We start from the raw sequence: 41,191 nt of genomic DNA on the forward strand, positions 1-41,191 counted from the left end.
TCCCATCCTCCTGCCTGACGATACATCCAATATATACCCCTTCCTCATGGGACGCGGCTCCCTGTGCATATTCTCTGGACCGCTCCCTGACGGCGAGCGCGAAGTCCTCAAGGGTGGCACTGCCGTCTTCCACTTGTTGGGCTGTCACAGCCGGGTTCGCAGGAGGCGTTGCTCCTTCAGGTAGTGGACAGGGTATCCGCGATTGCGCATGCGCCGGGCGCATATTGGTAAAGACGCCGTCGAGCGCGAGCAGGCCAAACACAACGACGAGGAAATTCAGGGTCTTCCAAATGACATGCTGTGTCATAGGAGTTCTCCTGCGCGAGGTGGAGATAGGTGGCAAGTATATACCGCAGTTAGCGTGGTCTTTCTGATCAACCCGGTTGTCCGGTCAAGGGGTATGATTCGAGTCTTTTCAAAGGACAATCATATTGAAAATAGTATAAATTTGAAAGTTTTTTTTTACGTAAGCATGCAAGATGTTTTCCGGCTGTGGGCGGGTCTCAGACAAGCCTCTTTTTCCCGGTTCGGGCCGGGTCAGGACGCACGGGCTCCTTGCCAAGCCGCTACCCGCCTGTAAGCACCTCGCGGCACCGTGCCGCCACGATCCGTTCCTGGCCGTCCTGCAGGTTATGGGGATTGATGGAGAATCCTTCCTCGCCCCTTTCCTGCACGATGATCCTGGGATTGCCGTCGAGCAGTGCTTTCACCGCATCGTCCCCGGATATACCGGTTTCCGACTCGATGGTAACCATGAGCTGGGGCACGGCGTAGGTTTCCTCCGGATCGAGCCGGCTGAGGGAAACGTGGGGTATGCCGGCCAGTTCCTCTTCGATGTAGCGCACCTTTTCTTCCCAGCCCGTCGCATCCGCCCCATGGTCCCGGTTCAGGTAGATCTCGAGGGCCTTGATGAACGCGAAGATCTCCTCCCGGCTCACCTTCATCGGCCGGCCGACCGTCGCGAAGGGTGTTCCGTTCACCGCGCAGGCGCTGATCAGGTCCTTCCGCCCGACAATGAGGCCCGTCGACTGCGGGCCCTGGAGGCTCTTGCCGCCGCTGAATATGACCAGGTCGGCGCCGGCCTCCGTGAACCGGGTCAGCGTGGACACCGGCGGACATTCCGAGGCGGCGTCGACGATGACGGGCACGTCCGCGGCATGGGCCATGGCCACAGTCTGTTCCAACGGGACGGCATTGGCGTTTTTGAAGTTCTTGCCCAGATAGAAGACCGCCGCCGCACGTGCTCCGTCGCCGATGGCGGCCTGCATGGCCTCCACCGGTGGACCGTCCGAATCGTCAAGTTCTATCAGCTTCGCGCCGGTCAGCCGAATGGCCTGGTCGTAGGCGATCCGGTGCGTCTTCTGGACGACCACCTCGTCACGCATGCCCGTCGTGTCCGGCAACTGGCGTATTCTGTCCTGATCCGTCCCCGTCATGCAGGCCGCGGTGGTGATGACCAGTCCGCACGCGGCGCTGGCGGTGACGTAAGCCGCTTCCACGCCGAGCATTCCTGCGACTTTCTCCCCGGCTTTCTCGTGCAGTTCGTCCAGGGGACAGAACTCCCGGGATGCCACGCGCATGGTCTCCATGATTTCCGGGTCCAGGAGGGCGCCTCCGTAACGCGTAGCCGTGCCAATGGCGTTTATGACCGGCCTAACGCCGATATCTTCATATATGCCCATGGTTGCGAACCCCTTCCCTTTCACTTGCGATGCAGGCGGCCGATCGGAAAAGCCTTGTCCCACCGGCAAATCGCACTGCATATTTTACTGTTGATTTCAAGACAGGCCTGTACTGGAAATTGACTCCGCGCAATCTCATAATCAAGGATTAAAACATGGATTACGACGCGTCCCGCCGGTCCTTCGACTGCGAGCCGACGCTCTCGGACTCGGAGGTACTGCGCTTCTGCAGGGACGGATACCTTCATTTCGAGGGCATCGTCCCCGACGAGATCAACCGGCGCACCTGTGATTACCTGAACGGGAAGCTCCCGATCAATCCGTGTTACATGCCCGACGGCATGACCCGGGAAGACCTGGTTCGTATCCGCGGCACCCATGAGCCGAGTTCGATTCTGCTCGAGGACTGGTTCATCGAACACGTCCTGCTCAACCCGGTGCTGTGCGGCGCACTGCGCTCGCTGCTTGGCCGGCACGTGGGCCTGCCCGTGCTGGTCAGCAACCACCGGGTGGAGTGTCCCGAAGGTCCGCAGAACTGGCACCACGACGCCGATCACGTGTTCGGTCCGGAGGTCCATTTCGTCGAGGTGTTTTATTTTCCCCAGGATACCCCGGATGAAATGGGGCCCACCGAATTCACGCCCGGTTCCCATCTCCGAACGACCCGGCGAGGGCAGGAGGAGAACGGCGTGCTGTGTTCGGGTCCCGCCGGCACCATCGGCCTGCATTCGCAGAGCATCCTCCACCGACGGGGTACGTCCACGGCGACCGGCCTGCGGCACATGCTGAAATACAGCTACTGGCGTACGGTACCGCCCGCGCGGGACTGGATCGCCGAAGCCGATTTCGACTTCAGGCACGCCGATTACGGGGGACATGGATCCGCCCGTTACGTGGCCCACATGTTCTACTGGCTCTGTGGCAAGGGAGACGAATACCGTCTTATCGGCGGCCAGGCGTGGCCCTGGAAAACGATCAACCAGATCGGGCCCTCGTACGGTTTCGGACATACGGAGGGATATCTTCCCGACTGGCGCGGGAACAACGACGACGATTATGCCCGGTAGACCTGTACGTCGGGCATGGATGAGCGATCGCACGGGGACAGGCGCGCAGTGGCCTGTGCGCATCCTGCAGTTGTTTTCATGACATCTCAATCGCAGAAGGTCCGATTTGTCCGTCATCTCCGAAAAACGGCCCCGTTTCACGCCTGAAGAGGCCGCCGAACTCGCCCTTTCCCTGTACGGTGTGACCGGCACGCTGAGCCCATTGCCCAGCGAACGGGACCAGAATTTCCGGCTGACCGCCGATAACGAAGAGGTTTTCGTCCTGAAGATCTCCGGGGCTGGCGAGAAGCGCGGCATTCTCGAACTGCAGCACGACGCCCTCGACCACCTGGCCGGGCGGTTCGACGAAACCGAGTGGCCGCGGGTCTGCCGGACAAAGGACGACAGCGGCATCACACGGATCGACGGGCGGAACGGACTGCGACACCTGGTCCGGATGCTCACGTACATCGACGGCTGGCCCCTGTGCGACGTCAAGCCGCACAGTCCCGGCCTGCTGCGGGACCTGGGCGTCTTTCTGGCCCGGCTTACCCGCGCATTAGCCGACTTCTCCCACGTGGAAAAACAGCCTGATCTCATCTGGAACATGGACAATGGCCCGGAAGTCGTTCATCGATTCGCCGACCTGATCCCCGACTCCGGCCGCCGCCGGCTGGTCACAGGCTTCTGCGAAGCGTACGAAAGCGCCGTCGGTCCCCATCTCGCATCGCTTCCGCGCCAGGTCATACACAACGATGCGAACGACCAGAACGTACTGGTCCGCCTCGCCCATCCCGATGATCCCGCGTCCAGTGAACACAGGATAGCCGGACTGATCGATTTCGGCGACATGGCTCAGTCCTGCGCGCTCTACGAGCCGGCCGTCGCCGCCGCCTATGTCATGCTCGGCAAGTCGGAGCCTCTGTCGGCCGCCGCGCACGTCGTAGCCGGGTACCATGCCGAGCACCCGTTGACGGACTTGGACCTGAAACTGCTCTACCACTGCGCCGTGATGCGGCTGTGCATGAGCGTGGCCATATCGGCCCATCAGCAAGTCGCCGAACCGGAAAATACCTACCTCTCCGTCAGCGAGAAGAACGCCTGGGATCTCCTCAAAAAACTCGAGGGCACGTCCCCATCCTTCGTCGAATACCTGTTTCGGGACGCCTGCGAACTGCCGCCGTGTCCGCAGACCCCGGGTATCGAAGCGTACCTTGCCTCGAAGCGCGGCAGCTTCGCGCCGGTCATGGGCCCCGACGTGGACCTTTCCACCGCCGTCGCGTTCGATCTCAGCGTGGGCAGCCCGGACCGGGCCCTGCTGGGAGGTTCGGTCAACGCGGACGAACTTGCCGCGGATGTCTTCCGGAAAATGGAAAACGCGAAGGCAGAAGCGGGGATCGGCCGATACAACGAGGCCCGCCAGGTCTATACGGCCGATCAATTCATGCTCGACTCCGACGAGATGCCGGAACGTCGGACCATACACCTCGGGATGGATGTTTTCCTGCCCGCCGGATCTCCGGTCTACGCCCCACTGGAGGGAAAGGTCCACAGCTTCCGGAACAACACTCAGCCGCTGGATTACGGGCCGTGCATCATTCTTGAGCACACCGCGGAAGTAACGGACGGTTCAGCAGGTTCCGCCCAGGCGCTCTACACGCTGTACGGCCACCTGAGCGTGGAGTCGCTGACCGGTCTATACGAAGGAAAGCAGATAGAGAAAGGTGAACGGTTCGCATCCCTCGGCGACCCGACGGTCAATGGAGGCTGGCCGCCCCACCTGCACTTTCAGATCGTCACGGACATGCTTGGCAACGCGGGAGACTTCCCCGGCGTGGGAGGACCGAGCCAGCGGAACGTCTGGCTGAGCCTGTCTCCGGATCCGAACGTCATCCTGGGCGTACCCGCGGAGGTATTTCCACGGGAGCAACGGACTACACGGGAGATCCTTGCATCCCGCCGCCACCATATCGGCAGGTCCCTCAGCATCTCCTACCGGCGTCCCCTGAAGATTGTCCGGGGCCACATGCAGTACCTGTACGACGATGAAGGACGCGCGTTTCTCGACGCCGTGAACAACGTGCCCCACGTGGGGCACAGCCATCCGGAGGTGGTTCGGGCCGCCCAGCGTCAGATGACGGTGCTGAACACCAACACCCGCTACCTCCACGACAATCTCGTCGATTACGCCGAACGCCTCTGCACGAAGCTGCCCGACCCCCTCAGCGTATGCTTCTTCGTGAATTCAGGCAGCGAGGCGAACGACCTCGCCCTCCGCCTGGCGCGGAGTCATACCGGACAACGCGACCTGCTCATCCTGGACGGGGCCTATCACGGCAACCTGACGTCATTGATCGATATCAGTCCATACAAGTTCGACGGACCGGGGGGTGACGGTGCGCCGTCCCACGTACACAAAACGCCTCTGCCCGACCCCTACCGTGGTCCGTACAAAGGTTATTCGCCGGAAACGGGTGCGTGGTACGCGGAGCACGTACGCGAACGTATCGATTCGCTCGCGGAACACGACCGTGGCCTCAGCGCCTTCATCGCCGAGTCCCTGCCCGGTTGCGGCGGACAGATCGTACTGCCGGACGGATATTTCAGATCGGTGTTCCACCAGGTGCGCGAAGCGGGCGGCGTGTGCATCGCCGACGAGGTACAGGTGGGATTCGGACGCGTGGGTTCGCACTTCTGGGGATTCGAGACCCAGGACGCGGTACCGGACATCGTCACCCTGGGAAAGCCTATCGGCAACGGCCACCCGCTGGGCGCCGTGGTTACCACCCCCGAGATCGCGGGCGCTTTCGACAACGGCATGGAGTATTTCAACACCTTCGGGGGGAATCCCGTCTCCTGCGCCATCGGCCTGGCGGTGCTGGACGTCATCGAGAAAGAAGGCCTGCAGGCCAATGCCCTGGAGGTGGGCGGCTACCTGATGGAGGGACTCCGCGCCCTGGCGCCGGACCACCCGATCATCGGCGACGTCCGCGGCATGGGGCTCTACGTGGGCGTGGAACTCGTGCTGGACCGCGACACGCTGGAGCCGGGCGGACACCAGGCCTCCTACGTGGCCAACCGGATGCGGGACCACGGGGTGCTGATCAGCACCGACGGCCCCCTGCACAACGTCCTGAAGATCAAGCCGCCCCTGGTCTTCACCCGGGAGAACGCCGACTATCTCCTGCACTGTCTGGGCAAGGTACTGAAAGAAGACTACCTGCGGAATCGGTCCCGGTCCTAGAGCATCACGCCCCCCACCAGATTGTTCCCCACGTAGACGCCGCGGTAGAGCGTCTGGCGCAGGGGCGGCATGGAGGCGAGCAGCTCCGGATGGGGATCCCAGTTGTGCCACCTGGAGTTGACGGAGTTGTAGCAGCTGAAAATGGCGACGCGCGGATACTTCTCGCTGACCCACGGCCTTCCGCTGTGCGTCAGGGCCTCGGTGAAGAACATCAGCGATCCAGCCGGACAGGTATATGTATCCCAGATCGGCGAGTCCGGCGACTGGATGGAGGACGGCGTGGGAAAGACGGACTTGTGGCTGCCGGTTACCAGGAGCGTGCCGTTCCCCTCCTCCACCGGGTTCAACTCCCAGACCACCCGGGTCAGCGCGGAGTTGGCCTTCCCGGGAATGCAGCGGTAGAGATGGGAGTCGCCGGGGAGCCGCAGCATGCCGTTCCCGTTGTGGGGCCCGAACTCGCCGTCTCCGGCTTCCCGGTAGAACAGAGTGGCCGATTCCTGCCTGAAACCGTAGCAGATCTGGTTGGACAGGCCGGGATAGGCCAGGAATTCGTTCATGAACCCCACCACCCGCGGATGATCCGTCAGGCTTTGCAGCGGACCGCCGAGCGCCGACCGCTCTCGTTCAGGTATGGATTCCGGATCATGGTGCAGTTGCAGGCAGAACGCCCGCATCTCCGCACATTCGGCTTCGGAAAGCACCCCGGGGATCAAAAGCCAGCCGTCCTTGTCGAACAGGTACTTCTGTTCGTCCGTCGGCGGGATCACGTCCCGACCGTCGGCGTTCACCCTGGTCAGATCGGCCTGGTTCTCATCCAGGCGCGCGCCCAGGTTCTTGTCGATGATAAACGCTCCGTTGGATGACATGCGTATTCCTCCCTGTGGTTGATTTGAGAAGTGCGGTCAGTCACCGTCTGATCCGACGGTGTCGAATTCGATTCCCTGGGCCAGCGGGAGATCGGTGGACCAGTTGACGGTATTGGTCTGGCGGCGCATGTAGGCTTTCCAGGCGTCCGAGCCCGATTCGCGGCCGCCGCCCGTCTCCTTCTCGCCGCCGAAGGCCCCGCCGATCTCGGCGCCGGACGTGCCGATGTTCACGTTTGCGATGCCGCAGTCCGAGCCCGTCGCGGAGAGAAACCGCTCCGCCTCGCGCAGGCTGTCGGTGAAGATCGCGCTGGAAAGCCCCTGGGGCACGTCGTTGTGGAGGTCGATGGCCTCGTCCAGGGTTTCATACTCCAGGATATACAGAATCGGGGCGAAGGTCTCCTGTTTCACGATAGCCGACTGGGCGGGCATGCGTATGATGGTCGGTTCGACGAAGTTCGGTCCCAGGTCCGGTCGGTGTTTCCCGCCGATGACGACCTCGCCGCCCTCGGCCTTCGCCTGCTCGATAGCCTGCATCATGTCGTCCACCGCGTCGGCCGTGACCAGCGGTCCCATGAGCGTACCGTCGTCGACGGGATCGCCCATCGGCACCTGCGCGTAAGCGCGGGCCAATCGATCGATCAGCGTCGCCGTCATGCGCTTGTGCCCGATGATGCGGCGTGTCGAGGTGCACCGTTGTCCCGCCGTCCCCACGGCGCCGAAGACGATGCCGGGCACGGCGAGTTCGAGGTCGGCGTTTTCGGTGACGACGATCGCGTTGTTGCCGCCCAGCTCCAGTATGCTGCGACCGAACCGGGAAGCGACCCGTGCGGCCACGGTCTTTCCCGTCGCGGTCGAACCCGTGAAGGATACGAGCGGTATGCGTTCGTCATCGAGGATGAGATTGCCCACGTCACTGCCGCGGCCGATGGCCAGGTTGAATACGCCGTCCACCCCGTGGTCGGCCATGACCCGGTTGCACAGGTGCTGCGTGGCCACGGCCGTCAGCGGCGTCTGACCGCTCGGTTTCCACACGGTGACGTCGCCGCACACCGAAGCCAGAGAAGCATTCCACGACCAGACCGCCACGGGGAAATTGAAGGCGGTGATGATGCCGATCACGCCCAGGGGATGCCACTGCTCGCTCATGCGGTGACTCGGCCGCTCGCTCGCGATGGTCAGTCCATACAACTGGCGGGAAAGCCCCACGGCGAAATCGCAGATGTCGATCATCTCCTGGACCTCCCCCATGCCCTCCACGCGGATCTTGCCCATCTCCAGGGAGACGAGTTCGCCCAGCGGTTCCTTGTACGCCCGCAGGATGTTGCCCAGGTCCCTGACCATGTCGCCCCGTTTCGGCGCGGGCAGCGCTCGCCAGGAATCGAAGGAGACGCGGGCGTGTTCGACCACCCGGTCATAGACCTCCGGAGTCGCCTGCCGCACGCCCGCGATCGGTTCGCCGGATGTCGGGTTGTACGACGTCAGGATGGGTCCCTCCCCGTGTATCCAGCCGTCCATCCCCGTACAGGCTCCGGCGTTCAACGCTTCGATGTTCAGTTTTTCAAGCAGTGCCTTCATCTTCGATGCTCCAGTGTTTGGGTTCACACGAAATCCGCGGCGTCCCGGTCCAGCCGCCTGATCTTCCCCATGTACGCCGTGACGCGCCGGTCGGTTTCATGAGGATAGTCGAAATCCAACCCGTCGGCGACGGTGACGGCAAGACGCCGGAACAGCCGGGTCGCATTGAACAGGGCATCCCAGTTCTGATCCAGGTCCGCACCGGAATACGTGGATTCGATTTCCGCCCATGTCCCGGGGTCCAGGTAACGCTTGAACCAGCGGCCGTGTTTGTTGGTCGTAACCGACCAGTCGTTTTTCATGCCGATATGCCATTCGATGACTTTTTCAAGAAAGGGGGAATGGACCTTTCTGTTCATGTGCTTTGCCCAGTAGAGCTCATCGCGCCACAGGGCCTTGGCCACGTAGATGATGTCCCACCAGAAATCGGCCACCAGTTCGTCATATTCGTCCTTCGAAGGTCTTTGAACGTGGTAGGCGCTGTGATAGGGCAGTATGGGGTTCTTTACTATCCGGTCCTTGTCCAGCAGCACCCGGTAAGGTTCGGGCTCGCCGTTGAGGTCGTGCATGGATTCGGCATCCGCGACACTCCAGTCGATCCGGATGCCATCGTCATAGATCACCATGCGGCCTATCCTGCCATCATCAAACAAGGTTGGCGAGGGTGGCGAGCGCGTCATCACGGATCCGAACGCTTCCAGCCAGTGATCGTCCCGTTTGTAGGGCTCCTGATCCCTGACGTACACGATCACGTCGTAGTCCGACAACAGATCGACCGTATCGTTTCCATCGACCCGGCCACTCGACAGGACCAGTCCCCTGATCTGATCGTCCGCTTCCGCCCAGCGTTGAATCTCATCGAAAACTTCCGACGGCTTGCGCATGCCCTGTTCTCCGGTGATCCATCCGCCGGCCCGTCAGCCCGTTTCCAGCCGGACTTCCGTGACCCGTGGGGTGCTTCCCCCGTTTCTTGCGCCCAGCGCGAGCCGATACTGGACCCATGGCCCCGCGCCCGTCGCCCGCACCGGCTGGGGCGTTTCGTACCAGGTGCCTGCTCCCCCGGCGCCAAGCCATGCCGATCGTGCCAGCGCCTCCTCCGAGTCCGCCCACCGGACCTGGGCGTGCACCCAGGTGCCCGGTCCGCATTCCGCTTCCCAGTCGATGCCGGTCACGGCCTGTCCCCGGGGTATCTCGTGCGGCGCCGAGACATAGTATTCTTCCGGACCCGCGTCCAGCATGTTGCCCGTCTGGACGGCGGTCATGCCATGGGGACCGGTCGTGGGCAGCCGGGTGACCCGCCTGGCGTCGAACCCGCCGGGACCGTTCCACCAGACGGCGGAATGGCCGACGTGGTCGCCCTCGACCTTGTGATAGGCGATGGCGAGGTCGACGTGGCCGTCTCCGTCGAAATCCGCGGCCACGCAGCCCGACGCGGAATGGGTGAACAGCCGGGTGCGGTCGGCGGCGGAGAATCCCCGGCCGGCACGGTTCCAGTAGATGTAGGAATCGATGTCCCGCACGCGGTTGTCGTGGTATGAGCAGACGAAGAGGTCTAGCAGGCCGTCTCCGTTGAAATCCATGATGGACATGGCGTTCACCGCGTTGGACGGCAGGAGGGTACGGCGGTCCTCGCGTAGCCCGTCGGGACCGTTCCAGTAGATGTGCACGAAGGAGTCGTGGGGCGCTCCGATCGACGGCTCGTGTCCGCCGATGACCAGGTCGGGATACCCGTTCCCGCTGAGGTCCGCCGCCCGGGCGCAGGCGCCGTGCCACACGGAAAGCGCCTGGCACCGGTCCATGCTGAAGCCTTTCGGGCCGCCCAAAAGGATGAAACTGTAATCGTCGGCGATCTGCGGCACGACCAGGTCGAGCCAGCCGTCGCCGTTCAGGTCGACGAGGAAGATCCAGCGCGGATCCTTGTACACGACGCCCTCGTATTCGAGGCGGATGCGCTCCGTTCGGCCGTTGTCGAAGCCGTCTTGTCCGCCGTAGAAGATGACGATATCCGGATTATCGAATCCGCAGAAGACGAGGTCCAGGTATCCGTCCCGGTCCAGGTCCGCGCAACAGACCCCGTGGGCCCGTACGGTCGGCAGGCGCACGTCCGGTTCGCTTCCGAATCGCCCTTCCCCGTTGTAATACACAAAGGACCCCGGATCCTGGCGGACCGAGTTCTCGGAGGCATTGGCCAGGATCAGGTCGGGCAGCCCGTCGTCGTTCAGGTCGCACCGGAGCACTTCCACCGCGCCCCATCCCGGCACTTCCTGGCGGCGTTCCGGCCTGAACCCGTCGGGACCGCCGTGATAGATAAATACGGGGATGTCGCCCCTCAGGTTCCGGCTGAACTGGTTGATGAAAACGGCCTGCGGAAGGGGATCGTCCGATGCGCGGGCCAGCAGCACCCGCCGGGCGTCATGGGTCTCGAGGACGCGCGGCGGCGCCAGCCCGTCCCGGCCCCAGCGGTACGCCAGGGATTCCGATGTATAGCTTTCCGGCGTATGGGTCTGACAGATTACGATTTCGGACCGGCCATCCCCGTCCAAGTCCCGGACGGCCGCATCGCAGGCATATCGGCTGGGGATCGCCGTGCGGTTCTGATCGTTGTACCCGCCCTCGTTCCCGTCGTGGTACAGCCACGAACACTCCTCCCCGCCGTGGCGGTCCCGGCAGGCCACTACCAGGCCGCATCGTCCGTCGCCGGCCAGGTCCCCGACGGCAATGGCGAGTGCATTGCGGCAGGACAGACGCACCGGCTCGCCCGCCTCCCGCCCGGCATGGAACGGCGCCAGGTATATACCGTCCGACCGGGCGACGAAGACGTGGGGCGTGTCGTGGATTCGGAGAACGGATACGAGCGGAACAGCGGGGTCGACGTCTTCGGGATAGCTGCCAAGGTCCGGATCCGGCTCTTCCGAAGGATCGGTATCGACGGGTATCAGCGATGATCCGCCCGGCTCTATGCCATCCGGACCGCCCCAGAGTATCCTGACGCTCCCCCCGGCGTCCCGAACGGCCAGGTCGACATACCCATCGCCGTCCAAGTCGTCGGACGCAACCTGGTCGGCCGCTACGTCAAGATCCCGGTATCCTTTGAGCTCGAACCCCAACGCGGTCTGGTAGAACAGGCGCAATTTACCATCGGAGACGAAAGCCAGGTCCGGTTTCCCGTCCCCGTCGAAGTCTCCGGCGGCCACCGAAGTGCAATACGGCGCGGGCAGGTACTGCACCCGCCGTTCGCCGAGTCCGTCCGGACCGCCGTAGTACAGATAGGCGTTGAGATCCCGCCGGATCCCGTTGTAGAACATGCCGACGACGAGGTCGTCGTATCCATCCCCGTTCAGATCGGCGACGACACCGGTTCTTCCCCCGTCGGACGGGAGGAACCGGGCGGTGGAATGGCCGAGTACGTCATGATACACGGTGACGGGGGGTTTTTCGCCGTGGTTCTGGCTGTTGCAGAAGACCAGGTCGACGTGGCCGTCCCGATCCAGGTCGAACTGGTGAATACGCTGCAGCACGCCAGCCCGGGACACGTAGAGATTCTGGCCGCCGTTGCCGAAAGTTCCCTGCCGGAACGCCTCGAAACCGCGGGTAGTCCACGATGAAGAAATGGAATTGGAAGGACAGGACGACATGGCCATAACCTACGGTGCGGCGGACGGTCAGATCAACCCATTTATACCACCTGCGGGTCGAACTGCCGCCTACGCATCGAACAGACTCAAGTTCTCCTGTGATCGGCCGGAGGCGCTATCCACCATGGCATCAAGAATGCCGAGGATATCGCGCGCCACGGGCGTTCGCCGGTACCTGTACACCTCGCCGGGAATATCCGTCGATGCTTCTTCATCCACACCGAGCTCCGCGGAAATCGCCAGGATCATGTTGGGGGGACCGTACCTGCTCAGCAGGTCCAGGCGCGTCCGCACGCCTCCGGAGCGCCAATAACCGAGGAAGTCCAAGTATACCCTGGTACCGGTCGGGGGATGGGTAAAAACATATTCAGGCACCAGCACACCCTGACCGCCCAAGTCGACGACATCCGTCCCGGCCGCTATGCGCCAGACCGAATTCAACCGGGCGAAGCGCTCTTCGAGCCAGACCACCTCCTCGGGTACCCACTGGCCCGCGGTAGGACCGATCGGTTTCAGGCCCGTTTCGGGGGTCAGGCGAAACACCCCCTTCCGGCGACGGGCGCCCCATACGACGGAAGCGGCGACGCGCCAGTGCGCGCAGTGCAGGACCGCGGGAAGAAACTGGGCGATCTGCAGACCGTAGCGCTGGGACGACTTGAAGAGCGACATGGGGCCGTCTATGCGTATGTGGTATTCCCCCGGTCCCGTCTGTCGGATCTCGTGGAGGAGCCGGAAGAACTTCATCTTCCGGAAAAGGTCCCGGTAGCGGGCCGGACTTTCCCCCTCGATGTACAGGTCCAGTTCCGACGCCCGCAGCAGGACGGCCTGCGCGAGGGCGACATTATACCGGCTCAACAGCCATTCGGCCTTACAGGGCTTGAAAGATTCCAGCCGCTCGGCCGCCCTGAGATCGGCGTAGAAGGCGCCTTCGACTGCCTCCGCGCCTATGGCGGCCGACTTTGCCGCTTCGGTCAGAATGGCTTCCCGGTCGATACGGACCTGCTCTGTGTCCCGGTACGCCGCGGCCGCGCCTTCGAATATCCGCCGGCGCAGTTCCACCGGGTCTACGGGCGAAGCAGACGCGAACGTACAGCGATCTTTCAGCAACTTGCTCAGTCCGCGGTGAAAAAGGAATCCCGTCCCGGCGCCCGTCGTATCCGTCAGCTCCTCGTCGAGTTCCTGCCGGGTCCCGCCTTCATGGCGCTCGAAGATGCGGATCAGCGTTTCGGCAACCCCGAGGTGATCCCGGTCCAGCTCATCGATATAGGGAAGATGGATCTCGTCCTTGCGGAACCGGACGCGGAGCAGGTCGCCCGTCAGCATGTCACCGCCTCCCTGCCGGGTTTTTCCGGTAGGCGCTGTGCTGTCTCCGCCGGGAACTCGCGTACTCCTCGCCCGTCCGTTCGGCCACGAGCTCATACAGCACCGCGTGCTTGCCCTCGACGCGCCGAAGGATCCGGCCGAGACGCTGTACGTGTTCCCTTACGCTGCCGGAACCGGACAGCACCACGGCCACATTGGCTTCGGGGACGTCCACGCCTTCGTTCAACACACGGGAGGTGACCAGGAAGGGATAATCGCCGGCGTTGAACGCCGCCAGGATTTCCCGGCGCTCCTTCACCTTGGTCTGGTGCGTGATGGCGGGAACGAGGAACCGGCGCGAGATCCGGTATACCGTTTCGTTGTCGCTGGTGAAGATGAGCATGCGATCGCGGCGGTGCTGCCGGATCAGCCGCTCCAGGACGCGCAGCTTGGCCTGCGAACCCTGGGCGATGGCCTTCTGGGTCCGGTAGGCCGTGAAGGCCCGGCGCCCTTCTTCGCTGCGGGACGTCGCCGACAGGAATCGGACCCACCCGTTGGGACCGGACAGCGAGATCCTGTTATTGTCCAGGAACGTACGATAGATATCCCGCTCCTCCTGGTACTCGATCCGTTCTTCCGGTGAAAGCCGGACGTTGATCTTGATCGTCTCATAGCCGGACAGATACTCCCCGCTCAGGGAACGGATCTCCTGGCGGTAGACCGTCTCCCCGACCGCGTCCAGCAAGAGGTGTTCCGCGCCGTCCTCCCGCTCGAGGGTGGCCGTCAGCCCGAGGCGGTACGGCGCCAGCGACAGGTCCGCGGTCATGAGGTAGGACGGCCCGGGCAGGTGGTGGCATTCGTCGAAAATCACCAGTCCGAACTGGTGGCCGAGCCGCTCCATGTGCAGGTACGCGGAATCGTAGGTGGACACGGTAACCGGTTCGATATCGTAATACCCCCCGCCGATCAGGCCCACTTCGACGTCGAACTGGCTGGAGATCACGCCGTACCACTGTTGCATCAGGTCGATGGTGGGAACGACCACCAGGGTGCTGCGCTGGACGCGGGCCATGGACATGAGGGCGACGAAAGTCTTGCCCGACCCGGTCGGCAACACGACCACACCACGGCCTCCAGCCTTCCACCAGGCGTCCACGGCTTCCTGCTGGTAAGGAAAGGGGGACCGGTCAGACTGGAGGGAAAGGTCCAGTTTCCCGTAGGAACGGGCGTCGTCCCGGTACGGGATGTCCCGGTCGGCGAGCAGCGTGATGATATCGCGGTAATGCCGCGCCGGAGCGCGGTACAGGGCCACTCGCTGGTCAAACGCGCAACCGGGCAACGACAACCCGTCCACCTGGTCCCGGTCGCCGTGCACGAGGATGGTCCCACGGTCGAATTCGAGTCTGAGCATGGGTTCAGAACCTTACACGCGGCGGCAAGCGGGGGTTTATCCTTCGGCCTATTCCCCGTCTTCGAAGACCTCGTCGCGCCGGGTGGCAAGCACGGTCTTCAAGGCCTCGATGAACCGGTCGATGTCCTCGTAACAGTCGTAGAAATGGGTAGAAATGCGGAAGACGGGCTGATTGCCCGCACGGGTTGCGGCGATCTGAATGCGGTACTCCTCCCACATGAGCCCCACGACTTTGTGGAGGTTGCAGCCATCGATGGTGAAGGAGGTCAGGAATCCGGACATTTCGGGCCCGGGCGGTACGGTCATTCGCGCGCCTTCAATCTCGTCCATGACCAGTTCACGCAAGTATCGGGCCAGGCCCAGGCAATAGCGCCGTATCCGGTCTTCCCACCCGATGCCCAGCTGATAATCGATAGCCGCACCCAGGCCGGCGAAATGGGTCACGTCGTGGGTACCCGTCACGTCGAACCGGGCGGCATGGCCGTACGGCGCGGTATTGTATCCCAGAATGGGCGCCGGCAGCGCGCTCAGGTACGGATCCGCGACATAACAGATACCCGTCCCCTTGGGCGCCAGCAGCCATTTGTGCGTGCTGCTGGCGTAGAAATCGCATCCCCAGGCTTCGATGTCTACCGGCACCATGCCGACCGCATGTGCGCCGTCCACCACGGCCACGGCGCCGTGCTCATGGGCCAGGGCGGTCAGCTCATCGACAGGCGCCACGAGACCTGTGGTGCAGTAGACGTGGGAGAAGATCATTACCTGGGTACGTGGCGTGATATGGGCGGCGAAGGCGTCGACGATCTCCCCCGGTGACTCGGGCGGCGTCGGCAGGGGAACCTTGCGGATCAGGACGTGCTGTGTCTTTGCCATGTGTTCCCACATGCGCTGGACCGAGGGATATTCCTGGTCGCTCATCAACACCTCGCCGCCGGGCTGCAGGGGCAATCCGCGGGCGGGAACGTTCATGCCCATCGTGGTGTTGAGTACCAGGGCCACATTTTTCGCGGAAGCCCCGGTGAACCGTGCGACCTTTTCGCGGGCCGACTCGACCAGGGGTCCCATGAGCCGGTCACCCTGGTTGTGCAACGGATTCGCCTCCACCTGCCGCAGCCACTCGATCACCTGCTCGATGACGGGTCTCGCGGACGGACCCACCGAGCCGCCCTGGAGGAAAGTCACGCCGTCCTCGAGGTAGAACTGGCGCCGAATGTCCGCCCAGAACACCCTCTCATCATCGGTAATGGGTTTGTCGCGCGCGGCCATGGGGCGATTCCTCCTGTGATGGGTCTTTCAGCCTCCGAAACGGGGATCCCGTCATGCATGAAATGTGGAAGAAACCGCCCCAATGTCAAGGGGATAAACGGCTTAACGCAGGTCGTATCCCGTGATGCAAGGTGGACTTCAAATCTTGACAGTGGACACCGGACGAGTAAGTTATGGATCCTCCTTCGACCAGTTCGATCTTTGGTGTCCGCATCATCCAGGAGCAACCGGCTTGTCCCGTCCCAACGTCGTATTCATCATGGCGGACCAGATGCGCGGCGACTGCATGAGCTGTGACGGCCATCCGGTGGTGGAAACGCCCAATCTGGATCACCTGGTCGCCCGGGGCGCGCGGTTTTCTCACGCCTACACGGCAGTCCCATCCTGTATTCCCGCCCGTTCAACCGTGATGACCGGCATGGACCAGTGGCACACGGGCGTCCTCGGCATGGGACGGGGACAGGGACCCATACCCGACGACTTCCCCCATACCCTGGCCGGTACGCTCGCGGATGCCGGATATGCCACCCACCTGGTCGGAAAGGGGCATTTCACGCCGCAGCGCGCGGACATGGGTTTTCAGTCGGCGGAACTGGACGAATCCGGCCGGCTGATCGCCCAGGGACTGCGGGACGAGTACCGCCAGTGGTTCGACCGGGAGAAAAAACGGGACATTACGCCGGACGACCACGGGGTCAACTGGAATTCGTGGATCGGGCGTCCCTGGCATACAGAGGAGTATCTCCATCCGACGGCCTGGACCATGAGCCGGGCGATCCACTACATCGCGGGGCGGGATCGATCCAGACCCTTCTTCCTCAACATCAGCTTCGCCCGTCCCCATTCGCCGTACGTACCGCCCGCCTGGTACTTCAACCTGTACCACGACCGGGAAACTCCGGCCCCGTACATCGGCGACTGGGCGGCGACGCACGACGCGCCCTTCGACGCCACGGACGTCAACGCCTGGCACGGAAAGCTGTCGGCCCCGCGCATTCATCGCGGCAGGTCCGGATACTACGGAGAGATCTCGTTCATCGACACCCAGATCGGCCGGCTCAAGAACTGGATGGAACGCCATGCCCCGGAGGCCTGGACCAACACCTGGGTCATCTTCACGTCCGACCACGGCGACATGGTGGGCGACCACCACCTGTGGCGCAAGACCTACGCCTACGAGGGCAGTGCGAGGATACCGCTGATCATCTGCCCGCCGGCCCGTTGGGGCGAACGGGTGATGTCGCCCGTTCCGGACGGCGTGGCGGAACTCCGCGACATTATGCCTACGATCCTGGACGCAGCGGGATTGGAAGTGCCGCCCACGGTGACGGGGCGTAGCCTGCTTCCGCTGATGCGAGGCACAACCGACGGCTGGCGAGACTATATTCACGGGGAACACTGCTGGTGCTACGCCCCTGAACAGGAAATGCAGTACGTGACGGACGGGCATCGGAAGTTCATCTGGCTGCCGCGAATCGATGAGAAACAGTACTTCAATCTGGACGAGGATCCCGGTGAGTGCCGCAACCTGGTGGGCGATCCTGCCTATGAGAAGGAAATAGAAAAGTGGGAAGGCTATCTCGTGGCTGAACTCGAGGCGCGAGACTGCGGTTGGGTGGTCAACGGCCGACTGCACTGCCCGGACGGACCACTGGTGTCTCCCTTCAAAGACGTCAGGTACAGGGGATGAACCGTGACTGAAGGAAGAGTATCGGCGAAATCCGTTTTGTGAACTGGTTACGAAGTATGACGCTGACTGAGCATGATATCTTCAATTCGGGCGATCCGGTGCTCTAACTTCCCGATATCTTCCCGAATACGGGTTTCCATGCTATGCATCTCGACCCTCAGTTCCTGCCGGCCCGCCTTGGCTTCCCGCCAGAAGAAGACGAAGGCCGCCAGCAACACGGCCGGTTGAATCAACAGTCCCGCAAACTCCATGATATCCTCCTGCGATTGGGCGCCGATACACTAAACGTCCTTGACGGAGCGTTGCCGAGGTGGTACACAGTGAACAGTCTGTAATATCATCGAATTCTCGAACGATTTGTCTTTTTCGCTCTCATCTGCCAGAGACAGCCGTTGGCCTGGCAATCGATGGGACGCACCGCTAACGGAAGGCCATGAGAGGGGAACACACTTTGGACGAGATTGGAATGCGCAAGGAGGATCTGGATACACCGGTTCTGTGGGTAGACCTGGACCGTCTCGAGGACAATATCTGTACCGTGGGACAACGGCTGAAGAAAGCCGGCGTGGACTGGCGCCCGCATATCAAGGGGGTCAAGATTCCGGCAATCGCCCACAGGTTATTGAAGGCCGGGGCCATCGGGGTCACCTGCGCCAAGCTCGGCGAGGCCGAGGTCATGGTCGCGGGAGGCATCGAGGACATCCTGATCGCCAACCAGGTGGTGGGACCGCAAAAGTATACTCGTCTGACCCATCTCTGCAGGCAGGCGGACGTGAAGGTCGCCGTCGACAGCGACGCCACGCTGGAGGAACTCGGCCGTATCGCGCGCGAAACCGGCGTCGAAGTCGGCGTGCTCATCGAACTGAACACGGGGATGGAACGCGCCGGAGTCCGGCCCGGCGAACCGGTCGTCGAACTCGCCCGAAAGGTCCACCAGGCCCCCGGCCTGCGGTTCCGGGGCGTCATGGCCTGGGAGGGACACGCCTGCGTGGACGAAAATTCCGACTGGAAGCACGGAGAGATCAGGCGGGCCGTGGGAGATCTCGTGGACTCCGCGCAGCGCTGCAGGGCCGCGGGACTGCCCTGCGACATCGTGAGCGGCGGAGGAAGCGGCACGCTTTCGGTCACCCCCGACCTGGACGGGATCACCGAGATTCAGGCGGGCGGTGCGATCTTCAACGACGTGATGTATACCCTGTGGGGGGTTCGCACCGACCCGGCCATCTTCGTGCAGGTGACGGTCACCAGCCGCCCCGAACCGGACCGCCTGATCGTGGACGCCGGGTTCAAGACGGTGCCCGCGTGGTTCGGCATGCCCATGCCGGTGGGCGTCGAGGGTGTGGAGACCGTGCGCATGTCCGCGGAACACGGGACCGTGACCTTCAACGGACCGAATCACGAGATCGCCGTCGGAGACAAACTGGACCTCATGGTGGCTTACACCGACGTCACCCTGTTTCTCCACGATCACCTCTATGGGATCCGCAACGGGGTCGTTGAAACCGTCTGGCCCATCCTCGGCCGCGGAAAACTGCGCTGAACTGACGGAAGTTCGCCGAATCGAGGCGTCCCTTCAGCCAGATCAAACCATCAGGAACGCATCCGGCATGACCACTAAGTCCAAGTACGCCACCCTCACCCAATCCGGCTTCGGAGCCGAACTCGGGGATCTGAATCTCGCGCGGCTCGATGAAGCCATGGTCAACGAGGCCATGGACGCGTTTCACGAAGCGGGCGGGCTGATCGTCATTCGCGATCAAGCCCACATCGAACCTGCCCATCTCCGCCGTTTCGTGACCCGGTTCGGGACGCCCGAGGGCAACGAGAAATACGATCCGGCATTCCTGGTTCCGGGTTACCCCGATATACTGCGCATCGGAAACACGAAGGAGAACGGAAAGTACACCGCGCTCTTCATCCAGGCGGACCCGCCACCGCTGCTGTGGCACATGGACGATTCTTTCCGCCATCCCCAGCCGATCGGGTCCTGCCTGTTCTGCATCCGTACGCCTCCGGAAGGCGGGGAGACCGGCTTCGCGGGCATGACCGCGGCCTATGAGGATCTGCCGGACGATGTCAAAGCACGTATCGATTCAATCCAGACCGTCCATTCCTACAACCACCTCAACGAACTGCTCAGGAAGAAGAATCCGCACCGGCCGCCACTCAGCGAGGCGCTGCTCGAGCAGTTTCCTCCAATCGCCCGGCCCCTGGTCGCGCGGCATCCGGAGACCGGACGGAAATCCCTTTACCTGCCCCTCTGCCACATCGAATCCGTCGAAGGCATGGACAAAGCCGAAGGAAATGCACTCCTGAACAGCCTGCAGTCCCACGCGACGGGCAGGGATTTCACCTATATGCACCGGTGGCGTCCGGGCGATCTGGTGGTCTGGGACAACCGGTGCACGCTGCACGCCCCCACGCCCTTCGATGATACACGCTACGAACGGCTTATGTACCGGTTCACCTTCAGCGGCCGACAGATCATCGGATTCTGATCCGCCGGGCCCCTGCGAATTCGATTCGTATTCGACTTGAACCTTGTAACGAGGACGCTGGCTCATTGGCAAAACCTGTACCCTACCGGCAGTGGGGACGCGACCTGGACGCGCAGTCGGTTCAGCAGATGGAACGGGCCTGTTCCCTGCCCGTGGCCCTGGCCGGCGCGCTGATGCCGGACGCCCACGTGGGTTACGGCCTGCCCATCGGCGGCGTGCTGGCCACGGACAACGCCGTCATTCCCTACGCCGTGGGGGTCGACATCGCCTGCCGGATGAAGCTGACCGTCCTGGACTTGCCGCTGAATACGCTGCGGCATGACCGGGGAACGGACCGGCTGAAGAAGGCCATCTCCGCCGAGACGCGCTTTGGCGTGGGGGCCCGGTTCAAGAAACGCCGAAACCACCCGGTCCTCGACCGGAACTGGACCGTCTCCCCCGTGACCAGGAAAGCCAGGGACAAGGCCTGGAGCCAGTTGGGCACCAGCGGAAGCGGCAACCATTTCGTCGAATTCGGAGAGTTGACCCTGCACGAACCGCTAAAAGGGCTGGATACCGGTACCTACCTGGCGCTGCTTTCCCACAGCGGAAGCCGGGGGACCGGGGCCATGGTCGCCTCCCATTACAGCAGGCTGGCCATGTCCCTGCGCCCCGAGTTGTCCAGGGAACAGCGGCATCTCGCGTGGCTGGACCTGGACACCGAGCCGGGACAGGAGTACTGGGCGGCCATGGAGCTCATGGGCCACTACGCGGCGGCCAACCACGCGTGCATACACCGCCACATGGCCGGCCACCTGGGCGCGGAAGTGTTGCTGGACCTGGAGAATCACCATAACTTCGCGTGGAAGGAAAGGATCGACGTCCCCGGCCAGCCTGGTCAGCCCGGCCAGACCGGCCAGCACGGGCAATGGAAACCGGACCGGAAAGCGATCGTGCACCGTAAAGGCGCCACGCCGGCCGGCCGTGGCGTACTGGGCATCATACCCGGCTCGATGGCGAGCCCCGCCTACGTGGTCCGCGGGAAGGGGAGCCGGGACGCCATGAATTCGGCCGCCCACGGCGCCGGCCGCGTGATGAGCCGCAAAAGGGCGATCCGGAGTCTGAACTGGCAGGACGCCAACCGGATGCTCCGGGAGAAAGGCGTCACGCTCATGTCCGCCGGCCTCGACGAAGTCCCCTTTGTATACAAGAATATCGAAGCGGTGATGGCGGCACAGACCGACCTGGTGGAAGTGGTGGCCCGATTCGATCCCAGGCTGGTGAAGATGGCGCCCGCCGGTGAGAGACCGGAGGATTAACCCCCATGAAGATCTTGAATGTCGAAGCCTTCGCGGTACGAATCCCGAGAGAAGCCGGCCAGGAATTGCGTGAAGTCGGCCCCGGCGCGCGTGGCGGCGTATCCGCTGAACCCGGCGCGTCCTCCGCGTATTTCATACCGGAGGCCAGGCATGCCTTCAAGTCCGACATGCACGAGACCCTGGTGGTGCGTGTAATGACCGACGACGGTCTCGTCGGCTACGGCGAGGGGCAAAGTCCCATTTTACCTGATTCTACACGAAACATCGTGGAAGACCTGTGCCGTCCCGTCCTGATCGGCGCGGACCCGTTCGACGTGGAATACCTCTGGCAATACCTTTTCGAAGGCATGCGGGAAAGGGGACATCCGACCGGCTTCTACGTCGACGCCCTCGCCGCGTGCGACATTGCGCTGTGGGACTTGAAAGGCAAGGCGCTGGACCTGCCGGTGCATAAACTGCTCGGGGGGCGGTTTCGGGACCGGGTTGAACTTTATTCGGGATGCGCCGGCCGCGACCCCGGCACCGCGGCGGACCGAGCCGAAAGCCTCGTGGCCGCGGGCTACCGCGGTCTGAAACTTTCCCCGGCAAGGGACCGCAAGGGAACAGTGGCCATCGCCGCGGCCGTCCGCGAACGCGTCGGTCCGGACATTGCCGTCATGGTGGACGTGCACACCGAATTCGACGTGGCCGAGGCGATCAGGCTAGGCAGGGAACTGGAAGCGCTGGACGTCTACTGGCTGGAGGCGCCGACCTTACCCGAAGACCTGGCGGGTCACGCGGCCGTGACCCGGGCGCTGGACATGCACGTCGCCAACGGAGAGTGGTACCGCACCCGGTTCGAGATGAAGGAAGCCTTCGAAAGGAGGACCTGCGATGTGGTGATGCCCGATATCGGCCGTACGGGGCTGACCGAGGGGAAACGTATCGCCGTGCTCGCGGAGACCTACAACATCCCCGTGTCGCCCCACATCGGGGGCGGCGGACTGCTGTCCATCGCCGCGACCATCCAACTCTCCGCGGCCATCCCCAACTTCCTGATCATGGAACACGGTCACGAATCCTATCCCACGCGGTGCCGCTACGCGCTGGAAGCCCCGCAACCCACAGGCGGCGCGTTTCCGGTGACGGACCAGCCCGGCCTGGGCGTCCGGATCGACGATGAAGCGCTGGAAGAGTTCTCAACCCCCCTGCAGTAGGTACAGGTCATCGCGCGCAAAACCGCCATTCACCATCATTCACGTCAGTCCAGGGCGGATTTCAGCCAGTCCCAGAGGCCGCGGCCGTCCGGCTGATCCGCCGCCGCACGGTCCGTATCCCTGAAATAGCCGTTCATCCAGGTCAGGTTGGACCAGACTTCCATGCCGAGCCGGTTGGGGAGGAGGGTAGGGCTGTAGAAATCGGGTTTCCAGAGACGGTGTTCTACCGGAAACCAGAGGAAGATGCCGCCCACGTCCTCCACGAGCCTGCGTTCGGCGGCGTGGTAGATGGCGTACCTTTCCTCGGGCGGACCCATGAACTCGTTGCCCTCGCGAATAAGCCGTTCGAAGGTATCGTCGTGCCAGGCGTGGCGGCCGCTTGACCGCCAGAGCCCGAGGAGGTTGGCCGGATCCGGGAAATCCTGGCTGTAGGCCACCAGGGCCAGCGTCACTTCGTGGTTGTTCAGGCCGTCCGTGAACACCTTGCGTTCGATGACCCGGACCCCGACCCGGACGTTCAGCGCTTCGGCGATCATCGCCTGGATGGCCTCGGCGGGCAGGCGGGTGGTATGGGAATCGTGGGCACGGATCCAGATGTCGACCTGGGGAAACCCCTTGCCGTCGGGATATCCCGCCTCTGCCATCAACTGCCTGGCGCGATCGGGATCGTAGGGCAGCATATTGCGGAAGACCTCCGGTCTCGAGCCCGGGAAACCGGGGGCCAGCATGCTGTAGGCCGAAACGCCCACGTCCTTCAGGGCGGAGTCCATCAGAGCCGTCCGGTCGATGGAATGGGCGAAGGCTTTCCGGACGCGCAGGTCGTCGAAAGGCGGATTGTACGTATCCATGGTCATGTAGAACGTAACGAAGTTGACCATGGAATGTAGTTCATGGCGGAGCACCGGGTCGCTCTTGACCCTCCCCAGGGACGCCTGCCCATTCAGGAGGATCATGTCCACCTCGTCGGCCGTATATGCCGAGAGCATGAGCGGCACGGCCGACTGGGAAAACACCCGGATGATCACCTGGTCGAGAAAGGGCGGCATCGAGCCCCGGTACATCGGGTTGGCGTCCAGGATGATGATTTCGTTCTTGCGCCATTCCGTGAGCTTGAACGGTCCGGAAGACACGTGGGTCTCGGCCCGGGTGGACCACTCCTCGCCGTACTTGGCCACGGCGTGCTCCGGCGAAGCCCAGCTCATGATGAGGTTATAGGGCAGGTAGGGTACGGGCTGCTCGGTATGGACGGCCAGCGTCGTATCGTCTATCGCCTCCACGCCCAGCGAATCGACGGGCAGTTGGCGGGCGACCACGGCGTTCCAGTTCTTGATGATCTGGTAGTGCCATTCGAAATCGTAGGCGTTGTCAGGGTCCGCCCCCCGGCGAAAGGTAAAGACGTAGTCGTGGGCGGTGAAGGGCCGGCCGTCGTCCCACTGCATCCCGGACCGCAGGTGGAAAAGCCAGGTGTATCCGTCCGGCGTGGCCTCCCAGGACCTGGCGGCGGCCGGTACCAGATCGTAGTTATGGTCCTGGCGGACCAGCGGCTCGGATATGAGATTCGTGGCCGGACTGCGCTTGTATATGGTCTTGAACCACTCCATGTACGTCCCGTCCATCTCGAAAAACCGCAACCGCTGCCGCTCCGGCGGCGCGGCATCTTCGGGCAATTCGACGCCAATGGAGTTGACCCGCTGGGCGGAGATTTCCGGGGCCGAAAGAAATACGAATACCAAGAGGTATAAGAGGATTCGTCGCATGGGCCTTAACTTGAAGGGGGAGCGTTTACTCGATATCGAAACAGCAGTAAACCTCTTCTCTATATCGTATGGAACCCGTAGATTGTCAATGGATTCACCCGGCTCATCCGGTTCCCCATCGACGGCCGCCGGTTTGGATGCGAGGTAAGTCCAGATGCCCGATTACTCATATCCCGATCTGAAGGGCATCGGGAAAGACTACGAACGGGATGGATTCGTAATCGTCCGAAATGTTCTTCCGGCCGACCTTGTTCGAGAAGTCGACCGGCATATCGACTGGCTGATGGACCGCCATCCCGAACTGCCTCCCGAATCGCTGGGACACTGGCTCATTGCCGGCGATCCCTTCTGGGTCCGTTTCCTCAGCGACCGCAACCTGCTGGACGTGGCGGAAGCCCTGGTCGGTCCGAACGTGGCATTCTTCGCGGCGGACTACATCTGCAAGCCGCCCCGAAGGGGCAAGGGCGTCCTGTGGCATCAGGACGGACACTACTGGCCCCTCGAGCCGATGGAAGTCATCACCATCTGGTTCGCCATCACCGCTTCGCTGCCCTCCAACGGTTGTGTTCGCGTGATCCCCGGATCGCACAGATCCGGTCTGCACAGCCACTCACCGGAGAAAAAAGACAACTACATCCTCAACCGGGCCGATCCGGACGCGTTCGACGAAAACCAGGCGGTCGACCTGGTGCTGTCGCCCGGTGACGTCTCGGTCCATCACCCGCTGCTGTTGCATGGTTCCAATCCGAACGAGAGCGACGCGTGGAGGCGGGGCGGCTCGATCCAGTACATGCCCGCGACGACGAAGGTCACGCGGGAATGGCCCTGTCTTTTCCTGTTCCGCGGCACTCCCGTCGAGGGGATCAATACCTACCGGCGGTTTCCCGCGTACGAGACCGGAACGCACATGGCGTTTTCCGGTTGCGAGGCCTGGCCGTAGGCCCGCCATTTCGATCCAATCACCAGGGCTGCGTCCTTCGGACCACGTAACTGTCATCGCGCAAGATGATTGCCTGGACGATCGCGGATTCGTCAACCCGGGACGGCTGCCAACACCCCCGCAATGGCAAAGAACGCGACCAGCGCCAGAATGGGCAAATGAATCACCCGCAACATGAAAAACCCGATGATGACGAGCGAGAGATCCATGGCTGAAAAAACCGCGTTGACGAACACGGGCTGGTAAAGCGCGGCCAGCAGGAGCCCGACCACCGATGCGTTGACGCCCGCGACGGCGCCGGCCGCGCCTGGTTTTTTCGCCAGGGTCTCCCAGGTATCGTGAAAGGCCACGATCAGCAGGAATCCCGGTAAGAAAATCCCCAGGGCCGCTATCAGTGCCCCGGTCAGTGCCTGGTCCGGCATCATTTCGGCGCCGAGGAACGCGGACATGGCGAACATGGGACCGGGGATAGCCTGGGCGGCCGCGTATCCGAGCAGGAAACGATCGATGGAAAGCGCCTCGCCCACCGTCTGCTGAAGCAACGGCAATACAACGTGTCCACCTCCGAATACCAGGCTTCCGGTCTGGTAAAACCGGGAAAGCAGGTCGACAGACGGCGACAGGTTTACCAAAAACGGCAGGCCGAGGAGGAGGATAAAGAAGAGCGTCAGCGGAAGCCACGAGAACCGGAGCCTACCTCCGGGCGGAGCGTCTGGCGCGCGTAGAAAACGCCAGCCGACCAGCGCACCTGTCGCCAGGACCGCGAACTGGGTCGCCATCAAGGGGGCGATCAACAGGGCCGACGCGGTCAGTATGCAGAGCGCCCCGGTGAGCCGGCTCCTGCAAAAGTTGGAATACATGCCCAGGACGGCGTCTGCGACCACGACCACGGCCAGCAGTTTCAACCCCTTGACGAATCCGCCGAAATAGACCGTGTCCGTCAGCGTTCCGCCGGCCGTCGCGAGCAGGAACAGCAGAAGGAAAGACGGCAGCGTGAAACCCAGGAAGACGGCAGCGCCGCCGGCGACGCCCGCCCGCTGGTATCCGATGGCAAAGCCGACCTGGCTGGATGAAGGTCCGGGAAGGAACTGGCTCAGGGCGATGAGCCGGCCGTAGGCCGCTTCGTCCAGCCACTTCAACCGCTCCACGAAAACGGCACGGAAGTACCCCATATGGGCGGCGGGACCGCCGAAACTGACACATCCCAGGGCCAGGAACCGCCAGAAGAGTTCCCACATGATTCCGGTGTCCCGCGGCATGGTGCCGCTACGTCTCCGCGCGGACAATGAAGGTACTGAAGAGGGCGCGCGAACCAGACGCCCTAGTCGGACAGCGCCGCCCGGGCCGCGGCCAGGCAGGCGATGGGCACACGGTACGGGGAGCAGCTGACGTAGTCCAGGTCCACACCGTGGCAGAATTCGACTGAAGCGGGATCTCCGCCGTGTTCGCCGCAGATGCCCACCTTCATGCCGTCCCGCGTGGTCCGGCCCCGCTCGACGCCGATTCTCACCAGTTCGCCGACGCCGCTGCCGTCGATGCTGACGAAAGGATCTTCCGGCCAGATCTCGGCGTGCAGATAGTCCGGGATGAATTTCGCGTCGTCGCGGGAGAGACCGAATGTCGTCTGCGTCAGATCGTTCGTCCCGAAGGAGAAGAACTCCGCCTCCTCCGCAATTTCGTGGGCCGTCAGCGCCGCCCGCGGCAGTTCGATCATGGTACCGATCTGGTAGTCCACCTCCACGCCGGTCTCATCCTGCACTTCCCGGGCCGTCCGGCGGACGACGTCGGCCTGCAGACGCAGCTCGTTGATGTGCCCGACCAGGGGGATCATGATCTCGGGAATGGCCTTGATGCCGCGTTTCCGGCAGTCGCTCGCGGCTTCGAAGATGGCTCGAGCCTGCATCTCCGTGATCTCGGGGTAGGCGATGCCCAGCCTGCATCCTCGATGGCCGAGCATGGGATTGGCTTCCCTCAGGTCCTCCAGCTTTCGCTGGAAACGCTCGACGGACACCCCGGTCTGCGCCGCGAGTTGCTCAATGGCCCCGGCCTCGTGGGGCAGAAACTCGTGCAGGGGAGGGTCGAGCGTGCGTATCGTGACCGGATAGCCGTCCATGACCTCGAAAATCCCGATGAAATCGCTTCTTTGAATGGGCAGCAGCCTGGCCAGCGCCTTCCGGCGGCCGGCCTCGTCATCGGCCAGGATCATCTCGCGGACCGAATCGATCCGGTCCTCCTCGAAGAACATGTGTTCCGTCCGGCACAGGCCGATGCCCTCGGCGCCGAAGGCGCGCGCGGTGGCCGACTGATCGGGCTGATCCGCGTTGGTCCGCACCCTCAGCCGGCGGGTCCGGTCCGCCCAGGCCATCAGGCTTTCATACCGCTGATAGACCTCCGAGTCCTCGGCCGGCATGGTTTGCTGCAACAGGACCTGCAACACTTCGGAGGGAATGGTCGGGAGGGCTCCTGCTATAACTTCCCCGGTAGATCCGTCGATGGAGATGTAGTCTCCTTCGGCGATCACCCGGTCGCCGACGCGCATCTGCCGCGTGGCGTAGTCGATGTCCAGCTCGCCGCAGCCGGCGACGCAGACCTTGCCCATCTGGCGGGCGACCAGCGCGGCGTGGCTCGTCATGCCGCCCCGGGCGGTCAGGATACCCGATGCGGCGTTCATGCCCCGTATGTCTTCGGGTGAGGTTTCGATACGAACGAGGATGACCGGATCGCCGCCGTCCGCCCAGGCCTCCGCATCGCGGGCATTGAACACCACCTTGCCCGCCGCCGCGCCCGGACCGGCGTTGAGCCCCCGTGCGAGGACGTGTCCCTCGTTCTCGGCCCGGCGCTTTGCCTCCACGTCGAACACGGGACGCAGCAACTGGTCGAGCTGGTCGGGTTCCACGCGCCGCAGGGCTTCCCGCTCGTCGATCAGCCCTTCCCTGACCATGTCCACCGCGATGGTGATGGCGGAGAAGCCGGTACGCTTCCCGACACGGCACTGCAACATCCACAGGGTGCCGCGCTGGATAGTGAATTCGATATCCTGCATATCCTTGTAATGAGACTCCAGCGTATCGCAGATGCGGACCAGTTGATCATAGGCGTCCGGCATTTCGTCCCGAAGCTGCGCGATGGGCCTGGGCGTCCGAATGCCCGCCACGACGTCCTCGCCCTGGGCGTTGATGAGGTATTCGCCGTAGAACCGCCTCTCGCCGGTCGCCGGATCGCGGCTGAAAGCGACTCCCGTGGCGCAGTCGTCACCCATGTTGCCGTAGACCATGGCCTGCACGTTGACGGCCGTGCCCCATTCGTCCGGTATGTTGTTCAGCTTCCGGTACACCACGGCGCGTTCGTTGTTCCACGAGCCGAACACGGCCCCGATAGCGCCCCAGAGCTGCTCGCGGGGATCGTCGGGGAAATCGGCGCCCGTCCGCGCCTTGATCTCGGCCTTGAACTCGGCGACCAGCGCCTTCAGATCGGCGGCCCCGAGTTCCATGTCCTGCGTGACGCCCGCGCGGGCCTTCCCGCGTTCCAGCAGCGCTTCAAAGGGATCGTGATCTTCATCGTCCGACGGACGCACGCCCATGACCACGTCGCCGTACATCTGCACGAATCGCCGGTAGCTGTCGTAGGCGAAGCGTTCGTCTCCCGACTGCGCGATCAGTCCCTCGACGGTGACATCGTTCAGGCCGAGATTCAGAATCGTGTCCATCATACCGGGCATGGAGGAACGGGACCCGGACCGAACGGACACCAGCAGCGGGTTGTCCGCGCTGCCGAAACCGGCGTCCATGACGGATTCCACCTGCGCCATCGCCTGCCGGATCTGCTCCTCGAGTTCCGCCGGATACCCGCGATCGTGGCCGTAGTAATACGTGCATATCTCCGTAGATATGGTGAAACCCGCCGGAACGGGAATCCCGAGGTGGCTCATCTCGGCCAGGTTGGCGCCCTTGCCGCCCAGAAGCTCCCGCAAGTCCGCGGATCCGTCCGCCTCGCCGCCGCCAAAGTAGTATACATGGTTCGCCATGACGCTCCCGTGCTCCTTTACTCCGTTCAGCCCCTGTCTGCAGGTCGTTTCGCCTAAAAATCAAGGCGTTAGCATAACACTCCGGGGCCGCCGTGTCAACCGATTTGTCGCTGGCGAAAGACCTCGTACAGAACGAGGGCGGCCGCCACGGACGCGTTGAGCGATTCCACGTGCCCGGCGAGAGGGAGCCGCACCACCTCGTCGCAGTTGCGCCGGACCAGGGGCCTCAGTCCCTTTCCTTCGCCGCCTATGACGAGCGCCACGGGTACGGTATAGTCCACCCTGTTGAAAAGAGAAGGACCGTCCGCCGACAGGCCCATGAGCCAGATCCCCTCGTCGCGAAGCGTCTGCATGGCGTTGTTCATGTTCGCCACTCGCGCGACCGGCATGTGGGCGCTGGTTCCGGCGGAAGCCTTGACCGCTGCCGCCGTCAGGCCCGCCGCGTTACGACGGGGAATCACGACGCCGTCGGCACGGACGGCATCCGCGGTCCGAATGATCGCACCGAGGTTGTGAGGATCCTGTATGCCGTCCAGCAGGACCAGGAAGGGGGGAGATTCGGCACGCCGGGCGGATGCCAGGATATCCGCCAGTTCGGCGTACTGGTGTCCGGCCACCGTGGCGATGACGCCCTGATGCCTGCCATCGGTCAAACGGTCCAGCTGGCGCCGGTTCGTGAACTGGAACACGACACCCTGCTTCCGGGCGAGGTCCAGGATGTCGGCGACATCCTGACGCGATACGCCGTCGGCGATAAGGATCCGGTTGAGGCTTCGACCTGCTTCCAGGGCCGTCCTGACCGGATTCCGACCGTAAATGATTTCCGACATTGCCGCCCCCGCTCGCTTGTGGTATTAGACCATCCCGAGGGCAACGGCGCCGCGCTGCCACGACCATGAATTACCGCGACGACCCGTCCCGGCCGCGCGACCGCAGCAACCTGCCACCCGGTACCTCGCCAAGATAAAGACCAGCGTTGTGACAACGAACCTTTTTCGCTCGATCGCGTTCAATATCGAAATCAGCCCGCACGTCCGCGACGAGGTTCCCGGGTGGTGAAACCCACCCGTAAATGCTTGACGTCCCGGACAGCCATCGGTACCATATCGGTGCTCAACGCCTGTATTTCGCTGGTGCGCATGCACCCGGAACGGCCGGTCCGATTCCGGTTTCCCGAAACGGTGCACAAGGCGAAGCGATCACCGATTCCCTCCATGGGCGACGAGAACCCTGGCCGTCCGCCAATCGCGATCCATGTTTCAAGGCCTCAAACGACTCACCACCCATTCGGCGATTTACGGGCTCAGCGACGTGCTCGGCAGGTCCATGGCCTATCTGCTGGTACCGGTGTACACCCATGTCATGCCCGTGGAAGAATTCGGCTACTACGGGCTCGTCTATACCTTTATCGCCCTGACGAACGTCGTTTTCCTCTACGGCATGGACTCGGCCTTTCTCAGGTACTACGTACTGGAGGAGGGGCGCAAGCGGGACACGCTGAGCACCGGGTATCTCACCATGCTGGTCACGTCGGGCGGGCTCGCCGTGATCATCGTCCTGTTCGCCGCCAGGATAGCGCCCCTTATCGCCGTCTCCGCTTCCCTGACGTCGTACGTCCAGCTGGCCGCCGCGGTACTGGCGCTGGATGCCTTGAACGCCATTCCCTTCGCGCGGCTCCGGGGAGAGGGCAGGGCTCCGTTGTTCGCCTCCCTCAAGCTGATGAAGGTGATGATCGAACTGGGTGGAAACTGCTATCTCGTCGTCGTGCTCGACATGGGGCTGGAGGGGATTCTGATCAGCAACATCGCGGGATCGGGGATCGTGTGCCTCATCCTGGCAGGCATAACCCTGCGGCACCTGTCTTTCTCCTGGTCTCGCGAAACCATGGGCCGGCTCCTGAAATTCGGCCTGCCCTACGTGCCCGCCGGCGCCTGCATCATCATCATCGAAACCATCGACCGGCTGATGCTCGAACGGATGGCCGGCACGGAAACCCTCGGTATCTACCATGCGGCCCGGAAGCTGGGCGTCGGCATGCTCATATTCGTCACCATGTTCAGGCAGGCCTGGCAGCCTTTCTTCCTGGAGACTTCCAGGGAGGAAAACCCCAGGCCGCTCTTCGCCCGCGTGCTGACCTACTTCCTCGCCATAGCAGGCGGCGTCTTCCTGGCGCTTTCCTTCCTGATCGACGACCTGGTTCGCCTTTCCATCGGAGGCTATACCCTCATCGAGGCGTCGTACTGGGACGGGATCGGCGTGGTGCCGATCCTGCTGGCGGCTTACGTACTGTACGGTATCTACATCAACCTGACCGTGGGCGTCTACCTGGAGAAGAAGACCATCCTGCTCCCCTTCATCACGACCGCCGCCGCCCTGGTATGCATCCTCACGAACCTCTGGCTTATCCCGGCAATCGGCATGCACGGCGCGGCAACGGCCTCGGCGACCGCCTACGCGGTGATGGTAACCGGGTTGTACCTGGCAGGCCGAAAGTACTACCCGATACCCTACGAGTATATACGGCTGCTCAAGGTGATCTTCGTATGCGGGGTGCTGTACGCGGTGGGTGTCCTCACCGACAGCACCTGGCCCTGGGAAGTCGCCCTGGTCGCGGTCTACCCGGCGGCGCTGGCGGCGACCGGATTCTTCAACGCGGGTGAAGCGGCGTTTGCGCGACGATTCCTGCGCCTTCGCGGATCGTGATCCACTGGCCGCCTTCGACTCCGGTAACGACATCGCGCGTGCCGCCGGGCCAGTCCACCATGACCGAATCCGCCCCGGCGTAGGCGCCGAGTCCGAAATGGGCCCTGAGATCGTTGGCCGCCAGGTAGCTGTAGGCGCTCCGGATTTCCCGCGATTGTCGCACGGCGTCCGTTACCACGGTAACCCGTGCCCCGATGCCGTTGCGATTGCTTCGGACGCCCTCCGTGGAGACCAGCAGACTGGCGGGACCGCCGCTTCCGCCGGTCCCGACGCTTTCGCCGCTTCCGTCAGACCCGCCGCGCACATCGCGCCCCCCGGCGCCGTCGTTTCGCAGCAACAGGGGGACGTCGTTCACCGTGGTGACCAGGATATCGACATCACCGTCGTTGTCCACGTCGCCGAAAGCCGCGCCGCGGTGCACGCGTTCCACCTGAAAGGCAGCGCCGGCGCCGGCGCTGACGTCGGTGAAAGCCCCGTTCCCTTCGTTCCGGAACAGCTGATTGGTCTGGGCGTAAGTAATCGTCGGATCGAACAGGGAGATATTGTCGATCACATGGCCGTTCGCCGCGAAAATATCCAGCCAGCCATCGTGGTCGAAATCCTTGAAGGCCGTGCCGAATCCCAGGAAAAGTAACGTGGGATTGCCTACGCCCGCGCCGAAAGTGGTTTCGGTGAACGTGCCGTTTCCGTTGTTCCGGTGCAGCGAGTTGGGTTCCAGGGAGAAATTGGTCACGTAGATATCCGGCGACCCGTTCCGGTCGTAGTCTCCGATATCCACCCCCATGCCCGCCCGGGCGACGCCATCCTCGCCATACGCCACGCCCGCCAGCAGGGCCTGGTCGGTAAACGTGCCGTCGCCGTTGTTCCGGTACAGGAAGTCCGGCGTCAGGTCGTTGGCCACGAATATATCCGTCCATCCGTCCCCGTCGTAGTCGCCTCCCACGACCCCGAGGCCTTTTCCGCCCGGATTGGCGATACCCGCCGCCACGGAAACATCCGAAAAGGTCCCGTCGCCATTGTTCCGGTACAGCAGGTCGGCCACGCCCTCGTAGATATCGGGTCCGCAGTAGGACTGGATGCCGTCCCGGGAGCAGCGCTTGTTGGTGTCGAAGTCGAATTCGACGTACACGCAGACGTAGAGGTCCAGGTGCCCGTCCCGGTCGTAATCCAGGAACGCCGCGCTGGTCGAGAACGTGGGATTTCGGGGTACCGACAACCCCGCCTGGCCGGTCACGTCCCGGAAAGTCCCGTCCCCCTCGTTTCGGTAGAGGATGTTCTCCCCGTAGTTCGTGACGAACAGGTCATCGTCGCCGTCGTTGTCGTAATCCGCGACGGCCAGGCCCATCCCGTAACCGCCCTCGTTGCCCACGCCGGCCTGGCCGGTCACGTCCGCGAAGGATCCGTCGGCCTCGTTGCGATAGAGAACGCTGGACAGGGGCCGAACCGGCTCAAAACCCGGGATGGCCGCGCCGTTGAGCAGGTAGATGTCGAGGTCGCCGTCCCCGTCGTAGTCGATGAATCCACCACCGGACGCGACCGTTTCCAGGAAGTAGTACCGGCCCGTTTTTCCGTTGGTATGGCGGAACGAGATTCCGGCGGAAGGCGCGATGTCCGTGAATTGCACCTCCGTCCGGATCGAATCCGGCCGGTTATCGGCAAAATCGCAGGAAAGGAAGAGGAACAGGAAGAGGAGAAGTGCCGCAACCCGGGGGCATGGGGACGCCGGAACCCGGTATATAGCATGCATGAGACTACCGATCCTCCCAGCGTCCATGCGTCCGACCGGCGCCCGCGTCAACGGCGTTTTCTCATAAGTACCACGGCCATGGCCGCGAGGACCAGGACACCCAGGCCGATTCCGGTGACGAGAAAACCCGATACCGGTTCACGGATCAGGGGGACTTCGAAGTTTGCACGGGCGTACTTGCCGCCGCCTAGCGCGAATTCGACGGAGGCATCGTGTATGCCCGGGACACGGCGCGTCCACGATATCGGCCTGTCTATGGCCTCGCCGACGGTATCGTGGTAGTGCGTGAACATGTTCCCGTTCGGGTCCTCTATGCTGAGTCGTATGACGCCAGGATAGTACTCGCCCGTGCCTTTCAGCTGCGCGTAAACGACAAACCGGGCATTACCTCCAAGATCGTATGCCTTGAACGTCAGCGTATAGGGCGCTTCCATTTCTAAGGAGGCATCGACCACGGCCTGTTCCGAGTAGGTATAACCAACAAACGTACCGCCGGCCACATGGTCTTCGTCAGGCACCGGACTGCAGCATATAAAGGCGGCCGTCGTCAAGAGTATTGCGAAACGTCCTTGCACCGGCTCAACTCCTCGGGAAAAGAAATCGTATACCTTACGACACGCCCCTCGTCCAATTCCACGAAGTAGATGCGGCCCTGGCGATCCACATGCATGGGAACGCCGCTTACATCCAACTTCGCTGTCATCTCCCACTTTCCTTCCGACGTAAAGAAATCGTACCACCGATCCAGCTTCGTTATCTTGAGTCGCGGCGTGCCCAACGCGTTAAGGCCTATCTGTTCGAACTCCTGATACTCTATGGTGTTCATGATACGACCTTCGGGCAACAAGGCCAATCCACCCGAAATACCCACTGGGGGAGGCCCCAATACGCCGCCCCCCCAGCGCCCCATTGGAACCATTTTGAAAGGCGTAGTTCGATTGAACTCCATTTCCAGCCCGTTTACGCGATCAAACTTCCGTATCCAGTAGGGGTGTTTCGCTGAAACGAAGACATACCCATCCACTGTTGTTTCCATGGCCGCGTCTGAATAAGCAATGAACTGATTGAAGTTCCCTATACGGCGCAGATCCTCGCGAGGATTATAGAATTTGTCTAAAGGATCGCCGGATGGACTGAATTTGTAGATCAATTCATGCTGCGTAATGACGAATATGAGTACATTTCCCTCGGCGTCGATGCGTATGCGGCGGGGCTTGGTCACCTGCGTGTTCCAGATGTCCGCGAAAGTAAAATCCGGATTCAACACCGTTACACGGTCGAGTTCGCTGTCCAGCACATAGAGTTTCTGGTCGGCATCCAGCACCATATCCACCGGCGCCGAGAACTGAAGGGGGCCAACTCCTTCCGATCCGACAGAGGCCAGTAAACTGCCATCGTCCGAGAATTTGAGAATCTGTTTCTGTGCCGCATCGGCGACGTAGATGTTGCCATCCTTGTCCGTAGTCACGCCGAAGACCGAAGAGAAGATCCCTTCAGCTCGACCGTCTATCACCACGTCTTCGATCAGATTCACGTCAGCCGTCTGATCGGGCGAATGTCTGATCGGTGCGTCGCTGATTACCCGCGAAACACCGGCCACAACTTCAATTCTACCACGCCACTGACCATCCTCGGGGACGTCGCCGCAACCCGATACGAGCGCCGCGCCCGTGAGGATCGACAGCACTACGTACTTTAACCGCCTCATGCGCCTCTCCTTCTGTTCTAAGAACCGTTTCTATCTCTCTTGATTTCTTCCCACTTCTTCAACAGTTGGGCGTTTTCCGGCTTGATCCGGATCGCTTCCCGCATCGCCTCGTCCGCTGCCCTGTACTCCCCTCTGGCGTTGAGCACAACCGCCTTTGTTTCATAGGAAAGGGAGTTCGGGGCTATCTTCAAGGCCTTGTCAGCCAACTCCAGTGCGCGGTCCAGGTTTTCACCATGCCGGGTATGGAGCCATGCCAGATTCGTGTAGGCATCCACAAAGGTCGAATCCAGCAGGATAGACTGCTGGTAGGCGCCGCGGGCTTTCTCGAATTCTCCGAGTTGTAGATAAGTCACACCCAGATTGTTGTACGCCTCCACGAAGCCCGGCGCGAGATCCGTGGCGATCCTGAATTCACCGACCGCCTCCTTATAGCGTCCGATGCGCGTCAAGGCCGTAGCCAGGTTGTAATGCGCCTCTGCCGTGCGCGGATGCAGCAATACCAGGTCTTCCGCCTCTTTCACCTCTTCCTGGATGGTCTTGAGCTGCTGAAATCTGTCGAGGAACCCAACCGCTTCACCCTGCCTGCCCAAGGCGTTCAGCGCGTTGCCCAGCGCCAGATATGGCTCGGAATAGCCGGGGTTTGACTTGATGGCCCGATCGAAAGCGCTCAGCGCTTCTTCATGACGCTGCGCAAGGAAATAGGCCGTACCGACATTGTACAGCAGGGAAGCCGATTCAGGATCCAGGGCCAGGGCCTTCTCGTAGAAACCTATCGCTCGTTCCGCCTCTCCAATGCGCATGTTGCTCAGGCCCAGTCCACCGAGCGCCGCCACCGATGATTCATCCACGCGTAGAGCATTCTCGTAAGCCTGAATGGCCTGGTCCGGTTTCCCCTCGCTCAGCGCGATGACACCGAGTTGGATGTAAGCTTCTATAAATCCGGGATCGAGCCGTATTGCTTTTCGAAAGGACTCCCTCGCTTCCTCCAGTTTCCTCTGACCGAACAATACCCGACCCATCGCGTAATGGGCCTCGACGTAACCGGGATCAACGGTCACGGCATTGCCATAGGAAACGGCCGCCTGGCCCAGAGCGCCGAGTTCCTCCTCCGTGAATCCGCGGCCAAACTGAAAGAGGGGATTATCGGGCTCGAGCGTAGTCGCCTCCACCAGGGACGCTATCGAATCCACCAGCCTGCCGGTGATCTGATAGGCCTTCCCCAGGTTGTAGTGCGCATCCGCCCGCTTGGGATCGAGTTCCACTGTACGGCCGAATTCTTCGATCGCCTTTTCGTACTCTTCCTGTCGAGCGTAAAGCAGTCCGAGATTAAAATGTGCGTCGCCATCCTCGGGCCGCAGTTCGAGGACTACCCTGAAGGCCGATTCCGCTGTAGCCAGCTTTTCAAGAGACAGGGCGGCAAGCCCCAGGTTAAAGTAGTTATCCGGATCTTCTTTGTTTTCTTCGATCCGTCTCCGGAAATGCATCACGTCACTATGAAGACGGTTTTCGTCCTCAAGCGTCAGTTGCCTAGGATGTTCCCGGGGAGGATTGTATATGATCGTGGTATAGGGACCGGTATCCGCAAGGAAAGGAATAAACAGGAGAAGAGCGGAAAAGATGATGTTGCGCATAGGCCAAGTTGAACTGCGAACCGGGTTAAGCCTCGACGTCGGGACGGCCGGAGCCAGAGCGGGAAAGGTTGAAGAGCTGCAGTTTCCAGGCACCTGTCAGTCGAAATAGGAACGGATGCGGGCGAGAAGGGTCTGTCCTTGTGGCGGCGAGGAAGCTTGGGTCTGATTGCGTGGCCTGAGCGTAGTCACGTCGGTGGCGACCGTCATGTCTTTCTGCGTCCACTTCTTGAGGTCCGCGAGCGGTTTAAACGCTCTCCTGTAAATCAGGTCTGTATGGACATCTACTCGATCGGCGTCGGACGGCATTTCAAACGTATAGACGGAGACATCGTTTTCCAGGGCCTTGATCCGGGTATCTTCGACGATGCGGGTCGCCTGCCAGTCCATGACATGGGAATTGCCTTTGTCGTCACCGAAAACGAGGGCGAATCCTTTCCCCGGATACCCGGCGTAATTACCCTCTTTCAGGTCGCCTTCTCCGCCGTAGACGGGTACCCGCTGGTCCCCGGTATAACGCAGGGTATCCCCGTTTTCCAGTACCGGCGTTACCAGGAGCAGCATATTCCGTATCGTAATGCCCGATGGAATATGGTGTCCCGTATTAACGTTGCGCACGTTAATGGTGACGGTCAACTCTCCTTGAGACGCCACGGCATCTATGGCCAGGGTGGCAGCGTTCGCCAGCAGCTTCTCCGTCGCACCCGGAAAGTCGTGGTGTTTTACCGTAGCCGCGTCCCGGTCCGCCACCGGCGTCCAGAACTTATCGGCGTCACCGTCGACGAAGGTAGCCAGACCGTAACCGAGCTCCGGCTTCATGTGACAGTCCTGACATTCTATTCCCATGGCCGAATAAGGACTTTCCTTCCACTCCCGGTAAGTATCCATGAACGGAAGGCCGTGTTCGTTCTTGTGTTGGTGGCAGGCAGAACAGTAGTCACTGCTCTGATACTGGGGATTGTAGCTGGCAATCATTGGCGAGGTATGTTCAATACCCGGGATGGGAGAAAAGTTGATCACGTCATCATAGGGCCCGTACACGAACATCGGCGGCAGCCGCCCGGAGATTCGTCGCCGTTCCCTCTCTTCCGCCATGTTGACTCGATGCAGGGTAATGGATCCATTGACGCCGGCTTTCTCATTGACCTCCACGTTCTGGATCTTATGGCAGAAGTCGCAATGGATACCGGCGCCGTCAACCGAACCCGCTTTTCGTTCATATTCCGCCCGTTCGAGTGACTTGTACCCTTGCTCCGTGGGGTAGGCGACGATCGTACGGTTGTAAACCACCTTCAAATCAGTCTTCCCGGGCGAGTTGATGGCGGCCGTCGGCGCGTGACAGTCGGCACATTCTCCCGGGTCATCTGGAAAATCCAGCCGGAAACCCGGACCAACGTTTTCGTTTCCTTCCGCGTCCGTACCATCATAGAGGTTTATCGTCCACGGATTGTCCACGCCCTTGGCGTGTTGCGAAGTGCTCCACTGGTTATAGAGGTCGCGATGGCACAGGTAGCACGTGGGCTCGAAATGGCATAGGTTGCACCCTTCCTCGAAACCCGTATGCGACTGCATCCGCAAATCCTCCAGCTCTTCGGGTTCGGTGCGCAGGTCAACCAGTGACCGGTGGGGCGTGATGAAATCGTAACTGCTATCGTCTTCCTCCGGCACCCTTTCCATGATTATCGTTGTATATGAGGTTTTCGGATCTGCCATGACGCCGCCATTTATCCAACCTTCCTTTCCGGCGGTGATGACGAAATCCTGCACCGGTTCGCCTGGTATTTCCAGCGTAAACCTTCCGTTTGAATCGGTGACCACAAAATCCGGACTGCCGTGTTCCCGCACGCGAACACCAGGAATCGGCTTCTTTCCATCCGTAACCACCCCGCTGACCTGAATAGCTGCGGCGTCCATGCTGAGGAAAGCACAGCACAATGAAGCAAGACTCATGGATATGAAGTACGGGAATCGCATTTTCCTGACAAACCACCTATGCTCGGTCCGCAAACGGATCCAATCAATTCTTCTATACAAACGGAATCCCTCATCGAACAGACTGAGGGATTCCTACTGCCCCCTGCTTGACCACTACTACTTCATTCCATTAGCGCCTACTACTGGTACCCATGCTAGAAGCCAACGCCAACGGAAATGCGATGTAGATCATCAAGGAGGTCGAACTGGGTGTATGCGTAGTCGATGTTAAGACTCAACTCACCCTGGCTGAATCTCAGGCCGGCACCCGCGGAAAGCCCCTCATCCTGGCCGCCGCTGTATCCGACTTTCCAACCGACACGACCCGCGAGGTACTCATTTACCCACCATTCGATTCCCGTATTGAGTACGGAATCGAATTCACGGAGCTTCCAGAGTTCGGCACTGACCATGACGCTTCCCACCGGAAGTGACGCCGGTTCGCCAGCGAACCCGATCCGGAACGTCGTCGGCAGAATATCTCTGGCATTGGATTCATCAATAAACTGCATATCCGGCCCGAAATTCTGAAACGACGCGCCAATACGGAAGTTTCTAAAATCGGTGGTATAAATGGTACCCGCATCGAACGCGACTGCCCTGCTCGTTCTGTCGACGTCGCCCGCGCCACTCGTACCTTCCGAAATGAACTTTACGGATCCGCCGACCGCGAAGGAATCCGTCAATCGACGCGCGTAGCTCGGACCGATCGCCAGGTCGGTGACCGTAAAGTTCTGACCAGCCGTATCAAACTGGTGCGTCGGGTCCGTCGAGGTAGTAAAGGGTATATCGCCGGAAAGCAGCGAATGCACACCTAAACCGACGGCACCGTTGTCACCGAGATTCCACACCAGGGCGGCGCTGAACAGTGTCATTTCTGCAAAGTACTTTGTATATGAGACACCTACCGCGCCTCTGCCCTCTACGAACACCATGGTTGACTGATTCGTCAGTGCGGCGAATGCTCCCAGATCCGTATAGGCTGTGGCAGAAGACGCGAGTCCGGCGGCGCGCGCGCTAGAATCGAGCGTCAAGAACTTCGTCGCGGCGCTTCCGCTTTTGGAAACCTGGGCATGTGCCGGGACCGACAGGGCCATCAGCAGTCCCGCGATCATACCCCATCGAACGAATGCTTTCATTGGAAATCCTCCCTGAATCAGGTGTGTCCTGCACTCCGGCCACCCTACATGGGGCATAGGGAGTGCAGGACTTGCCGTTCCTTACCGCCGGACGTATAGTTTCAGGGTCTTCGTGAAATTCACGCCGCCAATTTCAGCTTCGATGACGATGATGTAAAGACCGCTGGAAACGGGAACGTTCGAATTGTTCTTCAAATCCCATTCGTCTACACCGCCGGTCGTCTTTGCAGTCGGCAACGAGAACTGGTCAACCAGCAATCCCGCCGCATCAAAGATCGTGACCCGACTCGGAACCGGCATATTGAAGAACTTCACGGACTGCGATCTCGTTGCCAAATCCCACTGGGCCTGGAATACGAAGGGATTAGGCGCAACGGTGACCAGATCCGCGAATTCCGCCTGACCGCTAACCACGCTGTTTCGAACGATCGTGGTCGGGATGACGTCCTGGCCCGGAACCTGCGGCCCTATGGTCAGACCGCGATACGGCCACTGACCATGCCAGCGTCCGTCCGTGCCGTTCGCGTTCATCGTGTAAAAGCTTTCCAGACCGTTGATCGTACGGACGATCTGCTGCTGCGTCGAACTCTGATCGAGCACATAATTGTCGAAATCATACTGAACAGCGCTCTCGTTGTCCACCGCGGCAACATAGTACCAGTAACTGAAACCGATCAGTACGGAAGGATCTTCGAACATGTATCCGCTCTTACCAATCAGGCGAGGATCCACTTTGATACCGCCCACGCTGGTAATCTGCGAATCACCCGATCCGATGGCGTCGGCATAACGATCCGGGAAACTACCCATCCCGATAGCCGTAGTCGCGCCAACCTCGACATGAATATCTCCGCTGTGTGCA

30 protein-coding genes are annotated in these 41,191 nt (G+C 61.9%); 9 read left to right on the top strand and 21 right to left on the bottom strand.

The annotated features are described in order from the left end of the window. Together OXG98_13185 and OXG98_13190 are read right to left on the bottom strand one after the other, a co-directional pair. On the bottom strand, positions 1 to 307 hold a 307-nt coding region (locus tag OXG98_13185; GenBank protein MCY3772957.1), incomplete at its 3' end, for a hypothetical protein. A 259-nt stretch (positions 308 to 566) separates the two neighbouring features. Next, positions 567 to 1,682 carry an aminotransferase class V-fold PLP-dependent enzyme gene (locus OXG98_13190; protein ID MCY3772958.1) on the bottom strand — a complete coding sequence of 372 codons (1,116 nt, stop codon included), beginning with the start codon at positions 1,680 to 1,682 and terminating at the stop codon, positions 567 to 569. Between the two features lie 155 nt (positions 1,683 to 1,837). On the opposite strand from OXG98_13190, the gene OXG98_13195 reads away from it, so the two are divergent. Together OXG98_13195 and OXG98_13200 are read left to right on the top strand one after the other, a co-directional pair. Then, positions 1,838 to 2,749: a phytanoyl-CoA dioxygenase family protein gene (locus OXG98_13195; protein MCY3772959.1), complete on the top strand. Its 912-nt coding sequence runs from the start codon at positions 1,838 to 1,840 to the stop codon at positions 2,747 to 2,749. Between the two features lie 106 nt (positions 2,750 to 2,855). Next, positions 2,856 to 5,972, top strand: coding sequence for an aminotransferase class III-fold pyridoxal phosphate-dependent enzyme (locus OXG98_13200; protein ID MCY3772960.1), 3,117 nt, complete (start codon positions 2,856 to 2,858; stop codon positions 5,970 to 5,972). On the opposite strand, the gene OXG98_13205 is transcribed toward OXG98_13200, so the two are convergent. The 7 genes from OXG98_13205 to OXG98_13235 form a co-directional block, all read right to left on the bottom strand. After that, complete coding sequence (locus tag OXG98_13205; GenBank protein ID MCY3772961.1) at positions 5,969 to 6,838, bottom strand: phytanoyl-CoA dioxygenase family protein; 870 nt, start codon at positions 6,836 to 6,838, stop codon at positions 5,969 to 5,971. The two genes, OXG98_13200 and OXG98_13205, sit on opposite strands and share 4 nt — an antisense overlap. Positions 6,839 to 6,874: 36 nt before the next feature. Next, on the bottom strand, positions 6,875 to 8,413 hold the full coding sequence (locus tag OXG98_13210; GenBank protein MCY3772962.1) for an aldehyde dehydrogenase family protein: 1,539 nt from the start codon (positions 8,411 to 8,413) through the stop codon (positions 6,875 to 6,877). 23 nt (positions 8,414 to 8,436) lie between these two features. Continuing rightward, complete coding sequence (locus OXG98_13215) at positions 8,437 to 9,297, bottom strand: aminoglycoside 6-adenylyltransferase (GenBank protein MCY3772963.1); 861 nt, start codon at positions 9,295 to 9,297, stop codon at positions 8,437 to 8,439. 33 nt (positions 9,298 to 9,330) lie between these two features. Then, entirely contained in the window at positions 9,331 to 12,048 is a 2,718-nt protein-coding gene (locus OXG98_13220; protein ID MCY3772964.1) for a VCBS repeat-containing protein, read from the bottom strand. A gap of 69 nt (positions 12,049 to 12,117) precedes the next feature. Next, on the bottom strand, positions 12,118 to 13,371 hold the full coding sequence (locus tag OXG98_13225) for a DUF790 family protein (protein MCY3772965.1): 1,254 nt from the start codon (positions 13,369 to 13,371) through the stop codon (positions 12,118 to 12,120). A 1-nt stretch (position 13,372) separates the two neighbouring features. Continuing rightward, positions 13,373 to 14,761, bottom strand: coding sequence for a DEAD/DEAH box helicase family protein (locus OXG98_13230; GenBank protein MCY3772966.1), 1,389 nt, complete (start codon positions 14,759 to 14,761; stop codon positions 13,373 to 13,375). Between the two features lie 48 nt (positions 14,762 to 14,809). After that, on the bottom strand, positions 14,810 to 16,027 hold the full coding sequence (locus OXG98_13235) for an aminotransferase class V-fold PLP-dependent enzyme (protein MCY3772967.1): 1,218 nt from the start codon (positions 16,025 to 16,027) through the stop codon (positions 14,810 to 14,812). Positions 16,028 to 16,259: 232 nt separating this feature from the next. Here OXG98_13235 and OXG98_13240 point away from each other — a divergent pair, with 232 nt between their 5' ends. After that, positions 16,260 to 17,717 carry an arylsulfatase gene (locus OXG98_13240; protein MCY3772968.1) on the top strand — a complete coding sequence of 486 codons (1,458 nt, stop codon included), beginning with the start codon at positions 16,260 to 16,262 and terminating at the stop codon, positions 17,715 to 17,717. 47 nt (positions 17,718 to 17,764) lie between these two features. On the opposite strand, the gene OXG98_13245 is transcribed toward OXG98_13240, so the two are convergent. Further along, the gene (locus tag OXG98_13245; protein MCY3772969.1) at positions 17,765 to 17,968 is read right to left on the bottom strand and encodes a hypothetical protein; all 204 of its coding nucleotides are present in this window, start codon (positions 17,966 to 17,968) and stop codon (positions 17,765 to 17,767) included. Positions 17,969 to 18,183: 215 nt separating this feature from the next. Between OXG98_13245 and OXG98_13250 the strand changes: the two genes are divergently transcribed. The 4 genes from OXG98_13250 (at position 18,184) to OXG98_13265 (ending at position 22,709) form a co-directional block, all read left to right on the top strand. Beyond that, a complete protein-coding gene (locus tag OXG98_13250) occupies positions 18,184 to 19,257 on the top strand; it encodes a DSD1 family PLP-dependent enzyme (protein ID MCY3772970.1) in 1,074 nt (357 codons plus the stop codon). Positions 19,258 to 19,324: 67 nt separating this feature from the next. Further along, a complete protein-coding gene (locus OXG98_13255; protein MCY3772971.1) occupies positions 19,325 to 20,215 on the top strand; it encodes a TauD/TfdA family dioxygenase in 891 nt (296 codons plus the stop codon). Positions 20,216 to 20,280: 65 nt separating this feature from the next. After that, positions 20,281 to 21,513 (top strand): RtcB family protein, encoded by a 1,233-nt coding sequence (locus tag OXG98_13260; GenBank protein ID MCY3772972.1) that lies wholly within the window; start codon positions 20,281 to 20,283, stop codon positions 21,511 to 21,513. 5 nt (positions 21,514 to 21,518) lie between these two features. Beyond that, the gene (locus OXG98_13265; GenBank protein MCY3772973.1) at positions 21,519 to 22,709 is read left to right on the top strand and encodes a mandelate racemase/muconate lactonizing enzyme family protein; all 1,191 of its coding nucleotides are present in this window, start codon (positions 21,519 to 21,521) and stop codon (positions 22,707 to 22,709) included. A gap of 44 nt (positions 22,710 to 22,753) precedes the next feature. On the opposite strand, the gene OXG98_13270 is transcribed toward OXG98_13265, so the two are convergent. Beyond that, positions 22,754 to 24,466: a peptide ABC transporter substrate-binding protein gene (locus OXG98_13270; GenBank protein ID MCY3772974.1), complete on the bottom strand. Its 1,713-nt coding sequence runs from the start codon at positions 24,464 to 24,466 to the stop codon at positions 22,754 to 22,756. Between the two features lie 154 nt (positions 24,467 to 24,620). On the opposite strand from OXG98_13270, the gene OXG98_13275 reads away from it, so the two are divergent. Beyond that, entirely contained in the window at positions 24,621 to 25,406 is a 786-nt protein-coding gene (locus tag OXG98_13275; GenBank protein ID MCY3772975.1) for a phytanoyl-CoA dioxygenase family protein, read from the top strand. Between the two features lie 92 nt (positions 25,407 to 25,498). Here the strand turns inward: OXG98_13275 and chrA are convergent, their stop codons facing one another. From chrA to rlmB, 3 genes are all read right to left on the bottom strand, one after another. Beyond that, positions 25,499 to 26,665 (bottom strand): chromate efflux transporter, encoded by a 1,167-nt coding sequence (gene chrA / locus OXG98_13280; GenBank protein ID MCY3772976.1) that lies wholly within the window; start codon positions 26,663 to 26,665, stop codon positions 25,499 to 25,501. A 62-nt stretch (positions 26,666 to 26,727) separates the two neighbouring features. After that, positions 26,728 to 29,430 (bottom strand): pyruvate, phosphate dikinase, encoded by a 2,703-nt coding sequence (gene ppdK / locus OXG98_13285; GenBank protein ID MCY3772977.1) that lies wholly within the window; start codon positions 29,428 to 29,430, stop codon positions 26,728 to 26,730. A gap of 95 nt (positions 29,431 to 29,525) precedes the next feature. Continuing rightward, positions 29,526 to 30,260, bottom strand: a complete 735-nt coding sequence (rlmB, locus tag OXG98_13290; protein MCY3772978.1) for a 23S rRNA (guanosine(2251)-2'-O)-methyltransferase RlmB — start codon at positions 30,258 to 30,260, stop codon at positions 29,526 to 29,528. 424 nt (positions 30,261 to 30,684) lie between these two features. Between rlmB and OXG98_13295 the strand changes: the two genes are divergently transcribed. Then, positions 30,685 to 32,133, top strand: coding sequence for a lipopolysaccharide biosynthesis protein (locus OXG98_13295; GenBank protein MCY3772979.1), 1,449 nt, complete (start codon positions 30,685 to 30,687; stop codon positions 32,131 to 32,133). Here OXG98_13295 and OXG98_13300 read toward each other — a convergent pair. The 7 genes from OXG98_13300 to OXG98_13330 all read right to left on the bottom strand — a co-directional run. Then, positions 32,078 to 33,880, bottom strand: coding sequence for a CRTAC1 family protein (locus tag OXG98_13300; GenBank protein ID MCY3772980.1), 1,803 nt, complete (start codon positions 33,878 to 33,880; stop codon positions 32,078 to 32,080). The genes OXG98_13295 and OXG98_13300 overlap by 56 nt on opposite strands. Positions 33,881 to 33,927: 47 nt before the next feature. Then, positions 33,928 to 34,380, bottom strand: a complete 453-nt coding sequence (locus OXG98_13305; protein MCY3772981.1) for a hypothetical protein — start codon at positions 34,378 to 34,380, stop codon at positions 33,928 to 33,930. A gap of 47 nt (positions 34,381 to 34,427) precedes the next feature. Continuing rightward, positions 34,428 to 35,588 (bottom strand): 6-bladed beta-propeller, encoded by a 1,161-nt coding sequence (locus tag OXG98_13310; GenBank protein ID MCY3772982.1) that lies wholly within the window; start codon positions 35,586 to 35,588, stop codon positions 34,428 to 34,430. A 17-nt stretch (positions 35,589 to 35,605) separates the two neighbouring features. Next, on the bottom strand, positions 35,606 to 37,219 hold the full coding sequence (locus OXG98_13315) for a tetratricopeptide repeat protein (GenBank protein MCY3772983.1): 1,614 nt from the start codon (positions 37,217 to 37,219) through the stop codon (positions 35,606 to 35,608). A 96-nt stretch (positions 37,220 to 37,315) separates the two neighbouring features. Continuing rightward, complete coding sequence (locus tag OXG98_13320; GenBank protein MCY3772984.1) at positions 37,316 to 38,929, bottom strand: multiheme c-type cytochrome; 1,614 nt, start codon at positions 38,927 to 38,929, stop codon at positions 37,316 to 37,318. 416 nt (positions 38,930 to 39,345) lie between these two features. Beyond that, positions 39,346 to 40,329, bottom strand: a complete 984-nt coding sequence (locus OXG98_13325; protein ID MCY3772985.1) for a PorV/PorQ family protein — start codon at positions 40,327 to 40,329, stop codon at positions 39,346 to 39,348. A gap of 81 nt (positions 40,330 to 40,410) precedes the next feature. Next, positions 40,411 to 41,191 (bottom strand): hypothetical protein (locus OXG98_13330; protein MCY3772986.1); only part of this gene is annotated, 781 nt, incomplete at its 5' end.

This window comes from Gemmatimonadota bacterium, from assembly GCA_026706345.1.
In the GTDB taxonomy this organism is placed as follows: Bacteria; JAAXHH01; JAAXHH01; order JAAXHH01; family JAAXHH01; genus JAAXHH01.

What these genes read in the sequence shown, in the direction of transcription:
- OXG98_13300 (MCY3772980.1), bottom strand. Translation starts at nt 33,880, where the DNA reads ATGCATGCTATATACCGGGTTCCGGCGTCCCCATGCCCCCGGGTTGCG.
- OXG98_13215 (MCY3772963.1), bottom strand. Translation starts at nt 9,297, where the DNA reads ATGCGCAAGCCGTCGGAAGTTTTCGATGAGATTCAACGCTGGGCGGAA.
- OXG98_13235 (MCY3772967.1), bottom strand. Translation starts at nt 16,027, where the DNA reads ATGGCCGCGCGCGACAAACCCATTACCGATGATGAGAGGGTGTTCTGG.
- OXG98_13220 (MCY3772964.1), bottom strand. Translation starts at nt 12,048, where the DNA reads ATGTCGTCCTGTCCTTCCAATTCCATTTCTTCATCGTGGACTACCCGC.
- OXG98_13265 (MCY3772973.1), top strand. Translation starts at nt 21,519, where the DNA reads ATGAAGATCTTGAATGTCGAAGCCTTCGCGGTACGAATCCCGAGAGAA.
- OXG98_13205 (MCY3772961.1), bottom strand. Translation starts at nt 6,838, where the DNA reads ATGTCATCCAACGGAGCGTTTATCATCGACAAGAACCTGGGCGCGCGC.
- OXG98_13245 (MCY3772969.1), bottom strand. Translation starts at nt 17,968, where the DNA reads ATGGAGTTTGCGGGACTGTTGATTCAACCGGCCGTGTTGCTGGCGGCC.
- OXG98_13225 (MCY3772965.1), bottom strand. Translation starts at nt 13,371, where the DNA reads ATGCTGACGGGCGACCTGCTCCGCGTCCGGTTCCGCAAGGACGAGATC.
- OXG98_13230 (MCY3772966.1), bottom strand. Translation starts at nt 14,761, where the DNA reads ATGCTCAGACTCGAATTCGACCGTGGGACCATCCTCGTGCACGGCGAC.
- ppdK (MCY3772977.1), bottom strand. Translation starts at nt 29,430, where the DNA reads ATGGCGAACCATGTATACTACTTTGGCGGCGGCGAGGCGGACGGATCC.
- OXG98_13325 (MCY3772985.1), bottom strand. Translation starts at nt 40,329, where the DNA reads ATGAAAGCATTCGTTCGATGGGGTATGATCGCGGGACTGCTGATGGCC.
- rlmB (MCY3772978.1), bottom strand. Translation starts at nt 30,260, where the DNA reads ATGTCGGAAATCATTTACGGTCGGAATCCGGTCAGGACGGCCCTGGAA.
- OXG98_13190 (MCY3772958.1), bottom strand. Translation starts at nt 1,682, where the DNA reads ATGGGCATATATGAAGATATCGGCGTTAGGCCGGTCATAAACGCCATT.
- OXG98_13310 (MCY3772982.1), bottom strand. Translation starts at nt 35,588, where the DNA reads ATGAGGCGGTTAAAGTACGTAGTGCTGTCGATCCTCACGGGCGCGGCG.
- OXG98_13195 (MCY3772959.1), top strand. Translation starts at nt 1,838, where the DNA reads ATGGATTACGACGCGTCCCGCCGGTCCTTCGACTGCGAGCCGACGCTC.
- OXG98_13250 (MCY3772970.1), top strand. Translation starts at nt 18,184, where the DNA reads ATGCGCAAGGAGGATCTGGATACACCGGTTCTGTGGGTAGACCTGGAC.
- OXG98_13255 (MCY3772971.1), top strand. Translation starts at nt 19,325, where the DNA reads ATGACCACTAAGTCCAAGTACGCCACCCTCACCCAATCCGGCTTCGGA.
- OXG98_13320 (MCY3772984.1), bottom strand. Translation starts at nt 38,929, where the DNA reads ATGGCAGATCCGAAAACCTCATATACAACGATAATCATGGAAAGGGTG.
- OXG98_13210 (MCY3772962.1), bottom strand. Translation starts at nt 8,413, where the DNA reads ATGAAGGCACTGCTTGAAAAACTGAACATCGAAGCGTTGAACGCCGGA.
- OXG98_13275 (MCY3772975.1), top strand. Translation starts at nt 24,621, where the DNA reads ATGCCCGATTACTCATATCCCGATCTGAAGGGCATCGGGAAAGACTAC.
- OXG98_13295 (MCY3772979.1), top strand. Translation starts at nt 30,685, where the DNA reads ATGTTTCAAGGCCTCAAACGACTCACCACCCATTCGGCGATTTACGGG.
- chrA (MCY3772976.1), bottom strand. Translation starts at nt 26,665, where the DNA reads ATGCCGCGGGACACCGGAATCATGTGGGAACTCTTCTGGCGGTTCCTG.
- OXG98_13270 (MCY3772974.1), bottom strand. Translation starts at nt 24,466, where the DNA reads ATGCGACGAATCCTCTTATACCTCTTGGTATTCGTATTTCTTTCGGCC.
- OXG98_13315 (MCY3772983.1), bottom strand. Translation starts at nt 37,219, where the DNA reads ATGCGCAACATCATCTTTTCCGCTCTTCTCCTGTTTATTCCTTTCCTT.